54 protein-coding genes and 1 pseudogene (1 of these 55 running past the window's edge) are annotated in these 55,871 nt (G+C 74.0%); 29 read left to right on the plus strand and 26 right to left on the minus strand.

The genetic code is table 11. The features are described from left to right. Positions 1-135 precede the first annotated feature (135 nt). Positions 136-1,419: a methyltransferase gene (locus tag ABZ493_RS12595; RefSeq protein WP_430582509.1), complete on the minus strand. Its 1,284-nt coding sequence runs from the start codon at positions 1,417-1,419 to the stop codon at positions 136-138. Between the two features lie 68 nt (positions 1,420-1,487). Here ABZ493_RS12595 and ABZ493_RS12600 point away from each other — a divergent pair, with 68 nt between their 5' ends. After that, complete coding sequence (locus ABZ493_RS12600; protein ID WP_430582510.1) at positions 1,488-1,826, plus strand: SelT/SelW/SelH family protein; 339 nt, start codon at positions 1,488-1,490, stop codon at positions 1,824-1,826. 87 nt (positions 1,827-1,913) lie between these two features. Here the strand turns inward: ABZ493_RS12600 and ABZ493_RS12605 are convergent, their stop codons facing one another. After that, positions 1,914-2,321 carry a DUF5997 family protein gene (locus ABZ493_RS12605; protein WP_430582511.1) on the minus strand — a complete coding sequence of 136 codons (408 nt, stop codon included), beginning with the start codon at positions 2,319-2,321 and terminating at the stop codon, positions 1,914-1,916. Between the two features lie 53 nt (positions 2,322-2,374). Between ABZ493_RS12605 and ABZ493_RS12610 the strand changes: the two genes are divergently transcribed. Both ABZ493_RS12610 and ABZ493_RS12615 read left to right on the plus strand, forming a co-directional pair. After that, positions 2,375-3,343 (plus strand): LysR substrate-binding domain-containing protein, encoded by a 969-nt coding sequence (locus ABZ493_RS12610; protein ID WP_430582512.1) that lies wholly within the window; start codon positions 2,375-2,377, stop codon positions 3,341-3,343. Between the two features lie 164 nt (positions 3,344-3,507). After that, positions 3,508-4,425, plus strand: coding sequence for a hypothetical protein (locus tag ABZ493_RS12615; protein WP_430582513.1), 918 nt, complete (start codon positions 3,508-3,510; stop codon positions 4,423-4,425). 22 nt (positions 4,426-4,447) lie between these two features. Here ABZ493_RS12615 and ABZ493_RS12620 read toward each other — a convergent pair whose 3' ends face one another. After that, positions 4,448-6,004 (minus strand): ATP-dependent DNA ligase, encoded by a 1,557-nt coding sequence (locus tag ABZ493_RS12620; protein WP_430582514.1) that lies wholly within the window; start codon positions 6,002-6,004, stop codon positions 4,448-4,450. A gap of 116 nt (positions 6,005-6,120) precedes the next feature. Here ABZ493_RS12620 and ABZ493_RS12625 point away from each other — a divergent pair. After that, positions 6,121-6,717 (plus strand): annotated as a pseudogene (locus ABZ493_RS12625) (metallophosphoesterase family protein); the annotation flags it as partial. 206 nt (positions 6,718-6,923) lie between these two features. Here the strand turns inward: ABZ493_RS12625 and ABZ493_RS12630 are convergent. Together ABZ493_RS12630 and ABZ493_RS12635 are read right to left on the minus strand one after the other, a co-directional pair. Further along, the gene (locus ABZ493_RS12630) at positions 6,924-7,685 is read right to left on the minus strand and encodes an ABC transporter permease (RefSeq protein ID WP_430582515.1); all 762 of its coding nucleotides are present in this window, start codon (positions 7,683-7,685) and stop codon (positions 6,924-6,926) included. A 48-nt stretch (positions 7,686-7,733) separates the two neighbouring features. After that, positions 7,734-8,693, minus strand: coding sequence for an ATP-binding cassette domain-containing protein (locus ABZ493_RS12635; RefSeq protein ID WP_430582516.1), 960 nt, complete (start codon positions 8,691-8,693; stop codon positions 7,734-7,736). Between the two features lie 60 nt (positions 8,694-8,753). Between ABZ493_RS12635 and ABZ493_RS12640 the strand changes: the two genes are divergently transcribed. Further along, positions 8,754-9,434: a TetR/AcrR family transcriptional regulator gene (locus ABZ493_RS12640; protein WP_430582517.1), complete on the plus strand. Its 681-nt coding sequence runs from the start codon at positions 8,754-8,756 to the stop codon at positions 9,432-9,434. A gap of 21 nt (positions 9,435-9,455) precedes the next feature. On the opposite strand, the gene ABZ493_RS12645 is transcribed toward ABZ493_RS12640, so the two are convergent. Then, positions 9,456-10,313, minus strand: a complete 858-nt coding sequence (locus ABZ493_RS12645; protein WP_430582518.1) for an aldo/keto reductase — start codon at positions 10,311-10,313, stop codon at positions 9,456-9,458. 178 nt (positions 10,314-10,491) lie between these two features. On the opposite strand from ABZ493_RS12645, the gene ABZ493_RS12650 reads away from it, so the two are divergent. Next, positions 10,492-12,261: a tannase/feruloyl esterase family alpha/beta hydrolase gene (locus tag ABZ493_RS12650; protein WP_430582519.1), complete on the plus strand. Its 1,770-nt coding sequence runs from the start codon at positions 10,492-10,494 to the stop codon at positions 12,259-12,261. A 38-nt stretch (positions 12,262-12,299) separates the two neighbouring features. Further along, positions 12,300-13,184 carry an aminoglycoside phosphotransferase family protein gene (locus ABZ493_RS12655; protein ID WP_430582520.1) on the plus strand — a complete coding sequence of 295 codons (885 nt, stop codon included), beginning with the start codon at positions 12,300-12,302 and terminating at the stop codon, positions 13,182-13,184. Positions 13,185-13,237: 53 nt separating this feature from the next. Here ABZ493_RS12655 and msrA read toward each other — a convergent pair whose 3' ends face one another. Next, on the minus strand, positions 13,238-13,912 hold the full coding sequence (msrA, locus tag ABZ493_RS12660) for a peptide-methionine (S)-S-oxide reductase MsrA (RefSeq protein ID WP_430582521.1): 675 nt from the start codon (positions 13,910-13,912) through the stop codon (positions 13,238-13,240). Between the two features lie 104 nt (positions 13,913-14,016). Between msrA and ABZ493_RS12665 the strand changes: the two genes are divergently transcribed. The 7 genes from ABZ493_RS12665 (at position 14,017) to ABZ493_RS12695 (ending at position 19,519) form a co-directional block, all read left to right on the plus strand. After that, positions 14,017-14,631: a YdeI/OmpD-associated family protein gene (locus ABZ493_RS12665; RefSeq protein ID WP_430582522.1), complete on the plus strand. Its 615-nt coding sequence runs from the start codon at positions 14,017-14,019 to the stop codon at positions 14,629-14,631. A 117-nt stretch (positions 14,632-14,748) separates the two neighbouring features. Next, positions 14,749-15,996, plus strand: a complete 1,248-nt coding sequence (locus ABZ493_RS12670) for an AI-2E family transporter (protein ID WP_430582523.1) — start codon at positions 14,749-14,751, stop codon at positions 15,994-15,996. Further along, positions 15,997-17,220, plus strand: a complete 1,224-nt coding sequence (gene ilvA / locus ABZ493_RS12675) for a threonine ammonia-lyase (protein WP_430582524.1) — start codon at positions 15,997-15,999, stop codon at positions 17,218-17,220. 112 nt (positions 17,221-17,332) lie between these two features. Then, positions 17,333-17,494 carry a hypothetical protein gene (locus ABZ493_RS12680; RefSeq protein ID WP_430582525.1) on the plus strand — a complete coding sequence of 54 codons (162 nt, stop codon included), beginning with the start codon at positions 17,333-17,335 and terminating at the stop codon, positions 17,492-17,494. Further along, positions 17,494-17,871 (plus strand): YciI family protein, encoded by a 378-nt coding sequence (locus tag ABZ493_RS12685; RefSeq protein WP_430582526.1) that lies wholly within the window; start codon positions 17,494-17,496, stop codon positions 17,869-17,871. The genes ABZ493_RS12680 and ABZ493_RS12685 overlap by 1 nt, the downstream gene beginning before the upstream one ends. Beyond that, positions 17,871-18,215 (plus strand): YciI family protein, encoded by a 345-nt coding sequence (locus tag ABZ493_RS12690; protein WP_430582584.1) that lies wholly within the window; start codon positions 17,871-17,873, stop codon positions 18,213-18,215. The genes ABZ493_RS12685 and ABZ493_RS12690 overlap by 1 nt, the downstream gene beginning before the upstream one ends. Next, the gene (locus ABZ493_RS12695) at positions 18,212-19,519 is read left to right on the plus strand and encodes a DUF6596 domain-containing protein (protein ID WP_430582527.1); all 1,308 of its coding nucleotides are present in this window, start codon (positions 18,212-18,214) and stop codon (positions 19,517-19,519) included. The genes ABZ493_RS12690 and ABZ493_RS12695 overlap by 4 nt, the downstream gene beginning before the upstream one ends. Positions 19,520-19,643: 124 nt before the next feature. On the opposite strand, the gene ABZ493_RS12700 is transcribed toward ABZ493_RS12695, so the two are convergent. From ABZ493_RS12700 to ABZ493_RS12720, 5 genes are all read right to left on the minus strand, one after another. Further along, complete coding sequence (locus ABZ493_RS12700; RefSeq protein WP_430546779.1) at positions 19,644-20,048, minus strand: ectoine synthase; 405 nt, start codon at positions 20,046-20,048, stop codon at positions 19,644-19,646. 59 nt (positions 20,049-20,107) lie between these two features. Continuing rightward, positions 20,108-21,418 (minus strand): diaminobutyrate--2-oxoglutarate transaminase, encoded by a 1,311-nt coding sequence (gene ectB, locus ABZ493_RS12705; RefSeq protein WP_430582528.1) that lies wholly within the window; start codon positions 21,416-21,418, stop codon positions 20,108-20,110. A 118-nt stretch (positions 21,419-21,536) separates the two neighbouring features. Next, the gene (gene ectA, locus ABZ493_RS12710; protein ID WP_430582529.1) at positions 21,537-22,184 is read right to left on the minus strand and encodes a diaminobutyrate acetyltransferase; all 648 of its coding nucleotides are present in this window, start codon (positions 22,182-22,184) and stop codon (positions 21,537-21,539) included. A gap of 286 nt (positions 22,185-22,470) precedes the next feature. After that, positions 22,471-22,953: a transcription elongation factor GreA gene (gene greA / locus ABZ493_RS12715; protein WP_429764557.1), complete on the minus strand. Its 483-nt coding sequence runs from the start codon at positions 22,951-22,953 to the stop codon at positions 22,471-22,473. A gap of 192 nt (positions 22,954-23,145) precedes the next feature. Further along, positions 23,146-23,589, minus strand: a complete 444-nt coding sequence (locus ABZ493_RS12720; RefSeq protein ID WP_430582530.1) for a DUF4307 domain-containing protein — start codon at positions 23,587-23,589, stop codon at positions 23,146-23,148. Between the two features lie 107 nt (positions 23,590-23,696). On the opposite strand from ABZ493_RS12720, the gene mca reads away from it, so the two are divergent. The 3 genes from mca to ABZ493_RS12735 are packed head-to-tail and all read left to right on the plus strand — an operon-like array spanning position 23,697 to position 25,908. Then, on the plus strand, positions 23,697-24,572 hold the full coding sequence (gene mca, locus ABZ493_RS12725; RefSeq protein WP_430582585.1) for a mycothiol conjugate amidase Mca: 876 nt from the start codon (positions 23,697-23,699) through the stop codon (positions 24,570-24,572). Continuing rightward, positions 24,569-24,946 carry a hypothetical protein gene (locus tag ABZ493_RS12730; RefSeq protein ID WP_430582531.1) on the plus strand — a complete coding sequence of 126 codons (378 nt, stop codon included), beginning with the start codon at positions 24,569-24,571 and terminating at the stop codon, positions 24,944-24,946. The genes mca and ABZ493_RS12730 overlap by 4 nt, the downstream gene beginning before the upstream one ends. After that, positions 24,943-25,908, plus strand: a complete 966-nt coding sequence (locus ABZ493_RS12735; protein WP_430582532.1) for a carbon-nitrogen hydrolase family protein — start codon at positions 24,943-24,945, stop codon at positions 25,906-25,908. The genes ABZ493_RS12730 and ABZ493_RS12735 overlap by 4 nt, the downstream gene beginning before the upstream one ends. A gap of 25 nt (positions 25,909-25,933) precedes the next feature. Here the strand turns inward: ABZ493_RS12735 and ABZ493_RS12740 are convergent, their stop codons facing one another. Beyond that, on the minus strand, positions 25,934-26,617 hold the full coding sequence (locus ABZ493_RS12740; protein WP_430582586.1) for a hemolysin III family protein: 684 nt from the start codon (positions 26,615-26,617) through the stop codon (positions 25,934-25,936). Between the two features lie 352 nt (positions 26,618-26,969). Between ABZ493_RS12740 and ABZ493_RS12745 the strand changes: the two genes are divergently transcribed. The 4 genes from ABZ493_RS12745 to hemQ all read left to right on the plus strand — a co-directional run bounded on the left by ABZ493_RS12745 (position 26,970) and on the right by hemQ (position 30,337). Beyond that, positions 26,970-27,731, plus strand: coding sequence for an isoprenyl transferase (locus ABZ493_RS12745; protein ID WP_430582533.1), 762 nt, complete (start codon positions 26,970-26,972; stop codon positions 27,729-27,731). 58 nt (positions 27,732-27,789) lie between these two features. Continuing rightward, positions 27,790-28,305 carry a MarR family winged helix-turn-helix transcriptional regulator gene (locus tag ABZ493_RS12750; RefSeq protein ID WP_430582534.1) on the plus strand — a complete coding sequence of 172 codons (516 nt, stop codon included), beginning with the start codon at positions 27,790-27,792 and terminating at the stop codon, positions 28,303-28,305. A 102-nt stretch (positions 28,306-28,407) separates the two neighbouring features. Beyond that, the gene (locus ABZ493_RS12755; RefSeq protein WP_430582535.1) at positions 28,408-29,553 is read left to right on the plus strand and encodes a ferrochelatase; all 1,146 of its coding nucleotides are present in this window, start codon (positions 28,408-28,410) and stop codon (positions 29,551-29,553) included. Positions 29,554-29,572: 19 nt separating this feature from the next. Then, positions 29,573-30,337 (plus strand): hydrogen peroxide-dependent heme synthase, encoded by a 765-nt coding sequence (hemQ, locus tag ABZ493_RS12760; protein WP_430582536.1) that lies wholly within the window; start codon positions 29,573-29,575, stop codon positions 30,335-30,337. A gap of 58 nt (positions 30,338-30,395) precedes the next feature. On the opposite strand, the gene ABZ493_RS12765 is transcribed toward hemQ, so the two are convergent. The 3 genes from ABZ493_RS12765 to ABZ493_RS12775 all read right to left on the minus strand — a co-directional run bounded on the left by ABZ493_RS12765 (position 30,396) and on the right by ABZ493_RS12775 (position 33,487). Next, entirely contained in the window at positions 30,396-31,247 is an 852-nt protein-coding gene (locus ABZ493_RS12765; RefSeq protein WP_430582537.1) for a putative protein N(5)-glutamine methyltransferase, read from the minus strand. Between the two features lie 89 nt (positions 31,248-31,336). Continuing rightward, the gene (locus tag ABZ493_RS12770) at positions 31,337-32,644 is read right to left on the minus strand and encodes a Glu/Leu/Phe/Val dehydrogenase (protein WP_430582538.1); all 1,308 of its coding nucleotides are present in this window, start codon (positions 32,642-32,644) and stop codon (positions 31,337-31,339) included. Positions 32,645-32,893: 249 nt separating this feature from the next. After that, positions 32,894-33,487, minus strand: coding sequence for a biotin transporter BioY (locus ABZ493_RS12775; RefSeq protein ID WP_430582539.1), 594 nt, complete (start codon positions 33,485-33,487; stop codon positions 32,894-32,896). A 204-nt stretch (positions 33,488-33,691) separates the two neighbouring features. Between ABZ493_RS12775 and ABZ493_RS12780 the strand changes: the two genes are divergently transcribed. Then, the gene (locus tag ABZ493_RS12780) at positions 33,692-34,993 is read left to right on the plus strand and encodes an Nramp family divalent metal transporter (RefSeq protein ID WP_430582540.1); all 1,302 of its coding nucleotides are present in this window, start codon (positions 33,692-33,694) and stop codon (positions 34,991-34,993) included. A 3-nt stretch (positions 34,994-34,996) separates the two neighbouring features. Here ABZ493_RS12780 and ABZ493_RS12785 read toward each other — a convergent pair whose 3' ends face one another. Continuing rightward, entirely contained in the window at positions 34,997-35,818 is an 822-nt protein-coding gene (locus tag ABZ493_RS12785; protein WP_430582541.1) for an AraC family transcriptional regulator, read from the minus strand. Between the two features lie 53 nt (positions 35,819-35,871). Between ABZ493_RS12785 and ABZ493_RS12790 the strand changes: the two genes are divergently transcribed. The 6 genes from ABZ493_RS12790 to ABZ493_RS12815 all read left to right on the plus strand — a co-directional run bounded on the left by ABZ493_RS12790 (position 35,872) and on the right by ABZ493_RS12815 (position 44,839). After that, on the plus strand, positions 35,872-39,417 hold the full coding sequence (locus ABZ493_RS12790) for a bifunctional proline dehydrogenase/L-glutamate gamma-semialdehyde dehydrogenase (protein ID WP_430582542.1): 3,546 nt from the start codon (positions 35,872-35,874) through the stop codon (positions 39,415-39,417). Between the two features lie 130 nt (positions 39,418-39,547). Further along, on the plus strand, positions 39,548-40,126 hold the full coding sequence (locus ABZ493_RS12795) for a hypothetical protein (protein WP_430582543.1): 579 nt from the start codon (positions 39,548-39,550) through the stop codon (positions 40,124-40,126). 23 nt (positions 40,127-40,149) lie between these two features. Continuing rightward, entirely contained in the window at positions 40,150-41,118 is a 969-nt protein-coding gene (locus ABZ493_RS12800) for a hypothetical protein (protein ID WP_430582544.1), read from the plus strand. Positions 41,119-41,179: 61 nt separating this feature from the next. After that, entirely contained in the window at positions 41,180-42,040 is an 861-nt protein-coding gene (locus ABZ493_RS12805) for a patatin-like phospholipase family protein (protein ID WP_430582545.1), read from the plus strand. Then, positions 42,037-43,098, plus strand: a complete 1,062-nt coding sequence (locus ABZ493_RS12810; RefSeq protein ID WP_430582546.1) for a 1-acyl-sn-glycerol-3-phosphate acyltransferase — start codon at positions 42,037-42,039, stop codon at positions 43,096-43,098. Before ABZ493_RS12805 ends, ABZ493_RS12810 begins: the two co-directional genes overlap by 4 nt. A 133-nt stretch (positions 43,099-43,231) precedes the next feature. Continuing rightward, on the plus strand, positions 43,232-44,839 hold the full coding sequence (locus ABZ493_RS12815; protein ID WP_430582547.1) for an amino acid permease: 1,608 nt from the start codon (positions 43,232-43,234) through the stop codon (positions 44,837-44,839). Positions 44,840-44,920: 81 nt separating this feature from the next. Here ABZ493_RS12815 and ABZ493_RS12820 read toward each other — a convergent pair whose 3' ends face one another. The 7 genes from ABZ493_RS12820 to ABZ493_RS12850 form a co-directional block, all read right to left on the minus strand. Continuing rightward, positions 44,921-45,382, minus strand: a complete 462-nt coding sequence (locus ABZ493_RS12820; protein WP_430582548.1) for a YdeI/OmpD-associated family protein — start codon at positions 45,380-45,382, stop codon at positions 44,921-44,923. Between the two features lie 20 nt (positions 45,383-45,402). Then, the gene (locus ABZ493_RS12825) at positions 45,403-46,413 is read right to left on the minus strand and encodes a LacI family DNA-binding transcriptional regulator (RefSeq protein ID WP_430582549.1); all 1,011 of its coding nucleotides are present in this window, start codon (positions 46,411-46,413) and stop codon (positions 45,403-45,405) included. 9 nt (positions 46,414-46,422) lie between these two features. Further along, a complete protein-coding gene (locus ABZ493_RS12830; RefSeq protein ID WP_430582550.1) occupies positions 46,423-47,976 on the minus strand; it encodes a family 1 glycosylhydrolase in 1,554 nt (517 codons plus the stop codon). A gap of 90 nt (positions 47,977-48,066) precedes the next feature. Next, positions 48,067-48,990: a carbohydrate ABC transporter permease gene (locus ABZ493_RS12835; RefSeq protein ID WP_430582551.1), complete on the minus strand. Its 924-nt coding sequence runs from the start codon at positions 48,988-48,990 to the stop codon at positions 48,067-48,069. Beyond that, complete coding sequence (locus ABZ493_RS12840; protein ID WP_430582552.1) at positions 48,987-50,132, minus strand: sugar ABC transporter permease; 1,146 nt, start codon at positions 50,130-50,132, stop codon at positions 48,987-48,989. The genes ABZ493_RS12835 and ABZ493_RS12840 overlap by 4 nt, the downstream gene beginning before the upstream one ends. Before the next feature lie 110 nt (positions 50,133-50,242). After that, positions 50,243-51,571 carry an extracellular solute-binding protein gene (locus tag ABZ493_RS12845; RefSeq protein WP_430582553.1) on the minus strand — a complete coding sequence of 443 codons (1,329 nt, stop codon included), beginning with the start codon at positions 51,569-51,571 and terminating at the stop codon, positions 50,243-50,245. A 210-nt stretch (positions 51,572-51,781) separates the two neighbouring features. Next, a complete protein-coding gene (locus ABZ493_RS12850) occupies positions 51,782-52,303 on the minus strand; it encodes a DUF2505 domain-containing protein (RefSeq protein WP_430582554.1) in 522 nt (173 codons plus the stop codon). 63 nt (positions 52,304-52,366) lie between these two features. Here ABZ493_RS12850 and ABZ493_RS12855 point away from each other — a divergent pair, with 63 nt between their 5' ends. After that, positions 52,367-53,845 (plus strand): histidine kinase N-terminal domain-containing protein, encoded by a 1,479-nt coding sequence (locus ABZ493_RS12855; protein WP_430582587.1) that lies wholly within the window; start codon positions 52,367-52,369, stop codon positions 53,843-53,845. Between the two features lie 76 nt (positions 53,846-53,921). Here the strand turns inward: ABZ493_RS12855 and ABZ493_RS12860 are convergent, their stop codons facing one another. Continuing rightward, positions 53,922-54,170 carry a WhiB family transcriptional regulator gene (locus ABZ493_RS12860; RefSeq protein ID WP_166849954.1) on the minus strand — a complete coding sequence of 83 codons (249 nt, stop codon included), beginning with the start codon at positions 54,168-54,170 and terminating at the stop codon, positions 53,922-53,924. Between the two features lie 129 nt (positions 54,171-54,299). Further along, positions 54,300-55,871, minus strand: the 3' end of a protein-coding gene (locus tag ABZ493_RS12865; RefSeq protein WP_430582555.1) for an FtsK/SpoIIIE domain-containing protein. Its footprint extends 3,180 nt past the window's final position; the window shows 1,572 of its 4,752 coding nt (coding positions 3,181-4,752); its start codon lies off the right edge, out of view — the gene reads right to left on this strand; its stop codon occupies positions 54,300-54,302.

Consider the following 55,871-nt stretch of genomic DNA (forward strand, 5'->3'; position numbering starts at 1 on the left):
ACACCCGCCGCCACGCCCTCGGCACCCGCACCCCACCACGAACCATCACGCACACCCTCCAGATCAGGATGTTGCGATGACCGGTTGAGACCGCCGTACTACCTCGGCGCGCTCGGAACTACCTCGGCGGTCGTCTCAGCGGCGGCGGGACCGGGTGACGGTGAACTTCGGGTTCTGCGCGATGTGCACGGTGGGCCCGACGGCGCGGGTGAGCGCGTCGCGGTAGTGCAGCGCCGTGTTGAAGACGCACCACAGCTCGCCACCCTGACGGAGCGCCAGGCCAGCCGCGCGGAACATCCGGTGGGCGGCGTCCGTGCGCACGGCCGTGCGGTCGTGGAACGGCGGGTTGAGCAGGATCAGGTCCACGCTCGCCGGTTCCAGGTCCTCGCCCGCGTCACCACGCAGCGCGACCACCCGCTCGCCGAGGCCGTTGGCCTGCGCCGTCGCCCGGGTCGACGCGACGGCCGCGGCGGAGCGGTCGGTGCCCACCACCCGCGCGTCGGGGTACCGGAGCGCGAGGACGGCGGCGAGCAGGCCGCTGCCGCTGCCCAGGTCGACGGCGTCGTGCACGCGGTCGGCGCCCGGCCACTTCTCCGCTGTCGTGAGCAGGAAGCGGGTGCCGAGGTCGAGCGAGGTCCCGGCGAACACCCCGCCGTGCGCGACGACGGCGACGTCCTCCGGTGAGGTCTCGCCCGACGGGGTCGCGGCTGCCAGCAGCTCCCGGTCGCGCAGCACGGCGCGTGCGGGGAACGACGGGGCGGCGTCGCGTGCCTCCGGCCGGACGCCCGTCGCGACGAGCACCCGGGACTTCTGCCGCGCCAGGGTGGCGCGGACGTCGGTGAACGACGCCGCCAGGACGTCGTTCATCGCGCGCGTCATGTGCTTGACGCGCCCGCCCGCCAGCACGACGACGTCGTCGGCGGCGTGCCGGGCGACCGCCTCCGCGATCTCCGTGAGCTCGGCGAGGGACGGCGGGAGCTGGAGCAGCACGAGCCGGGCGCCGCCCAGCAGGTGCTCGTCGACGCGGTCGCGCACGGTGATCTCCACGGATCGCCGGCTGCCCCGCACGACGTCGAGGAGCCCGGCGTCAGCCATGTTGTGCTCCACCGCGGCCTCGGTCGTGACGGTGTCCGTGCACGACCGGATGTCGGGGGCGCCCAGCGTCACCGCGCCGAGCGTGAGGGCGCCGAAGCGGTCCCCGATGACGGCGACGTCGCCGGGCCCGGCCGCGGCGAGCAAGGGTGCCGCCTCGTCGAGCAGCAGCCGGTCCGTGGCGTCGACGGCGACGGGCCCGTCGGCGCGCGAGCCGTCGTCGGGCCACGGGGTCAGGGCGTCGAGGACGGCGGTCAGCCGCGTGGCGGGATCGCCGCCGGCGGGGGAGTCGGGGGCGGTGGAGTCGGGCTCGGGGACGAGGTGCACCCGACCAGTGTCCCCGACCCGGGCGGAACCGCCCGACGGTGCTCGACCCGGCGCCCTACCCTGGCGCCATGAGCGATGACAGCGCCGCGCCTGAGCCGACGTCGACCGCGCGCGTGTCGATCACCTACTGCACGCAGTGCCGCTGGCTGATGCGCGCGGCGTGGGTGGCGCAGGAACTGCTCCAGACGTTCCGGACGCGGCTCGGCGAGGTCGCGCTGGTGCCGGGCACCGGCGGCGTCTTCCGGGTGGAGCTCGACCCGGGCGACGGCCGCCCCGCGGTGCTGCTGTGGGACCGCTCCGCCGAGGGCGGCTTCCCGGAGATCCCGCCGCTCAAGCGCGCCGTCCGCGACGCCGTCGCGCCCGACCTCGCGCTCGGGCACACGGACCGGGTGCAGCCACGGGCCTGAGCCGATCCGTTCGACAGCTCGTCGATCTCCTCGGCACGTCGGCCTGCCGAAGAGATCGACCGACTGCCGAATTGATCGGGAGCGGGCTCAGCGGGAGCGGCGGGCGGACTTCTCCGCCTTGCGCGCGGCCTCGGCCGCGACGCGGTCCTCCTCCTCGCGCACCCTGGCCGCCGTCGCACGCTCGTCGACGAGCCACGGGGGCGGGTCCTGGCGCAGCTCGTCGATCTGCTCGGTGGTCAGCGGCTCGGTCACGCCGCCGCGTGCGAGGCCGGCGATGGAGATGCCCAGGCGGCCGGCGACGACGGGACGAGGGTGCGGCCCGAGACGGCGCAGCTCCTCGAGCCACTGCGGCGGGTTCTTCTCGAGCTCCTCGAGCTCGGCGCGCGTGATGCCGTGCTCCTGGAACTCGGGCGGGGTGGCGGGCAGGTACACCCCGAGCTTCTTCGCCGCGTTCGTCGGCTTGAGGACCTGCTGGGAGAAGGGGGTTCCGGCCATGGCACCAGGGTAGTCGCGGCGGGCGGCGCGGCACGCCCACGTAGCCTGGTGCCGTGACCGACCAGCCGGGCGAGGCCCTCGACGACACGGTGGACGACACGGTGGACGACACGGTGGACGCCGCCCTCGACGACGTTCCCGCCGAGGAGCCCGACGACGGCCGCCCCACGTTCCGGCTCGGGTACGTGCCGGGCGCGACGCCCGGCCGCTGGGCACGCACGTGGCGCGACCGGCTCCCGGACGTGCGGCTCGACCTGGTCCAGGTGGCCGCCGTCGACGCGCCCGCCGCGCTGGCCGGGCGGCAGGTGGACGCCGCGCTGCTGCGCCTGCCCGTGGACGGCGACGTGCTGCACGCCATCCCGCTGTACACGGAGCTGCCCGTGGTCGCCGTCTCGCGCGACCACCTGCTGGCGGCGACCACCGAGGACGAGGTCGTCACCGCCGCCGACCTGGCCGACGACGTCGTGTGGCTGCCCGCGGACGACGTCCTCTACGCGGCGGGCGAGCCCGCGCCCGGGCGGGCGCCGGAGGCGTACGACGACGGCGCGGGCGGCGTCGTGGAGCCCGAGCGGCCCGCGACGGCCGCCGACGCGATCGCGCTGGTCGCGACCGGCGTCGGCGTCACGGTCGTGCCCATGTCCCTCGCGCGGCTGCACCACCGCAAGGACGTCACCTACCGCGTGCTCGACGGCGGGCCCGGCGCGCCGGTCGGGCTCGCGTGGCTGGTCGACGGGCTGCCCGACGACGTGCGTGAGCTGGTGGAGGAGATGATCGGCATCGTTCGCGGCCGCACCGTCAACAGCTCGCGGGGGAGGGCCGGTCGTGAGCGCGCCGAGGCCGCGGAGGCCCCCGCTGCCGGAGGCGCGCGGGGGGCGGCCGGTCCGCGCGGCGCGGGCCGCGACGCCGGGCGCGGATCCGGGCAGGCCGCCGCGCGTGGGGGCGCGCAGGCCGGGCCCCGGCGCGCGCGCGGCGGGGGCAAGCCCGGGCGGGGACGGCCGAAGGGCGGGCGCGGAAGGCGCTGAGCGCGAGGGAAGGAGGACCGGGGGAAGAAGTACGACGGGAAGAAGTACGACTCGTCCGAAATTTCGCTTTTCCCCCGGCACGTCCGACCCGCTAGCATTCCGGCGCGGCCGGAGGCCGCACCACCTGCTGATGCGGTCGATCCCGCCTGCCCCTTGGAGTGCTCGTGCGCACACCCGCCGTTCTCGGAGCCTCGCTCCTCCTCGTCGTCGGCCTCGCGGCCGGCCCCGCCTCCGCGCTGTCCACGGGCCACGGGGACCGAGGGGACTGGGAGGGGAGCGGTGACTCGCGCATCGGCGGTTCCTGGGACGGCGGCTCGGGCTGGGCCGACGGCGAGCGCTTCTCGTGGCCTGACGGCACCCGGTCCTGGGACGACAACGTCTGCCCGGACATGGACCAGCCGAAGACGGACGTCGACGGCGAGGAGCAGACGATCACGCTGGAGGCTCCGGAGGGTGAGCTGATCTCCGCGTACTGCGTGAAGGCGGGGTCGGCCAAGCAGGGCGAGGGCCCCAAGATCGTCGAGTTCGACGAGCCGGTCGCGGAGGTCACGATCGCGTACCCGACCGACGGCAAGTGCCGGGCGATCAGCCACTATGCGGTCGCGTATGTCGACGCGGAAGAGCCCGACGAGACCACCTCGAGCACCCCGCCGGCGGACGACGACACCCCGCCGGCGGACACCCCGCCGGCGGAGGACACGCCGGCGGACGACACCCCGCCGGCGGACGACACCCCGCCGGCCGACGACACCCCGCCGGCGGACGACACCCCGCCGGCCGACGACGAGAGCCCGGCACCGTCGGAGTCGCCGTCCACCCTCCCCACGGCGCCGACGGACGGCTCGACCCCCGGCATGGGTGGCGCGGACTACGTGGACGACGAGTCCGAGGTCGTCGAGATGGGCTCGCTGACGCTGGGCGGATCCTCCGGCCGCGTGAGCGCTGACCTCGAGGCCGCGGCGGCGCCGCAGTCGCTCCCGATGACGGGTGCGCAGGTGCTCGGCATCGTCATGGCCGCCGTCGCGCTGCTGGGCGCGGGCGTCGGCGCGCTGATCTGGACGCGCCAGCGCCGCGAGAGCTGACGACCCGACCGACCCCGCCGGCTCACCCGGCAGAACTTCCAGGGACCGCCGCCAGGGCGCGCACGGTGTCCACCGTGTCCGCCTCGGCGGCGGTCTTGTCGTCCCGGTAGCGCACGACGCGGGCGAACCGCAGCGCCATGCCGCCGGGGTAGCGGGTGGAGCGCTGCACGCCGTCGAAGGCGATCTCGACCACCTGCTCGGGGCGCACCTGCACGACGTACGACGACCCGTCGGCGGGCGACGTCGCCAGCTCGGTGAACCGCTCCGTCTGCCAGGCGAGCATCTGGTCGGTCATCCCCTTGAACGTCTTGCCGAGCATGACGAAGCCGCCGGTGGCGGGGTCGCGGGCGCCGAGGTGGATGTTGGACAGCCGGCCCTGCCGGCGGCCGGAGCCCCACTCGACGGCGAGCACGACGAGGTCGAGCGTGTGCCGGGGCTTGACCTTGACCCAGCCGGCGCCGCGGCGGCCGGCGGCGTAGGGCGCGTCGAGGGCCTTGAGCACCAGGCCCTCCTGCCCGGCGGCGACGGTGTCGGCAAAGAACCGCTCGACCTCGCCGACGTCGGCGGAGACCAGCCGCGGCACGACGACCTCGGGCGGGAGCACCCGGTCCAGCACCTCGATCCGCTCGGCGGCGGGCGCGTCGATGAGGTCGGTGCCGTCGTGGTGGAGCACGTCGAAGAACCGCACGCTGAGCGGCACGGCGGCGCTGCCCGCCTCGGCGTCGTGGCTGCCGGTGCGGGCGGCGGTCTCCTGGAAGGGCCGCGGTCGACCGGCGTCGTCGAGGGCGATCGCCTCGCCGTCGAGCACCACCGTGCGCACGTCCAGGGAGCGCGCGACGGCGACCACCTCGGGCAGCCGCTCCGTGACGTCGTCGAGCGACCGGGTGAACACCACGACCTCGTCGTCGTGGCGGTGCACCTGCACGCGGATGCCGTCGAGCTTGGTGTCGGCGGCGACGGCGGAGCCCTCGAACCGCTCCAGGGCGGCGGCGACGTCGGGCGCCGACGCCGCGAGCATGGGCCGCACCGGCCGGCCGGGCTCGAGCCGGAACGCCTCCAGGGCGGGAGCGCCGCCGTCGAGCGCCGCCCGCGCGATGGGGCCGGTGAGGGCGCTGGACATCGCCGCGCGACGCACGACCGGGAGCGGCACGTCGGCCGCCGCGGCGATCGCGTCGAGCAGCAGGGAGTCGAGTGCGCCCTGGCGCAGCTCGCCCAGGACGAGGCGCCGGACGAAGTCCTGCTCGTCCGCGGTGGCGCGTCCGAACAGCTCGTCGACGGCGGACCGGCGGGCGGCCTGGGAGCCGGCGCCCGCGAGCCGCTCGAGGCGGCCGAGGGCGTCGTCGACGTCGGCCGGCGTCAGAGACGGCTCGTCCGCAGGGGCCGGGAGGCTGCCGAGGGTGCGCCAGCCGAGCCCGGTGCGGCGCTGCCGCGGCCTGCCCGAGAGGAACGCCGCGACGACCTCCACCTCGTCGCCGGGCTCCGCGGCACGCAGCGCGTCCGCGAGCAGCTCCCGCTTGCGCAGCCGCGAGCGCGTCGCGGCGACGGCGGCGTGCGTGGTGACCAGCTCGGCGAGCAGCACCCGACGATCGTCGCACCAGCCTCCGACGCTGTCGCGGAGCCGTCGTGCCCGGCACCGGCCTGTTGCTGCGGGCGGAACCGCGTGCGCCCGCGCCGTCGGGCTGGGAGCGTGACGGCATGGCTGACAGGACGCTGGCGACGACGGACGGGCTGGGCACGGTCGCGGTGCTCTCGGACGTGCACGGCGTGCTGCCCGTGCTGGAGGCGGTACTGGCCGAGCCGGACGTGCGTGCGGCGGACGCCGTCGTGGTCATGGGGGACCATGCGGCCGGCCCGCAGCCGGTCGAGGTGCTCGACCGGCTGCGCGCGCTGGGCGACCGGGCCGTGCTGGTGCGCGGCAACGCGGACCGCGAGCTCGTCGCGCACGCCCGCGGAGGCTCGGGAGCCGTGCCCGACCCGGTCGTCCCGTGGGCGGCGGCGCAGCTGCGGCCCGCGGACGTCGAGCTCCTGGCCGGCCTGCCGCACCCCGTCGAGCTGCGCGTGCGCGGCTTCGGCCGGGTGGTGGCGTGCCACGGGACGCCGCGCGACGACGAGGAGGTCGTGCTCGTCGACTCCTCGCTCGAGCGGTGGGCCGACGTGCTGAGCGGCCTCGACGACGACGTGAGCACGGTGCTGTGCGGGCACACGAACATGCCGTTCGTGCGGCTGGTGGACCGGCGGCTCGTCGTCAACCCGGGCAGCGTCGGGATGCCGTACGGCCGTGCCGGTGGGTCGTGGGCGCTGCTGCGCGACGGCCAGGTCGAGCTGCGGCACACCGCCGTCGACGTGGACGCCGCGGTGGCGGCGGTGGTCGCCGGGTCGGCGTACCCCGACGCGGGGGCGTGGGCCGACGAGTACCTGCGGTCCGTCGCGAGCGACGCCGACGCGCTGCGTGTCTTCGGCCCCGGGACGGGCGCCCGTCCCGCGGGTGAGGATGCCGCTCAGGCGCGCAGCCGGCCCATCGCCCGGACGCCGAGGACGAGACCCAGGGCGGCCATGCCGACGGAGACCGCCAGCCCGAGCCCGATGCTCGGGTCGGTGAGGTCGCCGGCGAACAGGGCACGCTGGGCGTCCACGGTGTGCGCCATCGGGTTGACGCGCGACAGGGCGTACAGCCAGTCCGGGGCGAGGTGCATCGGCAGCAGCGCGCCCGACGTGACGATCAGCGGCGTGTAGACGAGCGTCACGACGCCCCAGAAGGCGTACGCGTTGCGCAGGCCGACGCCGGCCGCCAGCGACAGCAGCGCCAGCCCGGCGGCCAGCGCGGCGAGCTCGACGGCGGCCAGCAGCGCGCCGGCCGCGGGCACCCGGAGCCCCATCGGCGCCGTCACTGCGACGATGACCAGCGCCTGCACCAGCACGGTCGCCATGACGCGCAGCACCCGGCCGGTGAGGATCGCGGTGCGGTGCGTGGGCGTCACGAGCAGGCGCTCCAGGGAGCCCGCCGCCCGTTCCTCCTGGATCCCGGAGCCGATGAAGGCCGACGTGCTGAAGGTCATGATGACGAGCATCCCGGGCACGAACCACTGCATGGTGCTCCCGGACGCCCCCGCGGGCGCCGCGCCCACCGCGCCGGCCAGCGGGGCGAAGAGCAGCAGGAGCAGCAGCGGGTCGGCCAGGGACTCCACGTACGGCCAGGGGGTGCGCAGCTTCGCGCGGACGTCACGGTCGAAGAGGGTGGCGGTGTCGCTCAGGGCGGTCATAGGTCCTCCGTCGTGCGGTCGTGGTGGGCGGGGTGGAGGTCGCGGTCGTCAGGCTGCGGCGTCCTCGCGCAGCCGGCGCCCGGTGAGGGTGAGGAAGACGTCGTCGAGCGTCGGCCGCTGCACCCGGGTGCCGAGCATCCGCACGCCGGCCGCGTCCAGGGCCCGCACGACGTCGGGGGTCACGGTGTCGCCGGCCGCGATCCGGAATCGCACCACCCCGCCTTCGCGCTCGACGTCCTGGGCGCCCGGCAGGCGGGCCGCGACGCCGGAGGCGGTCGGCGCGTCCGCGGCGTCGGCGAGCTCCACGGTCACGAGGTCCCCGGAGACCTTGCCCTTGAGCTGGTCGGGCGTCCCGTCGGCGATGATCTCCCCGTGGTCGACGACGACGACCCGGTCGGCCGCCGTGTCCGCCTCGTCCAGGTAGTGCGTGGTGAGCACCACGGTGGTGCCCTGCTCGGCCCGCATCCGCGCGACGTGGGCCCACAGGTGCGCCCGGCTGTGGGGGTCGAGCCCGGACGACGGTTCGTCGAGGAACACCACCGGCGGGCGGTGGACGAGCCCCATCGCGAGGTCGAGGCGCCGCCGCTGGCCGCCGGAGAGGGTGGCGACGTCCCGGTCCGCGAGCCCGGTGAGCTCCAGCTCGGCGACCAGCTCCTCGCCGCGGCGGCGCGCGGCGCGCCGCGGCAGGCCGTAGAGGCGAGCCTGGGCGGTGAGCTCCTCGAGGACGCGCAGGCCGTCGAAGGAGCCGTTGCCCTGCCCGATGGAGCCGATGCGGCGCCGGACCGCGACCGGGTCGCGCGCGACGTCGTGCCCCGCCACCGTCGCGGTGCCGCGGGTGAGGGGGAGCAGCGTGGTGAGCATGCGCAAAGCGGTGCTCTTGCCGGCGCCGTTGGGGCCGAGCAGGGCGACGGCCTCGCCCTCGGCGACGTCGAGGTCGATCCCGCGGACAGCCTCGACCGTGCCGTGGTCGGTGCGGAACGTGCGGGTCAGGCTGCGGGTGCGGATCATCGTCGGTCCCCTCGTCATTCCATTACGTGGCGTAACGAAATTAAACTGTAGGGTGGGGCCATGTCAACGGTCTTCTCCGAGCCCGGTCCGCCCGAGCCGTCCGCGCGCGTCGGGCGGCCACGCGACACGGGGATCGACGACGCCGTGCTCGCCGAGACCCTCGCCGCGCTCGACGACGTCGGCTACGCCCGGCTCTCCCTCGGCGACGTGGCGCGGCGTGCGGGCACGTCGAAGCCGGCGCTCTACCGGCGCTGGCCCACGCGGCAGCGCCTGGCGCTCGCGGCGCTGGAGCGCCGGATCGGCCGCGTGTCGCCCCCCGACACCTCGTGCACGATGTGCGACCTCGCCGAGTGCCTCGGCCTCTTCGTCGCGGCGTTCGAGCAGCTCCCGCCCGGCGTGCTCGCGCCCCTCCTCGCGGACACGGCGGACGACCCCGACCTCCGCGCCGAGTTCATGGCGCGCCTCTTCGACCCGCCCCGGGAGGCGGTGCGCCGCACACTGTCCGGCGCGCGCGACCGCGGCGACCTGCGCGCCGACCTGGACCTCGACCTCGCCGTCGACCTGCTCGGGTCGTTCGTGCACTACCGGGCCCTCTTCGGGCACGCGACCACGACCCCCGCCGAGATCGAGTCCGTCGTCGAGACGCTGCTGCAGGGCGTCGCCGCCGACTACCCGGCGCTGTACCGCGAGGCCATGGGGCACGACGTCGACGCGGAGCCCCACGCCCTGCACCACGCGTGAGGGTGCATTCGACCCGGGAGCTCAGAGCTCCTCGTAGACCGCCGGGTCCTGGTCGGCGGTACGCCCGTCGGGGCGGCCGAGGCCGGTGATGCGGGCCATCTCGTCGTCGGTGAGCTCGAAGGAGAACAGGTCGAGGTTGTCGGCCTGCCGCTGGGGGCTCGACGCCTTGGGGATCGGGACGACGCCGAGCTGCACGTGCCAGCGCAGGATGGCGCGCACGGGCGAGACGCCGTGGGCCGCGGCGACCTCCGCGATCACCGGGTCCTCGAGCATGTCGCTCGCGCGGCCCAGGGGGCTCCACGCCTCGGTGACGATGCCGCGCTCGGCGTCGGCGGCGCGCTGGGCGGCCTGCGGGAAGTACGGGTGCAGCTCGACCTGGTTCACGACCGGGGTCACGCCGGTGGCCTCGATGACGGCGTCGAGGTGCTCGGGCAGGAAGTTCGACACGCCGACGTGCCGGATCAGGCCGCGCTCGCGGCAGTCGACCAGCGCCTGGTACGCCTCGACGTACTTCCCGATCCGCGGGTTGGGCCAGTGGACGAGGTACAGGTCGAGGTGGTCCAGGCCGCTGCGGTACACCGACTCCTCGACCGTGGCCACGGCGTCGTCGTAGGCCTGGCGGCGGCCGGGCAGCTTGGACGTGATCAGCAGCTGATCGCGCGGCACGGACGACGCGCGGACGGCGCGACCGACGGTGCCCTCGTTCTCGTAGCTGAACGCCGAGTCGATCAGCCGGTAGCCGGCGTCGATGGCGCGGGCGATCGCGTCCGCGCCCCCGGAGCCCTTGAGCTTGTACGTGCCGAAGCCGACGGCCGGGATCGCGGTGCCGTCGGCGGCGGTGCGGGTGGGGACGTCGGGCGTGGCGGGCTGTTCGCTCATGCCTTCATTCCACACCCGATGTCGGAGTGCCGTCTCCCAGGCCGAAGTCGTTGAGATTCTCAACGAAAAATCGTTGAACTTCTCAACGATCGGTTCTACGGTGGCGAGGCGGGCGCAACGGCGCGGCCGCCTCGCACCGTTCGGCGAGGGTCAGCGGACGGGACCGGAGGGCATCGAGATGAGCACGAGCGCGGTTCCCCACCCCAGCACCAGGCCCGGCCCCCAGCGACGTCGGGGAACCCGGGGGCCGCGGCTCGCCCTCGCGGGCGTCGCGGCTGCCGCCCTCCTCCTCGCCGGGACGGCGCCGGCCGTGGCGGGGCAGCACCGGGACGACGGGCGCCCACCCCACCTCACCGCTGCGACCCCGGGGCCGCTGCTCGAGTGCGCGTCCCTGGCAGGCTTCGGCTTCGACGACACGGTCGTCACGGGGGCGGCCCTCGTGCCGGCCGGCGCGCTCAGCCACGGCGGCGAGCCGATCGGCGCGCACTGCCTCGTCACCGGTCGCATGAACGAGCGGGTGAGCGACGTCGACGGCAACTCCTACGCCATCGGCTTCGAGATGCGCCTGCCGACGGAGTGGAGCGGGCGGTACCTCTATCAGGCCAACGGCGGGATCGACGGCACCGTGGTCACGGCGACAGGAGCCGTCGGCGGCGGGGAGAGCGGGCTGCAGCAGGGGATGGCGGTGCTCAGCTCGGACGCCGGGCACGCCGCGAACCAGAACCCGCTGTTCGGCCTCGACCCGCAGGCCCGGCTCGACTACGGCTACCAGGCCGTGGGGACCCTGACGCCGATGGCGAAGGCCCTCGTCGAGGCCGCGTACGGCCGAGGCCCCGACCGCTCGTACATGACCGGCGGCTCCAACGGCGGCCGGCACACCATGGTCGGGGCGGCCCGCTACGCCGACGACTACGACGGCTTCCTCGCGATCGCGCCCGGCTTCAACCTGCCGCAGGCCGCGGTCGCGCAGATCTGGGGCGCCCAGCAGTACGCCACCGTCGCCACGACCGCCGCGGACCTCGCGACGGCGTTCACCCCCGCCGAACGTGAGGTCGTCGCCGGCGCGATCCTGCGGCGGTGCGACCGCCTCGACGGGCTCACGGACGGGATGGTGCAGGCGAGCGACGCCTGCCAGCGCGCGTTCTCGGTCGACCGTCACGTCCCGACGTGCGTCGGCGGAGACCGTGACGGCACCTGCCTCACCACCGCGCAGAAGGCGGTGGTGAGGGCGGTCTTCGCGGGGGCCAGGACGAGCGGCGGCGAGGAGGTCTACAGCTCCTTCCCGTACGACCCCGGCCTGACCCAGCCCGGCTGGGCGGGCTGGGAGTTCGGCGCCTCGGTCACGCTCGACCCGGGAGCGCTCGGGTTCGTGTTCTCCACCCCGCCGGCCGACCCTGGCGTCCTGGCCGACCTGCGCGGCTACGCGCTCGGGCTCGACGTCGACGCGGCGGCCGAGGCGATCTACCGCGCCGGGGGTCGCTACACCGAGAGCGCGATGGCGTTCATGACCCCGCCGGACCCGACGGACCTCGGGACGTTGCGCGACCGCGGCGGCAAGCTGATGGTCATCCACGGTGCCGCCGACGCGGTCTTCTCCGCGGACGACACGGCCGACTGGTACGACGCCCTCGACCGAGCCGAGCGCGGGCACGCCGAACGGTTCGCGCGCTACTTCGAGGTGCCCGGGATGGGCCATGTGAGCGGCGGACCGGCCACCGACCGCTACGCCGCCCTCGCGGCGCTCGTCGACTGGGTCGAGCGCGGCGTCGCGCCGTCGTCGCTCGTCGCCTCCGTGAACCCGGCGAACCCCGTCCTGCCCGCGGACTGGTCCGCGGGGCGCAGCAGGCCCCTGTGCGTCTACCCGGCCGTCGCGCGGTACCGGCACGGAGACCCCGAGCTCGCGTCGAGCTTCGTGTGCGCCGGGGGACACGGTCGGGGTGGGCACTGAGCTGCCGTCTGCCCGCGCCATCGCCCTAGGGTGGCGTCGTGATCACCGTGCCGTCGTCGTTCCGCGCGATGCCGCGCTGGTGGCACGACGCCGCCGGGCGTGACTGGCTCGACGACCTGCCCGTGCGGGTGGCCGCGCGGTGCTCGGCCTGGGGCCTCGCCGTCGACGGCGAGCCCGCGCACGGCTCGAACGCCCTAATCGTGCCCGTGCGCCGCGGGGACGAGCGGCTGGCGCTGCGCCTCGCCCCGCCCGGCGACGACGTCGCGGAGGGGGTGCGCGCGCTGCGGGTGTGGGCCGGGCGCGGCACGGTGCTGCTCGTCGACGACGACGAGGCGGACGGGGCCATGCTGCTCGAGCGTCTCGACGGCGCCCGGTCGCTGGCGGACGAGCCGCTGGACGCCGCGATCGAGGTGCTCGCCGGTCTCACGGGCACCCTCGCCGTGCCCGCGCCCGAGGACGCGCCGACGACGGCGGGGATCGCGGCCGGGCTGGCGGAGTCGTTCCCGCGCGAGTGGGCCACGCTCGGCGAGCCGGTCCCGGCGCAGCACGTCGAGGTCGCGACCGCGCTGGCCGCCGAGCGTGCGGCCGCGCCGACGTCGTCCCTCGCCGTCGACGGCGACCTGCACCACGCGCAGGTGCTGGCCGGCACGCGCGCACCGTGGCTCGTCGTCGACCCCGTGCTGTGGCGCGGCGACCGGGAGGCCGACCTCGCGCGCGTGCTGTGGACGCGCCTCGACGAGCTGCCCACCGAGGCCGCCGTCGTCGGCGCGTTCGACCGGTTCGTACGCGTCGCCGACGTGCCGCGCGACCGGGCACGCGCCTGGGTGGTGCTGCGCGCGACGTCGTACCTGCTGTGGGGGCTGGCGCACGGCCTCACTGAGGATCCCGTGCGCTGCCGGCGGCTGCTCGACGTGTTCGCCTGACACGCGCACGGCCCGCCCCCCGGAGCGGGGACGGGCCGCGCGCGGTGCGTGCGTCAGGCGGCGTCGGGGTACGGGACGCCCGTCGTCGCGTGGCAGCGGTAGCCGTGCGGGTTCTTGTCGAGGTACTCCTGGTGGTAGTCCTCGGCGTAGTAGAACGGCCCCGCCTCGACGGCCGGTCGCAGCTCGGTGGTGATCGGGTCGTAGCCCTTCGCCGCGAGCACCTCGGAGTACCGCTCCGCCGTCTCGCGCACCGCCTGCTCCTGCTCCCCGGTGGTCCAGTAGACCGCCGAGCGGTACTGCGTGCCGACGTCGTTGCCCTGCCGGAAGCCCTGCGTCGGGTCGTGCCGCTCCCAGAAGATCTTGAGCAGCTCGGCCTCGGAGACCTGCGCCGGGTCGTACGCCACCAGGGTGGTCTCGGTGTGCCCCGTGCGGGCCGTGCACACCTCCTCGTAGGTCGGGTTCGGCGTCGTGCCGCCCATGTAGCCGACGGCCGTGCTCACGACGCCCGGCACCTGCCAGAAGATCTCCTCGGCGCCCCAGAAACAGCCCATCGCCAGGTACAGCACCCGTGTGCCCTCGGGCCACGGGCCCGTGAGCGACGTGCCGAGCACCGTGTGCGGGCGGGCGGCGGGCAGGACGGGCGACTCGCGCCCGGGCAGCGCGTCCTCCGGCGCCACCATCGTGGTCCTGCCGGAGCGGCCGAGCAGCTGGTCGAAGATCGAGTTCATCGGGTTACCTCCTTGAGAGGGACGCGGTGGTCCCGTAGTGCGCAACGACATCGCCCGCCGGGGTGTTCCATGCTCGAAGGCGGGCCGGGCGCTACGGTCCCGTCATGGCCGACGACCGCCCCGACCTGCCCGACCAGCTCCTGCTGCCCGACCCGGCGGGGTGGCGGGCCTGGCTCGACGAGCACGAGGACACCACCCCTGACGGCGCGTGGCTGGTGCTCGCCAAGAAGGGTCGCCCGTCGCCGACGACGCTGACGCACGCGACGGCGCTCGAGGAGGCGCTGTGCAGCGGGTGGATCGACGCGCAGATGCGCAGCCTGGGCGCCGACACGATGCTGCAGCGGTTCTGCCCGCGCCGGCCGCGCAGCCGCTGGTCGGTGCGCAACCAGGAGATCGTGGCGCGGCTGACCGACGAGGGTCGGATGCGGCCGCGCGGGCAGGCGGAGATCGACGCGGCGAAGGCGGACGGGCGCTGGGAGGCGGCGTACCACGGCTCCGCGCGGGCCCAGGTGCCGCCCGACCTGGCGGCGGCGCTCGCGGCCAGCCCGGCGGCGTCGGCGATGTTCGAGACCCTCACGGCCCAGAACCGGTACGCGATCCTGCACCGCCTGGGTGCCCTCAAGACGGCCGAGGCGCGCGAGCGCAACGTGGCGAAGTACGTCGCGATGCTGGAGCGGGGCGAGACCGTCCACCCGCAGAAGCGGCGTCCGACGGACTGACGCCCGCGACCGACCTGTGGACAGGCCGTGAAGATCCCGGTCGGCGGCAGGGCGCCACGCCGGCGCACGGGCGTGGCCCCCGCGCGTCGAGACCGCAGGCCACCTAGGGTTTTCCGCGTGAGCTCGGAACGTACCTCCCCCTCCGGCGCGGACAGTGTCCCGCTGAGCGTCCGCGCGGCGGCCTCCTGGTCGTGGCGCGTCCTGCTGATCGCCGCCGCCGTCGCCGCCTTCCTGTGGCTGCTGGCGGCGCTGAAGACCATCGTCGTGCCGGTCGCCATCGCCCTGCTGCTGACGATCCTGCTGGCGCCGGTGCGCCGGACCCTGGAGCGGTGGCACCTCGGCAAGGGCCTGGCGACCGCCGTGTCGATCGTCGGGCTGATCGTGCTGGTGGGCGGTCTCGTGACGCTCGCCGGCACGTCCATCGTCAGCGGCTTCCAGGACCTCGCCGACCAGGCCGTCGAGGGCTTCCGCCAGTTCACGACCTGGCTCGCCGAGGGCCCGCTGAAGCTCGACTCCGACCAGCTGTCCCAGTACGGCCAGCAGCTCCAGAGCTCGCTGGTGGAGAGCTCGGGCCTCGTCTCGGGCGCGCTGGGCGCCGCGACCACCGTGGGGCACGTCTTCGTCGGCGCGCTCATCGCCCTGTTCTGCACGATCTTCTTCCTGCTCGACGGCCGCACCATCTGGACGTGGCTGGTCAACCTGCTGCCCGTGCGGGCCCGGGAGAACGTGCACCAGGCGGGTCGTCGGGGGCTCGTCACGCTGTCGGCCTACGTGCGCACCCAGATCCTGGTCGCCTTCGTCGACGCCGTCGGCATCGGCATCGGGTCGGCGTTCTTCGTCCCCGCGCTCGCGCTGCCGATCGGCATCCTCGTCTTCGTCGGCTCGTTCGTGCCGATCATCGGTGCGATCGTCACCGGCGCGATCGCCACCGCCGTCGTGCTGGTGGCGAACGGCTGGGTCGCGGCCCTCATCATGCTCGGCATCGTGCTGCTGGTGCAGCAGGCCGAGAGCCACATCCTGCAGCCGTTCCTCATGGGCCACGCGGTGTCCCTGCACCCGGTGGCCGTGGTGCTCGTGGTCGCGGCGGGCAGCCTCGCCGCGGGGATCGTCGGTGCCCTGTTCGCGGTGCCGCTCGCGGCCGTGCTGAACACGATCCTGCTGTACCTGCACGGGCACGACAAGTTCCCCGAGCTCGGCACGGAGGACCACGTGCCGCTGCTGCGCCGACGACCCCAGCTGCCCGGTACCCTGCTCTGGTCGGGACGGGCGTCGCATGACACGGCGACGACGGGCGGCACCTCGGACGGCAGCACGACCGACGCCCCTGCCCCGCCCGACGCGGGCCCGGCAGGAGAGAACAGGTAAGTGGCAGCACACCCCCCGATCGACCGCGTCACCCTCGAGGACGTCCGCACCGCCGCGGCCCTCCTGGACGGCGTCATCACCCGCACCCCGGTGCAGGCGTTCCGTGCGATGTCCGAGGTGGCGGGCGTGCCCGTCGTCCTCAAGTGCGAGAACCTGCAGCGGGCCGGCTCGTTCAAGATCCGCGGCGCCTACACGCGCCTGAGCCGGATGTCCGACGAGGAGAAGGCGCGCGGCGTCGTCGCCGCCAGCGCGGGCAACCACGCGCAGGGCGTGGCGCTCGCGGCGCAGATGCTCGGCATCCACGCCATCGTCTACATGCCCGTGGACGCGTCCGTGCCGAAGCTGCGGGCCACCCGCGGCTACGGGGCCGAGGTGCGGCAGGTCGGCGAGTCCGTGGACGACGCGCTCGTCGCCGCCCGCGCGGAGGCGGCCCGCTCCGGGCGCACGCTCATCCACCCGTTCGACCACCTCGACGTCGTCACCGGGCAGGGCACGGTGGCCCTCGAGATCCTCGAGCAGGTGCCCGACGTCGGCACGGTCGTCGTGCCGCTCGGCGGCGGCGGCCTGGTCGCCGGCATCGCGACCGTGCTCGCCGAGGCCGCCCCGCACGTCAAGGTCGTCGGCGTGCAGGCCGAGACCGCCGCCGCGTACCCGGAGTCGCTCGTCGCCGGGCGCCCCGTGCCGCGCGCGCTCGGCGCGACGATGGCGGACGGCATCGCCATCGGCACCCCCGGCGACGTGCCGTTCGAGGTGCTCGCACGCCTGGGGGTGGAGGTGCGGACCGTCTCCGAGGAGGAGATGTCGCGCGCCCTGCTGCTCGTGGCCGAGCGCGGCAAGCTCATCGTGGAGCCGTCGGGCGCCGCCGGGGTCGCGGCGGTCCTCGCCGCGGAGCCGGGCTCCCTGCCCGGCACGATCGTCCCCGTGCTCACCGGCGGCAACATCGACCCGCTGCTCCTGCTGCGCGTCGTCCAGCACGGCCTCGTCGCCGCCGGCCGGTACCTCCAGCTGCGGGTGTGCATCGACGACAAGCCCGGCTCGCTCGCCGAGCTGCTCGACGTCGTCGCGCACGCCGGCGCGAGCATCGTGCAGGTGGAGCACACCCGCACCGACACCTCGCTCACGGTGTCTCAGGTGCTCGTGAACCTGCAGCTCGAGACGAAGGGGCAGGAGCACTGCGAGGCCGTCGTCGAGCGGCTGCGCGCCGCGGGGTTCGCGGTCGCGTGACCGCCGCCCGTCGGCCCGGCGGAGATTCCTCGGGGCGAGGTGTCTGTCCGGGCGGCCCCCGTTCGTCGTCCTGATGACGCGGCCGACCGGCCGCGGCAGAGGGAGGCAGACGATGCGGTTCCTGGAGACGATCCTGAGGGTGGATCCTGAGGCACGTCGGTTCCGGTCGGGCGCCTGGCGCACGGGGCGAGGCGTGGGTGACGGCCTGCGCACCGCGGACGTCGCGTTCTACGGGCCGATGGTGTACTTCCACGGCCACGACGAGGAGATCTGATGCGGTATCTCATGCTGGTGCTGTCCACCCCCGAGGACCCGGCGCTGCGGCCGGAGGACGCCGCGGGCGCGCCGACCATCGAGGGGTGGGTGGAGAAGCACTACGGCAGCGGCGCGGCCGTGCTGGGCGACCGGCTCCGCCCGCCCGCCGACGCCGTCGGGGTCCGGGTGCGCGGGGGGCGGGCGCTCGTGACCGACGGGCCGTTCTCCGAGACCAAGGAGGCGATCGGCGGCTTCGACGTCATCGACGCGCCGGACCTCGACACGGCGATCGCCATCGCCACCGAGCACCCCATGGCCCACCAGGGTGCCATCGAGCTGCGGCCGTTCTGGCCGCTCGGTCTCGAGGGCGCCGACGCGACGGACGGGGGCGCGTGATGCGGTACCTCCTGCTGGTGATCGAGCCCGACGTGCCCGTCCGCGAGCCGGACGCCGACATCGAGGACTGGGTGCGCCGGCACGACGCCGACGGCTCCCGGGTGCTGGGGGAGCGGCTGCGCCCCGCGGCCGACGTGCGGCGCGTGCGCGTCCACGACGGCCGCACCCTGGTGACCGACGGGCCGTTCACCGAGACCAAGGACGTCATCGGCGGGTTCGACATCGTCGAGGCGCCCGACCTCGAGGCCGCGCTCGCGATCGCCGCCGAGCACCCCGGCTCCCGGGGCGGCGGCACGGTCGAGGTGCACCCGTTCTGGCCGACCGACGGTACCGAGCCGGCGTGACGACGCCCGCCGCCGTCGAGGACGCGTTCCGCAGCGAGTGGGGACGCGTCCTCGGCGCGGTGGCGCGAGCCACCGGCGACCTCGACCTCGCCGAGGAGTCCGCGCAGGAGGCGTTCGCGACGGCGCTGCGCACCTGGACGCGCGACGGCGTGCCCGACCGGCCGGGTGCCTGGCTCACGACGACGGCGCGGCGGCACGCCCTGGACGTGCTGCGCCGGCGCCGGGTCGAGGCGGAGAAGAGCGAGACCGCCGCGCGGCGCGGCGAGCGCGTCGACGGTCCGGGCCGGGCGACCGACGGCGTGCACGACGAGGTCGAGCGCGGCCTCGACGACGAGGGCTGGTCGCCGGACGACCCGGACGGCGACCTGCTGCGGCTGCTGTTCACGTGCTGCCACCCGGCCCTGCCGCTCGACGGCCGGGTGGCGCTCACGCTGCGCTCCCTCACCGGCATGACGACGGGGCAGGTGGCGCGCGCGTTCCTCGTGCCGGAGGCGACGATGTCGCAGCGCCTGGTGCGCACCAAGCGGCGCATCCGCTCCACCGGCATCGCGTTCCGCGTGCCGCCGCCGGCGCTGCTGGCCGAGCGCACCGACGCCGTGCTCGCCGTCCTGTACGTGCTGTTCACGGAGGGCTACGACGCCTGGGCGGAGCCCGCGGGCGACGTCGAGGGCTGCGCCGACCGCCGGGCGCTCGCCGGGGACGCGGTGCGGCTGACGAGGCTCGCCGCCCGGCTGCTGCCGGACGCGCCCGAGGCCCGCGGCCTGCTCGCCCTCCTGCTGCTGCAGCACGCGCGGCGCGACGCGCGGACCGGTGCCGACGGCGTCGCGCGGACGCTCGCGGAGCAGGACCGCACCCGCTGGCGCCGCGACGAGATCGACGAGGGGCTGGCGGTGCTCGACGCGGCGCTCGCCGAGCGCCGGCCCGGGCCCTACCAGGTGCAGGCGGCGATCGCGGCGCTGCACTGCCGGGCCGCGACCGCGGGGGAGACGGACTGGGTCGAGGTGCTCGCCCTCTACGACGTGCTGCTCGACCTGGCACCGTCGCCCGTCGTCGCGCTGAACCGGGCTGTGGCCGTGGCCGAGGTGCACGGCGCGGAGGCGGGGCTCGACGCGGTCGACGCCGTCGCGCACGACCCGGCGCTGGCGGGCTACCACCTGCTACCGGCCCTGCGCGCGGACCTGCTGACGCGCGCGGGCCGCCCCGCGGACGCCGTCGTCGAGCTGCGGCACGCCCTCGACCAGGTCGACCGCGAGGGCGACCGCCGTCTCCTGCGCGCCCGCCTCGCCGCCCTCACGCCGAGGTAGTACGAAAACTGCCGAGGTAGTACGAAGACCTGCCGAGGTAGTACGAGCCTTCGCGAGGTAGTCACTACCTCGCGAAGGCTCGCACTACCTCGGCAGGTCCGGTACTACCTCGGCGTCGGGCGGGTCAGACCGCAGCGGCCTCCGGCTCGGTGACGAGGGGGTAGACGCCGTTCTCGTCGTGGACCTCGCGGCCGGTGACCGGCGGGTTGAACACGCACACGCACGTGATGTCGGTGCGCGGGCGCACCTTGTGCTTGTCGTGGTCGTTGAGCAGGTACAGCGAGCCGGGCTTCAGCTGGTGCACCTCGCCGGTGCCGAGGTCCTCGATCTCGCCCTCGCCGGACGTGATGAAGACGGCCTCGATGTGGTTGGCGTACCAGAAGAAGCTCTCGGTGCCGGCGTACAGGGTGGTCTCGTGCACGGAGAACCCGACCCCCTCCTTCGCCAGGATGATCCGCTTCGAGCGCCAGTTCTCGCTCTTGACGTCGGCGTCGGTGTCGGTGATCTCGTCGAGCGTGCGCACGAGCATGGGTGGTACCTCCGGTGGTTCGGGTGCGGTGGTGCGGGTGGGGCTGGTGGGACGGCCGGTCAGGCCGTCGGCGCGGGCAGGACGGCTGCCACGGAGTCGCTGATGATGCGCAGGCCGCGCTGCAGCTCGTCGTAGGTGATCGTCAGCGGCGGCAGCAGCTTGACGACCTCGCCGTCGGGGCCCGAGGTCTCCATGAGCAGCCCGCGGGAGAACGCCTCGTCGCAGATGCGGCCCGCGGTCTCGCCGTCGGGCGTCTGCAGTCCGCGCGCGAGACCGCGGCCCTTGGCGACCAGCACGTCGTCGCCGTAGCGGGCGACGAGGGAGTTGAAGTGCGCCTCGACGAGCGCGCCCTTGTCGATCGTGGCCGTCTCGAGCGTGTCGTCGCTCCAGTAGGTGCGGATCGCCTCGGCCGCCGTCGCGAACGCGGGGGCGAAGCCGCGGAAGGTGCCGTTGTGCTCGCCCGGCTCCCAGATGTCCAGCTCGGGGCGCACGAGGGTGAGCGCCATCGGCAGGCCGTAGCCGGAGATCGACTTCGACAGGCAGATGATGTCCGGCACGATCCCGGCCTCCTCGAAGGAGAAGAACTTGCCGGTGCGGCCGCAGCCCATCTGGATGTCGTCGAGGATCAGCAGGATGTCGTGGCGCTTGCACAGGTCCGCCAGGCCGCGCAGCCACTCGGCGCGCGCGGCGTTGATGCCGCCCTCGCCCTGCACGGTCTCGACGATGACCGCGGCGGGCGCGTTGAGGCCGGAGCCGCTGTCCTCGAGCAGACGCTCCAGGTACACGAAGTCCGGCACGTCGCCGTCGAAGTAGTCGTCGTACGGCATCGGGGTGGCGTGCACCAGGGGGATACCGGCGCCGCCGCGCTTCATCGAGTTGCCCGTCACGGACAGCGCGCCCAGCGTCATGCCGTGGAACGCGTTGGTGAAGTTGATGACCGACTCGCGGCCCGTCACCTTGCGCGCCAGCTTGAGCGCCGCCTCCACCGCGTTGGCGCCGCCCGGCCCCGGGAACACGACCTTGTGGTCGAGGCCGCGCGGTTCGAGGATCACCTCGTTGAACGTCTCGAGGAACTCGCGCCGCGCCGAGGTGAACATGTCGAGCGTGTGCACCATGCGGTCATCGGTGAGGTAGTCCAGCAGCACCTGCTTGAGCAGCGGGTTGTTGTGCCCGTAGTTGAGCGTGCCGGCGCCGGCGAAGAAGTCGAGGTACTCGGTGCCGTCCTCGGCGTAGACCGTCGCTCCGGAGGCACGGTCGAACACGACGGGCCAGGAGCGCGAGTAGCTGCGGACCTCCGACTCGAGGGCGGTGAAGCCCGTCGGGTCGTCGGCGGCGGACGCCTCGGTGGTGGGGACGGTCGGGGTTGTCACGAAGGACACTCCTTGAGGTGGTGCGCGCCGGTGCGGTGTTGTGGTGGAGAGGGCTGCGTCGTCACCTGCGCGCCGAACCGGCGCAGCCCGAGGTCTGAGGACCTGAGAGGTACGGACGTCAACGGGGAGGGCGGATGCCCTCGATCACCAGCAGGGGTTCGGCCTCGTGCCCGTCGGGGAAGTGCGCGGCCTCGTAGCCCGTCGTCTCGCGCAGGGTCGCCCCGCGCTCGTCGGCCCACCGCGCGAACACGCGCCGCGACGACGCGTTGTCCGTGGTCACGGTGGTGTGCAGCCGGGTAACGGCGGGCCCCTCGCCCTCCGCCGTCGCGTCGACGACGGCGTCCAGCAGCCGTCCGGCGACGCGGCGTCCGCGGGCCCGCGGGTCGACGGCGACCTGCCACACGAAGAGCGTGGCGGGGTCGGCCGGCAGCCGGTACGCGGAGACGAAGCCCACGGGCTCGCCCTCCGCGCCCGTGCCGTCGGGGCCGTCGGCCTCGTCGGGCAGGAACGCCAGGCGGCAGGTCGCGGCGAAGTGGTCCGCGAGCAGCAGGTAGGCGTAGGAGGAGTTGAGGTCGAGCGAGCCCGAGTCGCGCGCCAGGCGCCACATCGCGGCGCCGTCCTGCGTCGTCGGAGGGCGCACCGTGAGGCCCGGGAGGGGCTCCGCGGCGCGCGACGACGCCGTGGCGTCGGCCAGGCTGTCGGTCGAGCTGTCGGTCGAGCTGTCGTCGGTCGAATGGTTGGTCGTTGCGGTGTCCGTCGTGTCCATACCGCCATCGACCATAGACGCATCGCGGGGGAAAGTTCACCTCGGCCATGACCATTCCTCGACCGGGGGCGTCCGGCGGCGGGCCGCGGATCGTTGGCAGCACAACGAAAGATCGCGTTGGCCATCGACGGATCATCGACGGTTCTATGGATCGCCATCCGTCTCGGAGTCTGAGACAGCGGGAGTCCGTGAGCCAGGTCGGCGCCCCCGGGGACGACGATGGGCGTGCCCGTCGGGACGGGCACGCCCATGGCATGCGTCGGTGCCGGGCCGGGCCCGGGGGAGGTCAGCCCGCGAAGGGCGTGGCCTTGAGGATCTCGACGGGGATCTCGCGACCGTTCGGCGCGGTGTAGGCCACCTTCTCGCCGATGCGGTGCCCGTCGATCGCGGCGCCGAGCGGCGACGTCGGCGAGTACACGTCGAGGTCGGTGGTGCCGGCGATCTCGCGGGAGCCGAGCAGGAACGTCATCTCGTCCCCGGCCACGACCGCGGTGACGACCATGCCGGCCTCGACGACGCCGTCGTCCGCGGGCGTGCCGATCTGGACGTGCCGCAGCTTCTCGGTGAGCTCGCGGATGCGGGCCTCGTTCTTCGCCTGCTCCTCACGGGCAGCGTGGTAGCCGCCGTTCTCCTTGAGGTCGCCCTCGTCGCGGGCGGCGGCGATGCGCTCGGCGATCTCGGTGCGGGCGGGGCCGGAGAGGTGCTCCAGCTCGGCCTGCAGCCGGTCGTGAGCCTCCTGGGTGAGCCAGGTGACAGTGCTCTCGGTCACGAGGGCTCTCCTTTCGTGGTGCTCGATGGCCTGTTTCGGCCGTGCGCGGGCGACCGACGGGCGTCGGCACGCGCGTCGGCTGGGGCAGGACTGCGTGTGAATCCCTCAGGATAGCCCGGGCAGGCGCCAGAACCCAGGCCTCTGCCCTGGGCGAACAGGTGATCCGGGTCGGGGCGTCGGGTTCGGGCGTCGTCAGGAGGCGTCGGGGACGTCGCAGGACTCGACGACGGCGGTCGTGGCCTCCTCCGACGTGCGGACGGTGACGGAGTACGTCGAGGTCTGCTGCTCGGCGGGCCCCACCGGCACCTCGACCGTGCCGACCTGGGCGTAGCTCTGCGCGAGCGCCTCGACCTCGCACACGGCCGTGGTGCCCGGCGGCATGTGCACCTGGAAGGTGACGTCCACCTGCTCGGCGTCGCGCACGTCGAAGCCCACCATCTCCACCGTCACGGGGTCCCGGCGGGTCTGCTCGACCGAGAACCAGGCGGCCACCCCGACGGCGGCCGCGAGGGCGGCGCCGATCGCCACCTTGGCCCCGGTCCCGAGCGGGCGCCGGCCGTCCTGGCGACCGTCCTGTCCAGCACGCGCCGTGCCGTACCGGTCGGCGGGGGGAGTGGGGCTGACGGGCTCGCTCATGGTGCACCATTGTCCCTGAACCTCGCTGCCGACCCGTCACCCCGGGAGGGACCTTGTCCTCCGCCTCCTCCGTGCCGCCCACCCCGCGGCCCGAGCCCCTGCGTCTGATGGCGGTGCACGCGCACCCGGACGACGAGTCCAGCAAGGGTGCCGCGACCACCGCGCGGTACGCCGCCGAGGGGGTCGAGGTGCTCGTCGTGACCTGCACGGGCGGCGAGCGGGGCGACGTCCTCAACCCGAGCTTCCAGGTGCCCGAGGGGCACGAGTTCGACAGCATCGAGGGCCGCCTGGCCGTCCGCCGCCTGGAGATGGCGGCCGCGGCCGCGGCGCTCGGCGTGCGGCAGACCTGGCTCGGCTTCGTGGACTCCGGGCTGCCGGAGGGCGACCCGCTGCCGCCCCTGCCCGAGGGCTCGTTCGGCCTCGTGCCGCTCGAGGAGGCGGCCGCGCCCCTCGTCGAGCTGGTGCGCGAGTTCCGACCGCACGTCATGACGACCTACGACCCGTCCGGCGGGTACCCGCACCCCGACCACATCAAGTGCCACGAGGTGTCGTTCGAGGCGTACCACGCGGCGGGCGACGCGTCCCGGTACGTCGTCGACGGCGGCGCGGAGCCCTGGGAGCCGCTGAAGCTGTACTACAACCACGGCTTTTCGATGGCGCGCATGCGCGCGGTGCACGAGGCCATGCAGGGCGCGGGCCTGGAGTCGCCGTTCGGCGACTGGATCGAGTCGCGCGCGGCCCGTGAGATCCCGGAGCGCGAGGCGACCACCCACGTCGCCGTCGCAGACTTCTTCGCCCAGCGTGACGCCGCCCTCGTGGCGCACGCGTCGCAGATCGACCCGGCGGGCTTCTTCTTCGCCGTGCCGCGCGACCTCGAGGCCGACGTCTGGCCCACCGAGGAGTACGAGCTCGCCGATGCGCGGGTGCCGACGTCGCTGCCCGAGGACGACCTGTTCGCCGGCCTGCGCGAGGGCGACCGATGAGCGCCGCCTGGGTGGCGCTGCTCGCCGCCGCGCCGAGCCCGAGCCCCAGCCCGACCCAGGGCCCCGACGAGCTCCAGGTGACGCCCGGCCTCGCCGGGTTCGTGGCGACCTTCGCGGTGGCCGTGGCCTGCGTGCTGCTCTTCCTGTCGCTCACGCGGCACCTGCGCCGGGCGCAGCGCAACGCCGAGGACCAGGGCATCCCGCTCGAGGAGCCCAAGCACTTCGGGCTGCACGGCCCGGGGCGCGGCCCCGGGGCGCCCGACGACGCGCCACGCGACGGTGGTGCGGGCGACGGCGGTCCGGGCGACGGCGGTCCGGGCGACGGCGGTGACGGCGGGACGAACGACGGCACGGACGGCGAGCCCGGCCGATGAGCGCGAGCGTGCGCGTCACGGTCGGCCAGCTCGCGATCACGGCCGACCACGACGCCAACCGCGAGGCGGTCGCGGAGGCGTTCCTCGCGGCGGGCCGCGTGGGGGCGGACCTGCTGGTGCTGCCCGAGTACTCCTCCGGTTACGACCCGCACGGCGTCGGTGTCGAGCACGCCGAGCCGCTCGACGGCCCGTTCGTCACCGCCCTGCGTCACCACGCCGCGCGGTACCGCATCGCCGTGGTGGCCGGCACCACCCTGCCCGCCTACGGCGCCCCGGCCGCGAGCACCGGCCAGCACCCGGCCGTGACCGGCGCGTTCCCCGCCGTCAGCGGCGCGTTCCCCGCCGTGACCGGGTCGTTCCCGGCGGTCACCGGGTCGCTGCCGGCGATCACGGGGACGACGCCGACGGTGGGCTCGGCGCCCGAGGCGCCGACGCGCGCGTTCAACACCGTCGTCGCGGTCGACGCGACCGGCGCCGTGGTCGGCGCCTACCGCAAGGTGCACCTCTACGACGCGTTCGGCACGCGCGAGTCCGACCGGCTGGAGCCTGGCCCGGCCGGCGTGCCGCCCCTCGTGCTGCGGCTGGGGGACTTCACGTTCGGCGTCCTCACCTGCTACGACCTGCGCTTCCCGGAGTCGGCGCGCCGCCTCGTGGACGCCGGCGCGGACGTCATCGTCGTGCCGGCGGCGTGGGTGGAGGGGCCGCTCAAGGCGGACCACTGGCGCACGCTGCTGCGCGCGCGGGCCATCGAGAACACGGCGGTGGTGATCGGCGTGGGGATGTCCGGTCCCGGGCTGGTGGGCCGCTCGCTCCTGGCCGGGCCGGACGGCGTCGTCGGGCTCGAGCTCGACGAGACGCCGCAGGTGCGCACCGTGGACCTCGACGCGGAGCCGCTGGCGCAGGTGCGCCGGCAGAACCCGTCGCTGGCGAACCGGCGCTACCTGGTGGTGCCGGCCGGCTGAGCCGCCGTCGTCGGGCGCGGGGCGGCTACAGGGCCGCCAGGTAGATCGCCACGGTGTGGCAGGTGAAGCCCACCACGGTGAGCGCGTGGAAGATCTCGTGGAAGCCGAACCAGCGCGGCGACGGGTTCGGAAACTTGGTGCCGTAGACGACGGCGCCGAGGATGTACGCGATGCCGCCCGAGGCGACCAGCCAGGCGACGGCGGCGCCGCCCGCCGCGGCGAACTGCGGGATGTAGCCGACGGCCACGCAGCCCAGCGCCACGTACACCGGGACGTAGAGCCAGCGCGGCGCGCTCATCCACAGCACGCGCCCGACGAGGCCGAGGATCGCGCCGCTCCAGACGACGGCGAGGAGCACGGTGGCGGTGCCGCGCGGCAGCAGCATCACGGCCAGGGGCGTGTAGGTGCCGGCGATGATGAGGAAGATGTTGGCGTGGTCGAGGCGCCGCAGGACGGCGGCGGTGCGGGGCGACCACGTGCCGGTGCCGAGGTGGTAGACGGCGCTGGTGCCGAACAGCATGACGGCGGTGACGCCGAAGACCGCGCAGGCGACCTTGTCGGCGGTGGTGTCGGCGAGGACGACGAGCACGATCGCGGCGGCCAGCGCCAGCGGGGTCGTCACGGCGTGGATCCAGCCTCGCAGGTGCGGCTTGAGGAGGGCGGCCTTCCCGGCGGCCGCCGCCGACACGGTCTGCACGGCGTCGCCCATGACGCCCTTCGCCTCGCGGGCGACCTCCTTGACGTCGTCGACGTCGAGCCGGTCGCGCGGGCGACCGTGGGGCTGGGCGGCTGCTGCCACAGGTGCTTCTCCTTGCTCGAGCCGTCACCTACGGTTCCGTAGGTTACGCCAGCGTAGGGGACGCGGCGAGGCCGCGGCGACCGCGCGCGTGAAGATCGTGCGCAGGGGTTGCGGGGCGTCCCGTGGGGGCCGCCCGCGCCCGGGACCTGCGGGGTCGGCGGAGCGGTACCGTTGTCCCGCTCTCCGTCCGTCCCCGTCCCGCCGGGTGCCCGCGCCGTCGCGCGCCCGCGGCCCGGCCCGAACCGAACCCCCGAGGTCCCGCGTGCGCATGCCCCACCTGCTCTACGGCCTGTACGAGCGGCGCCTGGCCGCCTCGTTGCCGACGGCGCAGACGCCCCGGCACGTCGGCGTCATCCTCGACGGGAACCGGCGGTGGGCCCGGTCGTTCGGCGAGACCGCGGCCACGGGCCACCGGCGCGGGGCGGACAAGATCGCCGAGTTCCTCGGCTGGGCGGAGGAGCTCGGCGTCGAGGTCGTCACCCTCTGGATGCTGTCCACCGACAACCTCGCCCGCCCGGCGTCCGAGCTCGCCGACCTGCTCGACATCATCCGCGACGCCGTCCAGGACCTCGCGGAGTCGGGGCGCTGGCGGCTGCGCGTCGTGGGCCGCCTCGACCTGCTGCCGGGCGAGCTCGCGGACGCCGTGCGCGGGGCGGAGGAGGCGACGAAGAACGTCCAGGGCCTGCAGGTGAACGTCGCCGTCGGCTACGGCGGGCGGCACGAGATCGCCGACGCCGTCCGCTCGTACCTCAAGCAGGAGTCCGCCACCGGCGCGTCCCTCGAGGAGCTGGCCGAGCGGATCGACGTCGACGACATCGCCGCTCACCTGTACACGAAGGGCCAGCCGGACCCGGAGCTCGTCATCCGCACCTCGGGCGAGCTGCGCGTGGGCGGCTTCCTCATGTGGCAGAGCGCGCACTCGGAGCTGTACTTCTGCGAGGCGTACTGGCCCGACTTCCGGCGCGTGGACTTCCTGCGTGCCCTGCGCGACTTCTCCCGGCGGGAACGTCGGCTCGGCCGTTGAGCCGAGCTGTACGCCCTATCGCCGGGCGCCCGTCGGAGGCCTGCGGCACACTGCCACGGTGACCCCGCCCGAGCCGACGACGCCGTCCGCGCCCCCGCCCGACCCCGAGCCGCGCCCGACCGCCGACGTCCGGCTCGCCGCCGAGGCCTGGGAGTCGCTGTTCCGGGCGCAGGTCACCCTGATGCGCCGCTTCCAGGCCGACGACATCTGGCGCGACCTGTCGATGCGGGAGTACGACGTCCTGTTCACCCTGTCGCGCGCGCCGCGGGGCGAGCTGCGGCTGCGCGACCTCAACGAGGGGATGCTGATCGCGCAGTCGTCGCTGTCGCGGATGGTGGAGCGGCTGGAGGCGCGCGGCCTCGTGATGCGGTCCGTCCCCGCCGACGACGCGCGGGGCACCCTCGTGCGGCTCACGGCGGAGGGGGCGCGGCGCCAGCGCGAGACCGGGCTCGCCCACGTGCGCACCATCGCGGAGTACGTCGGCCAGGCGCTGCCGCCCGACGAGCTGGAGCGACTGCGCGACGTGCTGGACCGTCTGCGGCTGTCGCAGGTGGACATCCCCGACCGGGGGTGACCCGGAGATGACCCGGAGATGACAACGCGTGCCTTCAACGTCACGTCGGGTGCGGGGCGTTCTCGGCGGGCCGGGCCCCGAGCCGGTGCCATGATGGCAGTCATGTCGCTGACCCCCCAGTCGGCCGATGCCGGCCCTTACGACGCCCTGCTCCTGTACTCCTTCGGTGGCCCGAACAAGCCGGAGGACGTGGTGCCGTTCCTCCGTAACGTGACCGCCGGCAAGGGGATCCCCGACGAGCGGCTCGAGGAGGTCGGCGAGCACTACTACGGCTTCGGCGGCAAGAGCCCCATCAACGAGCAGAACCTCGCGCTGAAGGCGGCGCTGGAGGCGGAGCTCGCCGAGCGCGGGCTCGACCTGCCCGTCGTGTGGGGCAACCGCAACTGGGAGCCGTACACCACCGACGCGATCGACGAGCTGGAGCGCCTGGGCGCGAAGCGCGCCGTCGCGCTCGTGACGTCCGCCTACTCCTCCTACTCCGGCTGCCGCCAGTACCGCGAGGACCTCGCGGTGACGCTGGAGAAGCGCGGGCAGCTCGGGGCGGAGGGCTCCACGGGCGTCCAGTTCGACAAGATCCGCTCCTACTTCAACCACCCGGGCTTCGTGGCCGCCAACGCCGAGGCCGTCCTCGAGGGCTACGAGGCGCTCGAGGCGAAGGGCGGCGACCCGGCCGCGGCGAAGCTCGTGTTCGTCACGCACTCCATCCCCGACACGATGGAGGCGGCGTCCCGTGTCTCGCACGCCACCTACTCCGCGCAGCACCTCGACGTCGCCGCCGTCATCGCGGCCGTCGTCTCCGAGGTGCGTGGGCACGCCGTCGAGTGGGAGCTGGCGTACTGCTCGCGCTCCGGCCCGCCGTCGCAGCCGTGGCTCGAGCCGGACGTCAACGACCTGCTCACCGAGCGCGCCGGCAAGGGGCTCAAGGACGTCGTCCTGTCGCCGATCGGCTTCGTCTCCGACCACATGGAGGTGGCCTACGACCTCGACACCGAGGCGATGGCCACCGCCACCGAGCTGGGCATGACCGCGGTGCGCGCGGGCACGGTCGGCACGCGGCCGGTGTTCGTGTCCGGCCTGGTGGACCTGCTCCTCGAGCGCGCCGCCATCGCCCGCGGCGAGGAGGTCGTGGAGGAGACGGTCGGGAGCCTCCCCGCCTTCCGCTCGGTGTGCGCGCCCGGCTGCTGCCTGCGACGCGACGCCGAACCGAGCGGCATCCCCGCCCTGTGCAGCGTCGACCTGCACTCCTGACCCGCCCCGAGAGGACGACATGACCGACAGCCACATCCACGGCGACACCGGCGAGACCGTCGACGCCGCCGCGATCAACGAGTCGATCCGGTACGCGATGATCGCGGTCTTCTCCACCGCCGAGCCGCTGCCGGCGGGCGACGCCGAGCGGGCGGAGCTCGCCGCGGAGGCCGAGGCCGCGCTGTGGGACGGCCAGGCGGACGACGCCCGCGACCCGGCCCGCGCCGAGGGCGACGTCGTCGTGCGCGGCGTGTACGACGTCGCCGGCCTGCGCGCCGACGCCGACCTCATGGTGTGGGTGCACGGCCCGTCGGTCGAGTCCGTGCAGGGCGCCTACCAGCGGCTGCGCGCGTCGCGGCTCGGGTCCGCGCTGGCGCCGGAGTGGTCGGTCGTGGCGCTGCACCGCGCCGCCGAGTTCAACAAGGGGCACGTGCCCGCGTTCCTCGCCGGCGAGCGCCCGCGCGACTACCTCTCGGTGTACCCGTTCGTGCGCTCCTACGACTGGTACCTGCTGCCCGACGCCGAGCGCCGCACGATGCTGCGCGACCACGGCATGGCCGCGGCCGGTTACAAGGACGTGCGCGCCAACACGATGAGCACGTTCGCGCTGAGCGACTACGAGTGGCTGCTGGCGTTCGAGGCGGACGAGCTGCACCGCATCGTCGACCTCATGCGCGACCTGCGCGCCACCGAGGCCCGGCGCCACGTGCGCGAGGAGGTGCCGTTCTTCACCGGCCCGCGCGTCACCCTCGCCGACTGGGCGGACAAGCAGCCCCGCGCCTGAGGGGTTGTGAGCGCGATTTCGGGGACTATCCGATGCCGGATAGTCCCCGAAATCGTGCTCACAGCGGGTTCAGGGTGGCGACGACGACGGTGCCGCCCGTGGCGTCGTCGGCGTTCGGGTCCTCGTCGGTGACGACCTTCGGCGTCAGCCCGTGCGCGGCGACCAGCGCCGTCGCGTCGTCCACCTGGTCGGTGCCGACCTCGAAGAGCAGCGACCCGCCGGGGGCGAGCCAGTCCGGGGCGGCCGCCACCACGCGGCGCAGGACTGCGAGGCCGTCGGCGCCGCCGTCGAGCGCGACGGCCGGCTCGTGGTCGCGTGCCTCGGGCGGCATGGTCCCGATCGCGCCGGTCGGCACGTAGGGCGCGTTGCACAGCAGCAGGTCCACCCGTCCGCGCAGCATGGTCGGGACGACGGCGAGCAGGTCGCCCTGGTGCACCGCGGCGCCGAGCGGCCCGAGGTTGCGGCGGGCGTGCGCCACGGCGGCGGGCTCGACGTCGCTCGCGTGCAGCACGGGATCGACCCCGGCGGCGCGCAGCCCCAGCAGCACGGCGCCGCCCACCGCCCCGCAGCCGCAGCACAGGTCGAGCACCGTGGCGGGCGCGGGGAGCGCGAGCGCCGCGGCGACCATCAGCTCCGTGCGGCGGCGGGGCACGAACACGCCCGGTCCCACCGACCAGCGCCGGCCGGCGAACGCGACCCAGCCCAGCAGGTGCTCCAGCGGCTCGCCCGCGACCCGCCGCACGACGAGCTCCTCGAGGCGGTCGGGGTCGACGACGTCCGTGACGGCGGCAGTTCCGGCTCGGCGCGGCAGTCCGAGCTGCCGCGCCGAGCCCGAAGTGCCGCGCCGAGCCGCCGGTGCCGAGTACGCGGCCGCCTCGATCAGCAGCGCCGCCTCGTCCTCCGCGAACACGCACCCGGCGGCGCGCAGCCGCGCGACGACCCGGTCCCTGAGGAGGTCTGGGTCGTCGCTCGGCGGCGCGGCGCCCGTCCGGTCGGTGCTCAGGGGTACAGCCCCCGGATGCGGTGCGCCTCGGAGGTGCGCTGCACGCCGATGACCAGCGCGGCGTCGCGCAGCGACAGGCCCTCCCGCTTGGCGAGCGCGGAGACGTCGCCGTACGCGGAGGTCATGCGGTGCTCGAGGCGGTCGGCGATCTCCTGCTCGGACCACCAGTAGGTCTGGTTGGCCTGCACCCACTCGAAGTAGGAGACGACGACGCCGCCGGCGTTGGCGAGCACGTCCGGCACGACGGTGACGCCGTTCGCGGCGAGCACGCGGTCACCGTCGGTGGTGGTGGGGCCGTTGGCGCCCTCGACCACCCAGCGCGCGCGGACGGTCGCCGCGGTGTCGCCGTCGAGCACGCCCTCGACGGCGGCGGGCACGAGGACGTCGACGTCGAGGCCGAGCAGCTCGGCGTTGGACAGCGGGTCCGCGCCGTCGAAGCCGACGACGGAGCCGGTCGCCGCGACGTGCGCGAGGAGGCGGGGGACGTCGAGGCCCGCGTCGTTGCGGAGCCCGCCGTACTGGTCGCTCACGGCGACGACGGTGGCGCCGCGGGCGGCGAAGATCGCGGCGGCGTGCGAGCCCACCTTGCCGAAGCCCTGCACGGCGACGGTGACGTCGGTGAGCGGGACGCCGGCCTCGCCGAGCGCGGCGGCGGTGACGTGCACGATGCCGGCGCTGGTGGCGGTGCCGCGGCCGCGGGAGCCGCCCACGGCGAGCGGCTTGCCGGTGACGACGGCGGGGATCGTGTACCCGCGGTTCACCGAGTAGGTGTCCATGACCCAGGCCATGGTCTGCTCGTCGGTGCCCATGTCGGGCGCCATGACGTCGGTGTCCGGGCCGATCATCGGCATGATCTCGGAGGTGTAGCGGCGGGTGACGCGCTCCAGCTCGGCCGTCGAGTAGTCGCGCGGGTCGATGGCGATGCCGCCCTTGGCGCCGCCGTACGGCAGGTCGACGATGCCGCACTTCCACGTCATCCACATGGCCAGCGCCCGCACCTCGTCGATGTCGACGCCCGGCGCGTACCGCAGGCCGCCCTTGCCGGGGCCGCGGGAGATGTTGTGCTGCACGCGGAAGCCGTGGAAGAGGACGGTCTCGCCGTCGTCGCGCCGCAGCGGCACGGCCACGTGGATCTCGCGGCGCGGGGTGGCGAGCATCCGGTGCTGGCCCTCGTCGTAGCCGAGCACGGACACGGCGCTGGCGAGCTGGCTGTGCGCGGTGTCGAGCGGGGAGCTCGACCTCGGCGCGGGGATCGAAGACCCGGCCGGTGCGGCCGGGGTGTCGGGCAGGGGTGTCGAGGTCATCGACGTCATCGTCACGGGTCCTCCAGGACACGGTGCCGAGGGCCCCGGTCAGGGGCCCCGGCGGGGTGGCGCGGCCCGGGATGGTGGGCCTCGGCGCCCACCGTAGCCGCTCCCGCGCGTCCCCCAGCGGGCGAAACTCGCCGCCTGACGGAGCCGTGTCCGGGCGTTGACCCGACGATGCCGCCGGTTGAGCGTGTCGAGACCGAGGGACGGTGATTTCGACACGATCGACCGGCGGCGACGGGCGCGTCAGCGCACGAACCGCCAGGCGGTCGGGAGCAGGGCGGCGGCGAGCGCGGCCTTGAGGGCGTCACCGGGCAGGAAGACGACGGCGCCGGTGAGCAGGGCGGTGCCGACGGGCATCCCGGTGCTCGCGGCGAGCCACGGCACGCCCACGGCGTAGACGGCCAGGGTGCCGAGCGCGTAGGTGCCGACCGTCGACAGCACGCGCCGGTCGGCGCCGCGGCGGGCGAGCGCCCCGACGACCACTCCCGCGAGGAGGAAGCCGACGAGGTATCCGCCCGACGCGCCGGCGACGGACTCCCAGCCCGCCGTCGCGCCCGCGAACACGGGCAGGCCGGCGACGCCCGCGGCGAGGTACACCGCCTGGGCGGCGGCCCCGCGCCACGGGCCGAGGGCGGCGGCGCCCAGCAGGACGGCGAACGTCTGGCCGGTGAGCGGCACCGGGAGCCCGGGCACGGGGATCACGACCTGGGCGGCCAGGGCGGTGAGGGCGGCCACCGCGACGACGAGCACGGCGTCGCGGGCGAGCGCGCCGGGGAGCAGGTCCGCGAGGACGCGGCGCGGGCGGGCGGGGGAGAGGGGAAGGGCGGCTGCGGTCATGACGACGACGCTAGGGGCGGGCGGAGGGGCGGGTCACGCACCGGTGCAGCACGAGTCGAGGCTCGGTGTTTGTGCAGGTCGTACAGTCGCGGCCGTCCGAGTGGTGTGCAGCGCCCGTCCCGTTGTGGGAATCGTGCAACTCGGGCGCGCGACGCGCTCGACGGGTCACAGGACCGAAACCTCCGTGCGGTAGCCTCCGGCGACATGGCTGACAAGGACGTCACACCCCCGGACCTCGACCGCGACCTCGACCACGGCTCCGACGTGGAACGCCCCCGCTGGAGGCTGGTCGGCCCCGGCCTGGTCGTCGCGGCCACGGGCATCGGCGCGGGCGACCTGGTCGCCACGCTCGTCGCGGGCAGCAAGTTCGGGTACACCCTGCTCTGGGCGGCGGTCCTCGGCGTGATCATCAAGATCGTGCTGGTGGAGGGCGCGGGCCGGTGGTCGCTCGCCACGAACCGCACGATCTTCGACGGCTGGAAGTCGCTGGGCGCGTGGGCGAGCGTCTACTTCGGCGTCTACATCGTGGTGTGGGGCTTCAGCTACGGCGCCGCGGCGATGTCGAGCTCGGCGCTGCCGCTCGTCGCGCTGTTCCCCGACGTCGACCTGATCTGGTTCGCGATCGCGATGGGCCTGATCGGCGCGGCGATCGTCTGGCTCGGTAAGTACAAGATGTTCGAGGTCGTCATCGCCGTGCTCGTGGGCGTCATGTTCGTGACGATCGTCGGCTCCGCGGTGCTCACGGTGCCGAACCTCGGCCAGATCCTCGGCGGCCTGGTGCCCCGCATCCCCGAGGGGTCGATCCTCTACACGCTCAGCCTGGCGGGCGGCGTCGGTGGCACCATCACGCTGGCGGCCTACGGGTACTGGCTGAAGGAGAAGGGCTGGCACACGCCGCGCTGGATGAAGGTCATGCGGATCGACAACGCCATGGCCTACGTGATCTCCGGCGTCTTCGTCATCTCGATGCTCATCGTGGGCGCCGAGCTGTTGTACTCCTCCGGCATCACGGTGGCCGACGGCGAGGGCGGCCTGGTCGACCTGGCCGACGTGCTCGCCGAGCGGTACGGGTCGTTCATGGCGCCGCTGTTCCTCGTCGGGTTCTGGGCGTCGTCGTTCTCGTCCGTGCTGGGCGTGTGGAACGGCGTCTCGCTCATGTTCGCGGACTTCGTCGCCACGGCCCGCGGGCTCGCGGAGGACGACCCGCGTCGCAAGGCCGGCGGCAGCTACTACCGGGCGTACATCCTGTGGCTCACGTTCCCGCCGATGCTGCTGCTCCTGCTCGACAAGCCCATCGCGCTCGTCGTGGCGTACGGCGCGCTCGGCTCGCTGTTCATGCCGTTCCTCGCCATCACGCTGCTCATCCTCATGAACTCGTCGCGGGTGCCCGAGCGGTGGCGGAACAAGCCGCTCACCAACGTGATCCTGGCGTTGGTGGCACTGATGTTCGTCGTGCTCGGCGTGCAGCAGCTCGTCGAGGCGCTGGCGCCGGTCCTCGGCGGGTGACCCTCAGCCCGCCGCGCGGGCGCGGCGCCGGAACGACGACGGCGTCTCGCCCGTGAGGCGGGCGAACGTGCGCGTGAACGACGGCTGGTCGTAGAAGCCGGCGGCCGCCGCGACCTCGGCGAGCGGGGTCGCGGTGGACGTCAGCAGGTGCGCGGCGCGGTCGACGCGCGTACGCAGCACGAGCTGGCGCGGGGAGAGCCCGAACACCTTGCGCACCCGGCGGTCCAGGACGGCGGGCGTGCTGCCCGACAGCCGCGCCAGGTCGGCCACGGACAGCGGGACGCCCGGGGAGGCGTCGAGGTGCTGCTCGACGGCGGCCACCAGGCGGGCCATCGCGTCCATCGTCGCGTCGTCGGCGTCGCCCGAGCGCAGGTCCTGCGACACGGAGACGAGGCCGACGACGCGGCCGGCGGTGCCGCGCACCGGCAGCTTCGCGGTGAGGAACCAGCCGGGCGTGCCGCCGACGCGGCGGATGAGCTCCAGCTCGTTGCGCAGCGGCCGGCCGCTGCGCAGCACCTCGGCGTCCTGGGCCTCGTAGCGCTCGGCCAGCTCGGGCACGAAGAGGTCGACGGCGCGGCGTCCCAGCACCTGGCGGCGGGAGCGCTCGTTGGTGCGGCGCACGAACACCTGGTTCACGGCGAGGTAGCGGCCGTCGGCGTCCTTGGCGCAGAACATGACGTCGGAGAGCTCGTCCATCAGGTCCACCATGACCGGGGACAGCGCGGCCATGAGGGCGGCGGTGCCGGGGACGTCCGAGGGGTTGCCGGCGGCGCCGCCTGAGGTGTCGCCCGCGGTGCCGGTGGTGTTGTCGGAATCTGCTCCCATCGCGCGCCCGATCGTACAAGACGGGTCCTGGGCCGAGGGCGCACCCTGGGAGCATGAGTACCTCCGTTCCGGCGCGCGGCGGCGCCACCCCTTCCGCCGTGCAGAGCGCCCCCGCCGACGTCGGCGCCGAAGCCCTGGTCGAGGACGCCGTCGCCCTCGCCCACCACTGGATCGCCGTCGCCTCCGGCTCCTCCGGTGCTACCGGGTCGACCACCCGCGCGGACCGGAAGACGCGCGCCACCGCCGAGCGGCTCGGCTCGCTCGTCTCCGACCCCGCCGGGCTGGAGCTCGCCGTCGGGTTCGTCGACGACGTCGCGCGCCCGCAGGACGTCGGCGTCGCCGCCACCGCGCTCGCCCGCCTCGGCCGGGACGCCGGTTCCGCGACGTTCCTCGGCCCCGTCGACCGCACCCTGTTCAAGGTCGGCGCCGTCGTCGCCCCCGTGCTGCCGTCCGTCGTCGTGCCGGCCGCGCGCGTGCGCCTGCGCCAGCTCGTCGGCCACCTCGTCGCCGACGCCGGCAAGGGCCTCACCGCGCACCTCGCCCGCACCCGCGCCGAGGGCTACACGCTCAACGTCAACCTGCTCGGTGAGGCCGTGCTCGGCGACGACGAGGCCGCCGCCCGCCTGCAGCGCACCATCGACCTGGTGCGCCGGCCCGACGTCGACTACGTCTCCGTCAAGGTGTCCTCCGTCGCGGCGCAGCTCGTCACCTGGGACCTGGACGGCTCGCGCGAGCGCGTCGTCGAGCACCTGCTGCCCCTGTACCGGGCCGCGCGCGACCACGGCGTCTTCCTCAACCTCGACATGGAGGAGTACAAGGACCTCGCGCTGACCACCGCGGTCTTCACGCAGGTGCTCGACCGCGACGAGTTCAAGGACCTCGAGGCCGGCATCGTGCTGCAGGCCTACCTGCCCGACGCGATGGGCGCGCTCGACGAGCTCACCGAGTTCGCGCAGAAGCGCGTGGCCGACGGCGGCGCCCGCATCAAGGTGCGCCTCGTCAAGGGCGCCAACCTGGCGATGGAGCACGTCGAGGCCGAGCTGCACGACTGGGCGCAGGCGCCGTACCCCACCAAGCCGGACGTGGACGCCAACTACGTGCGCATCCTCGACCACCACCTGCGCGCCGACCGCACCTCCGCCGTGCGCCTGGGCGTCGCGTCGCACAACCTCTTCCACGTCGCGCTCGCGGTGCTGCTCGCCCGGGCCCGCGGCGTCAACTCAGGCTCCGAGATGGGCCTCGACATCGAGATGCTGCAGGGTATGGCCCCCATCGAGGCGCGCCTCGTGCGCGACGAGGTGGCGAAGGACGGCGGCCACGTCGTCCTGTACACGCCGGTGGTGCGCGACGAGGACTTCGACGTCGCCATCTCCTACCTGGTGCGCCGGCTCGAGGAGAACGCCGCCGAGCAGAACTTCCTGCACGCGGCCTTCGCCCCCGCCGCCGGGACGGGCGGCGTCCACGCCACCCCGATGGAGCGCCAGGAGCTGGCCTTCCGCGCCTCGGTCCGGGACGGCGTGCACTACGAGCCGGTCGACGTCGCGCCCCGCCGTCGTGACCGCTTCGCCGGCGGCGGCACCGCCCCCACCGCGGGCGGCTGCCCGAGCGTCGAGCCCTTCCGCAACGCCGTCGACACCGACCCCGCCGTGGCCGGCCACCGTGCGTGGGCCCGCAGCGTCGTCGGGCCGGACTCCGGGTTCGTGCCCGTCCAGGCCCCCGAGGTCACCTCGACCGAGGCGATCGACGACGCCCTCTCCCGCGCCGTCGCCGCCCAGCGCGTCTGGGCCGCCGTCACGCCGACGGACCGGGCCCGCGTGCTGCGCGCCGCCGCCCGCGAGCTCGAGGCCCGCCGCACGGATCTCGTCGCTGCCATGGTGCACGAGCCCGGCAAGACCGTCGCCGAGGCCGACCCCGAGGTCAGCGAGGCGATCGACTTCGCCAACTACTACGCCGCGATGGCCGAGGCCCTGGAGCAGGTGGACGGCGCCACGTTCACACCGGACGGCGTCACCCTGGTCACCCCGCCGTGGAACTTCCCCGTCGCCATCCCCACGGGTGGCGCCCTCGCGGCGCTCGCGGCCGGGTCCGCCGTGCTCGCCAAGCCGGCCCCGACCACGCCGCGCTGCTACGAGCTCGCGATCGAGGCCGTGCACGCCGCGCTCGACGAGGCGGCGCCGGAGATCGGGCTCGACCCGCGCGCGGCGCGCGACGTGGTGCAGTTCCTGCGGGTGCCCGACGGAGACCTCGGCCAGCACCTCGTGACGCACCCCGACGTCGCCCGTGTGATCCTCACCGGCTCCATCGAGACCGCGGAGCTCTTCGCCTCCTGGCGGCCGGAGCGCCCGGTGCTCGCGGAGACGTCGGGCAAGAACGCGCTGGTCGTGACGCCGTCGGCGGACCTCGACCTCGCCGTGTCTGACCTGGTCAAGAGCGCCTTCGGGCACGCCGGCCAGAAGTGCTCGGCCGCGTCGCTCGTCATCCTGGTCGGCTCGGTGGGCGACCCGTCGACCGAGACCGGCAAGCGGTTCCGCCGCCAGCTCGTCGACGCCGTCCAGTCGCTCGCCGTGGGATCGCCCACCGAGCTGTCCACCGTCATGGGCCCGCTGACGGAGCCCGCGCAGGGCAAGCTGCTGCGCGCCCTGACGACGCTCGAGCCGGGGGAGTCGTGGCTCGTGCGCCCGCGCCGCCTGGACGACGCGGCCGCCGCGGCCGGGATCGAGGCGGAGCGGCTCTGGTCGCCGGGCCTGCGCGACGGCGTCGCGCCCGGGTCGTTCTTCCACCTCACCGAGGTGTTCGGCCCGGTGCTCGGCATCATGACCGCCAAGGACCTCGACGAGGCGATCCGCCTGCAGAACCAGGTGGACTTCGGCCTCACCGCGGGCATCCACTCGCTCGACGACGACGAGATCGCCACCTGGCTCGACCGGGTCGAGGCGGGCAACGTGTACGTCAACCGGCACATCACCGGCGCCATCGTGCAGCGGCAGTCGTTCGGCGGCTGGAAGGCCTCGGCCGTGGGCCCGGGCGCCAAGGCCGGCGGCCCCAACTACGTGGCCGAGCTCGGTGCGTGGGCGGACGCCGACGGCGTGCCCTCGCGCACGAACGACCCCGAGGGCTGGCTCGCCGCCGCCCAGGCGTCGGACGACGCCGCCTGGGCGGCCGAGATCGGCGTCGGGCACGACAAGTCGGGCCTGACCGTGGAGGAGAACACCTTCCGCTACCGGCCGATCGACCGCCTCACCGTGCGCGTCGGCGACGGGGCCCTGCCGATCGAGGTGCGGCGCGTGCTCGCCGCGGCGCGGCGCGCCGGCGTGCCGGCCGTCGTCGTGCCGGACACCGACAGCGGCTGGGGCGTGCCGCACGAGGCGCCCGTCTCGCACGCGGACTTCGCCGCCGCCGTCGCGGCCGGCCGGGTCGCCGGCCGCGTCCGCGTGGTCGGCCGCGCGCCGGGCCTGCGCGAGGCCGCCGCCACGCGCCTCGGCACCGTGACGGTGCTCGACGCGCCGGTGGTCGCCAGCGGCCGCCGGGAGCTGCTCGCCGTCGTGCGCGAGCAGGCTGTCAGCCGCACCCGCCACCGGTACGGGCACGTGCACGCCTGACGTCGCCCGGCGCACGCCCGCCGCGGGACGGACGGCCCTGTCCCGCGGCGGGCGCGCACGGTATCCTTGCGCCCGATCGACCCCCACCGTGCCCGCGTGCATCGAGCGGCACCCGAAGCAGAGGACCCTCATGCACCAGACCCCGGCGCGCGCTGCCCTCGTGGCAGGCGCGCTCGTCGCGTCCGTCGGCGTCCTGGGGGCCTGCTCGCCCGACGAGCCCGCCGCGGTGCTGCCCGTCGCCCCGAGCCCCTCGCCGACCGTGGACGAGGCCGAGCAGCAGGACGCCGAGGCCGCCGAGAAGCTGCTGCGGGACTTCTACGCGCTCGACGCCAAGATCGCGAGCAACGGCTACGACGGCTGGCAGGTGATGGCCGGCTTCTGGAACGCCGAGGACGAGTGGGCGAACCAGCAGGCGACCTACGAGAAGCGTTCCGCCGAGGGATGGCGTGCCGAGGGCGGTGCCGAGATCGCCTCGCTCGAGGTGACGGAGCACGACCCGGGCAAGGACGGCGCCGGAGACGAGAAGGTGACCGTCGAGGTGTGCAACGACACGGGAGGCGTCGTGGTCTACGACGGGGACGGGAAGAAGGCCGCACGGGCGGAGGGTGCGCCCGAGCGCTTCGTCGTCACGTACACGCTGGCCACGCTCGACAGCCAGGGCCGGTGGGCCATCACCGGCCGCACGGCCGACCTGGAGCGGTCGTGCTGAGGCGGCTGGCGCGCGGACTGGCCGTGCTGGCTCTCCTCGCGGGCGCGTCCCTGGCCCCGCTGGCGCCGGCGTCGGCGGAACCTTGCGACGTCAACGGCGGCGCGGGCAACGACGGCACCGTCGGGGCCGGCGGAGAATGCCCGGGTGGGCCCGGCGACGACGGGTCGGGTGGCGGAGGCGGTGGCGGAGGTGGCGGCTCCCGCAAGTGCTTCTGGGGCGAGGACCGAGAGGTTCCGTGCGTCACCGACGCCGGCGTCTACAACGGGTCCTGCTACCTCAAGCTCATGGACCCGCAGCCCGCCAAGGAGGGCGATATGTACTCGGGGACCTGGGGCGACCACGAGGACGGCTACATCGTCATGTGCACGCCCCCGCGTGACGAGTGCATCGAGGACATGGACGGCGCCACTGAGTATCTGCACTATTGTGCCCCGGCACCCATGTGGCAGGCTGACCCGCCGCCCACCGACATCGGTCCGTCCCCGGCGGAGCTGGCCGATCGGGCGTACGCCCGCATGCAGCTGAGGATGGGCGACATCGGCTCGACGCCGCCGTCCACCGAGGTGGACGGGGACGCGATCGGCCTCGTCGGGATGCCGATCTGGCTGTGGGTGGCCGACCCGGCGCCGAACACGACCGGCCCCATCAGCGAGTCCGAGACGGACGGCGGGCTGACCGTCACCGTCGACGCGCGGCTGGACCGGATCGTGTGGACGCTGACCGACGACGACGGCGGGGTCTACGCCACCACCACGTGCGCGGGCTCCCGCGCGCCGTTCACCGAGTGGAGCGGCCACGGCGACGCCCGTCCGTCCCCGACGTGCGGGTTCGACGCGGCCGAGAACCGGCGTTCCGGGAACATCACGGTGACCGCGACGGCGTACTGGACGGCGGAGTGGGCCGGCGGCGGCCAGAACGGCACGATCCCTGTGCCCGGCCAGACGGAGACGACGTCGCTCGCGATCGGCGAGGCGCAGGTCCTCGTGCAGTAGCACGACGCCGCCGGTGTCCGTCGCGATGCCGCCGGCGCGACGTCGTGGCACGATCGCGGCCATGACGGTGGCGTTCGTGCTCGGCGGCGGCGGTGTGCGCGGCGCCGTCCAGGTGGGCATGCTTCAGGCGCTGTTCGAGGCTGGGGTCGCCCCCGACCTCGTGGTCGGCACGTCGATCGGCGCGATCAACGGCGCCGCGGTGGCCGCCGACCCGAGCATCGCCGTCGTCGACCGCCTCGGTGCCGCGTGGGCGTCCCCGACGGCGAACGAGGTCTACGGCGAGGCCTGGTACCGACAGCTCGGCCGCCTCGCCAAGTCCCGCACGCACCTGTACGACCCGGCCGCGCTGCGCCGGCTCATCGCCGGAACCCTGGGCGAGCGGACGACCTTCGAGGACCTGACGGTGCCGCTCGTGGTGGCGGCGGCGAGCATCGAGCGCGCGTCGGAGCACTGGTTCGACGCCGGGCCGCTGGTCGAGGCGGTGCTCGCGTCGGCGTCGGTGCCGGGCGCGCTGCCGCCCACCGAGATCGACGGTGAGCACTTCGTGGACGGCGGCATGGTGAACTCGATCCCGCTCGGCGAGGCCGTGCGCCGCGGCGCGACCACGGTCTACGTGCTGCAGGTGGGGCGGGTCGAGGAGCCGCTCACGGTGCCGTCCAAGCCGTCCGACGTCGCGCGCGTGAGCTTCGAGATCGCCCGGCGGCACCGGTACTTCCGGGAGCTGGAGGAGGCCCGCCGGGTCGCGACCGTGCACGTGCTGCCCACCGGCGGCGCGCTGCCGGGGGACGAGAAGCTCGGCGCGTTCCGGCGCATGGACTCCAACGCGGCACGCATCGCCCAGTCGTTCGCTGCGGCCCGGGACTACCTCGCGGCCGCGCCACCCCCCGGGCCCACGCCCCCGGACGCGCCGGGGCAGTCGTGATCGCGCCCCCGCCCCGGTGGGTCCGCCGGGTCGTGCTGGCGCCGCTCGTGGTGCTGCTCGCCGTGCTGCTGGTGCCGACGTCGATCATGCTCGCCCTGATCGTGGGCGCCGCGCTGACCTGGCTGCTCCCGGGGCGCCTGCGGGTGCTGCGCCTGCTGTGGATGCTGTCGTTCTACGTGATCTGGGACGCCGCTGCGCTGGTGGTGCTGTTCGCGCTGTGGGTGGCGTCCGGCTTCGGGCTGGCGATGCACCGGCCGTGGGTGCAGCGGGCACACGTCGCCGTGGCGCGCGCCGCGATGGCCGTCCTCTTCTGGCAGGTGCGGTGGACGCTGCGGCTGCGGATCGAGATCGAGGTCGACGCCGGCGCACGCCTGCCCGACGTGCCCGTCCTCGTGCTCAGCCGGCACGCCGGGCCGGGGGACTCGTTCATCCTGGTCGACGTCCTCCTCGGCCGCGCCCGCCGCGCGCCCGCCATCGTCCTCAAGGACACGCTGCAGTGGGACCCGGCGATCGACGTCCTCCTGAGCCGGCTGCCCGCAGCCTTCGTCACGCCCCTGGCACGCCGCAGGCCGGGGCAGCCCGGCGCCGCGGAGACGATCACGCGCATCTCGGCCGACCTGGGGCCCGACGGCGCCCTCGTGCTCTTCCCGGAGGGCGGGAACGTGACGCCCCGGCGCCGCGCGAAGCGCATCGAGGTGCTCCGGGCCCGCGGCAAGGACGCCCTCGCGGACCGCGCCGAGCGCATGCCGCACGTCATGGTGCCGCACGCGGGCGGGTTCCTGTCCGCGCTCGACGCCGTCGCCCCCGACGCCGCCGTGCTGGTCGTCGCGCACACCGGCCTCGACCGCCTCGTCACGGTCAAGGACATCTGGCGCGAGCTCCCGATGGACAAGACGATCGTGCTCGGCGGCACCCTGACGCGCGTCGGCGACCTTCCCGCCGACGTCGAGGGGCGGGAGCTGTGGCTCTTCGAGCAGTGGGAGCGCGTGGACACCTGGATCACCGCACGCTCCGCGGGCCTCGACGCCCCGGCGCGTCCCGCCGCCCCGCACGAGTGACGGCGGCCGGGCGTAGCGTCGAGCTGCGCTGAACACCCCGTTCACCGAGGCGGCCGAGGGGTGTAAGGTCTCCCGGCCGCCGAGACCCGGTGGTACAGACCACTCCAGTAAGGGAGCCTGCACGATGCAGCTCATGCGGAGGCGCTCGATCGAAGCGACGATCGCGGCGTCCGACGAGCCCCAGCGCCAGCTCAAGCGCACCCTCGGTGCCTGGGACCTCATGGTCCTCGGCATCTCCGTGGTGATCGGCGCCGGGATCTTCTCGAAGGCCGCGCAGGTGTCGGCCACGCAGACCGGCCCGTCGGTCGTGATCTCGTTCGTCATCGCCGGCGTCGTGTGCGCCCTGGCGGCGCTGTGCTACGCGGAGTTCGCGTCCTACATGCCCGTGGCGGGATCGGCGTACACGTTCTCGTACGCGTCTATGGGCGAGCTGCTCGCGTGGATCATCGGCTGGGACCTCATCCTCGAGATGTTCTTCGCCGCCTCCGTCGTCGCCAAGGCCTGGGGCCTGTACTTCGACAACTTCCTCAACGTCTTCGGCCTCGGGGGCACCGACTCCGGGGGCGTCGCGTCCGGCATCCACAACACCGTGCACATCGGTGGGGTCTCCTTCGACTGGGGCACCGCGATCCTCATCGTCGTGCTCGCCACGCTGCTCGCCGTCGGAACGAAGCTCTCGACGCGCGTCACCGGCGTGCTCACGGCCATCAAGGTCGCGATCGTGCTGCTCATCATCGTGGTGGGCTTCGCGTTCTTCAGCGCGTCGAACCTCAGCCCGTTCGTGCCCAGCCCCGAGTCGTTCGGCGAGTCCACGACGCACAGCACCACGATGACGCAGACCCTCTTCTCCTGGATGGCCGGTGCCGAGCTGTCCGTGGGCGGCGTGATGGGCATCCTCGCGGGTGCCGGCACCGTGTTCTTCGCGTTCATCGGGTTCGACGTCGTCGCCACCGCGGCCGAGGAGACCAAGAACCCGCGTCGGAACGTCCCGCGCGGCATCCTCGGCGGCCTCGCGATCTGCACCGGCCTCTACATCGCCGTCTCGATCGCGCTGTCCGGCATGGCCACCCCGCAGCAGCTGCGCGACGCCACGCCCGACGGCGGTGCGTCCGCGACGATCATCACCGCGTTCCAGCTGCAGCCGAACGCGCCGGCGTGGGCCACGCAGGTCATCACGGTCGGCATCCTCGTGGGCCTCACCACCGTGGTCATGGTGCTCATGCTCGGCCTGACCCGCATCGTCTTCGCGATGAGCCGTGACGGCCTGCTGCCCCGCGGCATGTCGAAGACGTCGGAGCGCGGCACCCCGGTGATGATCCAGGTCGGCACCGCCGCGCTCCTGGTGATCGTCACCTGCTTCTTCTCGGTCGACGTGCTCGGCAACATGGTGAACATCGGCACCCTGTCGGCGTTCGTCCTGGTGAGCTTCGGCATCCCGATCCTGCGCCGGCGCCAGCTCAAGGCCGGCGGCGGCGAGGCCCACGCCGACCACTTCCGCGTGCCGTGGTCGCCGGTGCTGCCGATCGTCTCGGGCGTGCTGTGCCTGTGGCTGATGCTGCAGCTCGACGTCGAGACGTGGCTGCGGTTCCTCGTGTGGCTCGCGCTCGGGTTCGCGATCTACTTCGGCTACGGCTACCGCAACTCGCAGCTGGGCAAGAACCCGTCGCAGCTCGCCGCCGACTACCGCGAGGCGATGCAGACCGCCGTCGGGGTGGACGACGACACCCCGCGGCGCGACTGACCGCTCACGCCCGGCACGCCACGGCGGCCCGTCAGATCGCTCTGACGGGCCGCCGTCGCGCGTCCAGGGAGGGGCGGTCGGTCAGCCGGCGAGCGAGTCCAGCACCTTCGCGACGCGGCGGTCGCGCGTCTCGTCGGTCCTGGCGCCGTCCACGCTCAGGGCGTGCGCCTTGCGCTTGCTCGGCGACAGCTTCTCCCAGGCGGCGGTGGCTGCCGGGTCGGCGGCGAGCGCGGCCGCCAGAGCGGGCGGCACCTCGACGGTGCGGGGCGCGTCGTCGACCTCGAGGCGCACCTCGACCTCGTCGCCCGCGCCGCGGCCGGTGGCCGCGCGGGTCTCGGCGTTGAACGAGACGAGGAACCGCCCGCCCATCGACGAGACGGTGGTGCGGTACGTGTGGTCGCCGTCGACCGTCACGACGACGGGCACCCGACGGCCGCGGTCGAACGCCGCGACGACGTCGTCCGGGACGGGGATCCCGACGTTGTTGCCGCCGGTCGCGAGCAGCGTGGTGGTGAACGTCTGGACCGTGGGTGCCTCGCTCATGGAGACGACCGTAGCGAGGGCTACGCGGACTCGCCCTCGACGAGCCGCGGCACGAAGATCTGGGGCTCGGCGGGCACGTCGGCACCGCCGAGGACGTCGAGCAGCGTCGCGGTCGCGGCGGTGACCATCTCGACGACGGGCTGGAGCACCGTCGTCAGGCGGGGCGTGGTCCGCTCCGCGCCGAGGGCGTCGAAGCCGACCAGGGCGATGTCCTCGGGGACGCGCCTGCCGGTCTCGAGCAGCACCTGCAGCGCACCGGTGGCCATGAGGTCGGACGCCGCGAAGACGCCGTCGACGTCGGGGTGCTCCGCCAGGATCCGTTCCATCGCGGTCGCGCCGCCGGCCACGGTGAAGTCGCCGTTCTCGACCGCCACGGCCGGCAGGCCGGCGTCCTCGAGCGTGTGCTGCCAGGCGTCGTGCCGGTCGACGGCGGCGGTCATGTCGAGCGGGCCGGTGATCGTGGCGATGCGGGTGCAGCCGCGGTCCACGAGGCGCTGGGTGGCGGTGCGGCCGCCGGAGGCGTTGTCGACGTCGACGAAGTGCAGGGACTCGGTGTCGAACGGCCGCCCCACGAACACCGACGGAAGGTGCGAGCGCATCAGCTCGGACTCGAGCTGGTCCTCCCGGTGGTGCGACGCCACGATGACGCCGTCCACGTGACCCGACCGCAGGTAGCGCGCGATGTGGCCCGGCGGCTCGCCCGGCCGGGCGAGCAGCAGCACGAGCTGCAGCTCCGTACCGGTCAGGCCTTCGCTGACGCCGCGCAGCACGCCCGCGAGGAACGGGTCGGTGAGGATGCGGGCGTCGGGCTCGGGCACCACGAGGGCGATCGAGTCGGTGCGTCGGGTGACCAGCGAGCGTGCCGCCCGGTTCGGGGCGTACCCGAGCCGGGCGACGGCGTCGTCGACGGCCGTCTGCGCCTCGGGCGAGACCCGGTCGCCGCCGTTGATGGCGCGCGAGGCCGTGGACCGCGAGACACCCGCGGCCCGGGCGACGTCGTCCAGCGTGGGGCTGGCATGCTCGATGACCACCTGCGGAGACTACTCTGCGTCCGCGCCGCGGGCCGGCACGACGCCCGTGCGGGCGACCTCGGCGTACCAGTGCCCGGAGGACTTCACCGTGCGCTCCTGCGTGTCGTAGTCCACGTGGACCAGGCCGAACCGCTTGGAGTAGCCGAGGGCCCACTCGAAGTTGTCCAGCAGCGACCAGGCGAAGTAGCCGCGCACGTCGACGCCGGCGTCGATCGCGTCGCGGACGGCGCGCAGGTGGGCGTCGACGAACGCGAGGCGATCGGGGTCGTCGACGCTCCCGTCGGCCTGCACGACGTCCGGGTACGCCGCGCCGTTCTCGGTGACGAACATCGACGTGCCGCGGGGCCCGGTGTAGTCGCGCTGCAGTCGGGTCAGCAGGCGGGTCAGGCCCTCCGGCTGCACCTCCCAGCCCATGTCGGTGAGGGGCAGGCCGCGGCTGTGGTGGTGGATGCCGTCGGGGACGGGGTTGGGGGAGCGGGTCTCCCAGACCGCGGCGTCGACACGCTCGCCGCCCGGGTCGGCCGTGCCCGCGGGGCTGTCACCCGCGGCGCCCTGCGGCCGGGCGGAGACCGCGCCGCCGTTGTAGTAGTTGACGCCGAGCACGTCGATCGGCGTGGAGATCACGGCGAGGTCGCCCTCGCGCACGACGTCGTCGAAGCCGAGGTGCGCGACGTCGTCGAGCAGGTCCTGCGGGTAGGCGCCGCGCAGAATCGGGTCGAGGAAGATCCGGTTGAACATGCCGTCGTCGCGGCGGGCGGCGTCGACGTCCGCCGGGTCGTCCGGGTCGACCGGGTCGGAGACGGTGAAGTTGAGGGTGAGCCCGAGCACGGCCTCCGGGTCCCGCTCGCGCAGGGCCTCGACCGCGCCGCCGTGGGCGAGCATGAGGTGGTGGGCGGCGGCGAGGCCGTCCGCGGGCGACTTGCGGCCGGGGGCGTGCGCTCCGGCGGTGTAGCCGAGGAACGCCGAGCACCAGGGCTCGTTCAGCGTCGTCCAGACCTTGACCCGGTCGCCGAGCGCCTCGTGCATCGTCACGGCGTAGTCGACGAAGCGGGACGCGGTGTCCCGGTTCGGCCAGCCGCCCAGCTCCTCGAGCGCCTGGGGCAGGTCCCAGTGGTAGAGCGTCAGCCAGGGCAGCACGTCGGCGGCGAGCAGCTCGTCGACCAGGCGGGAGTAGAAGTCCAGCCCCTCCTGGTTGACCGTCTTGCCGTCCGGGACCACGCGGGCCCACGACGTCGAGAACCGGTACGCGTCGAGGTTCAGGCGCTTCATGAGCGCCACGTCCTCGCGGTAGCGGTGGTAGTGGTCGTCGGCGACGGACCCGTCGTCACCGTTCACGACGGCGCCGGGGATGCGGCAGAACGCGTCCCAGACCGAGTCCTCGCGGCCGCCCTCGGTGGACGCGCCCTCGATCTGGAAGGCGGCCGTGGCCGTGCCCCAGAGGAAGCCGTCGGGGAAGGTGACCGCCCCGGTGGCGTGCGGGGAGCTCGTGAGCGGTGCGGTGGGCGTGAACGGCACGGTCGTGCCGGGGGCCGCCCGGCGCGCGCCGGGGGTGGGGAGGGTCATGGATTCGGATCTTTCCATCGGTGGTGGGCCCACGCAGCCGCCTGACGGGCGGCTGCGTGGGCGTGACGTCAGCCCGGTCGACGGGTGGGATCAGCCCTTGACGGCGCCGGCCATGATGCCCGCGACGAGCTGCTTGCCGACGAACGCGAAGATCACCAGCAGCGGCAGCGTCACGAGGAAGATGCCCGCCATCACGAGCGAGTAGTCGACGAAGAAGTTGGCCTGCAGCGACTGCACCACGAGCGGGAGCGTCGGATTCTCGCTGTTCAGCACGATGGACGGCCAGAAGAAGTTGGTCCACTGCTGCACGAAGGTGAACAGGCCCAGCATCGCGGCGGCCGGACGTGCGGCCGGCAGGGCCACCGACCAGAACGTGCGGATCATCGACGCGCCGTCCACGCGGGCCGCCTCGATGAGCTCGTAGGGCAGCGCCTCGGACAGGTACTGCGTCATCCAGAAGACGCCGAACGCGGTGACGAGGGCGGGCACGATGACGGCCTGCAGCTTGCCGATCCAGCCCAGGTCGGTCATGAGGATGTACATCGGGATGACGCCGAGCTGCGTCGGCACGGCCATGGTGGCGATGACGAAGACCAGCAGCGGACCGCGCCCCCGGAACCGGAGCTTGGCGAACGAGTAGCCGGCGAGCGTGGAGAAGAGCACGACCGACAACGAGGTGATCACGGAGATGATCACCGAGTTGGTGAGGGCCTTCCAGAAGTTGATCCGGGTGGACTCGATCACGGTCGCGAACTGCTGGAAGAGGCTCGCGTCGGGCAGCCACTGCGGCACCGCGTTCTTCGCGATCGTGACCGGGTCGGAGGACCCGAGCAGCAGCGTGAAGTACAGCGGGAAGATCGAGATCAGCAGCGCGACCCCGAGCAGCGTGTACGTGAGCCAGCCCGGGCGCCGCTGAGCGCTGCGCGTGGCGCGCGAGCCGCGGTTCCGGCGCTTGGCGGCCGCGCGGGCCGCGCCCCGGCCTGCGGTCTGGGCGGTGACGGCGACGGAGCTCATCGGCGGTCCTCCCGGTCGGTGGTCGAGGTGGTCGGGGGGAAGGTGGGCGGTAGCGGCGGCCTGGGGGCCGGGGCGCCGCTCGCGGGGACGGTCGCACCGGACACCTGCGCGACCTGAGCCTCCGCCAGGATCCGACGGGTGCGCTTGCGGCTCACCTTGGCCCCCTTCGGGCCGGAGGTCGCGATCCGCTGCGTGATGAGGAAGTTGACCATGCCGATGACGATGATCAGCAGGAAGAGCAGCAGCGCGACCGCCGACGCGCGGCCGAGGTCCTTCTGGTTGCCCCACGCGACGTCGTACAGGTAGACGACCGTGGTCATCCAGTCCTGGGCGGGTCCGCCGAGGCCCTTCGGGTCGTACATGCGGACCTCGTCGAAGATCTGCAGCCCACCGATGGTGGACGTGATGACGACGAAGATGATCGTGGCGCGGATCTGCGGCACGGTGATCGAGAAGAACTGCCGTACGCGGCCGGCACCGTCGATGACGGACGCCTCGTAGAGCTCGCGGGGCACGGCCTGCATGGCGGCGAGGAAGATCAGCGCGTTGTAGCCGGTCCAGCGGAAGTTCACCATGCTGGCGATGGCGACATGGCTGGCGACGCGGTCCGTGTGCCAGCCGACCGGGTCGACGCCGACGAACCCGAGCAGCTCGTTGATGAGGCCGTAGTCGTCGGCGAACAGTCGGCCGAAGATCATGGAGACCGCGACCGGCGCGACGACGTAGGGGATCAGCACGCCCATCCGCCAGAAGGTGGCGGAGCGCAGGTTCTGGTCGAGCAGCGCCGCGATCGTGATCGCGAGGATCACCTGCGGGATGCTCGAGAAGACGAAGATCGAGAACGTGTTGACCAGGGACTTCCAGAACAGCGGCTGCGCCAGCACGGCGGCGTAGTTCTCGAACCCCGTGAACTCGCCCTGGCCGCCCAGCAGGTTCCAGTCGTACAGCGACACGAACGCGGTGTACGCGAGCGGGAACAGCCCTGTCAGGGCGAAGAGCAGGAAGAACGGCGAGATGTACAGGTACGGGGAGACCTTCACGTCCCAGCGGCCGAGGCGCTGGGAGAAACCGACGCGTCGGGGAGGACGCGGCCCCGTCGCACCTCGTCGGTGCGTGGGCTGAGTGGGGGAGAGGACGGCCATCTGCTGCTTCCTGTGCTCGCCGGTCCACCGCCCGCCGGCCGGGCCCACCGAGATCCTGTCTCGGCGGGCCCGACCGACGGTACGGCGGGTATCAGGGACTGGTCAGGGGGTCAGAGCCCGAGCGAGGCGTACTCGTCGAGGGCGCCCTGCCAGCTCTTCTCCGGGTCGTCGCCGTTGAGGTCCACGCGGTTCAGCGCGTTCTGCACGGCCGTGTGGATCGCGAAGTAGTTCTTGCCCTTGAACGGGGCACCCTCGATCGCCTGGGCGCGGGCCGAGAAGATCGGGCCGACCGGGGCGTCGTTGAAGAAGTCGTTCGTCGAGCTCTGCACGGCGTCGGACGCCTGGGCGTCGAGCTGCGACGGGAACGTGTTGGCGTTCTCGTACGCCTTGGTCTGGGTCTCGGGCGAGGTCAGCCACGCCGCGAGCTCCTTGGCCGCCTCGGTGTTCGCGCCGGAGGAGGGAACGGTGAGGAACGAACCGCCCCAGTTGCCGCCGCCACCGGGGAAGACGTCGGCGACGTCCCAACCCTCGACGCCGCCGGCGTTCTGCTCGATGGACGCGGTCATCCACGGCGGGCAGAGCATGGTGGCCCAGGCGTTGTTCTGGAAGCCGGCGGTCCAGTCCTCGCCCCACTGCTCGAGACCGGCGGACAGCTCGTCGTCCACGGACGCGGTCAGGACCTGGTCGTACAGGTCCTTGATGTCCTGGTTGGTCTTGAGGTCCTTGGGCTCACCGGTCGACGGGTCCTCGTAGGCGCCCTCGAGCTGGTTCACCATGCCCTGGTAGGTCGGCACGGCGCCGTCGAACCAGGCGGAGTCCGACTTGGCGACGAACTTCTTGCCCGCCTCGAAGTAGTCGTCCCACGTCGCGTCGTCGCCGCCGAGGAGCTCCGCGACCTCCTCGCGGTCGGTCGGCAGGCCGGCCTTCTCGAACAGGTCGGCGCGGTAGCAGATGGCCTCGGGGCCGATGTCGGTGCCGTAGCCGATGAGCTGGCCCTCGGGCGTGGTGGCCTGCTGCACCTTCCAGTCGACCCAGCGACCGTCGAGCGCGGGGTCGGAGAGGTCCTCGAAGAGGGTGGGGTACTGCATGAGCTCGGGGAGCCAGTCGACCTCGATGCCCTCGATGTCGGCGAGGCCCTCGCCGCCGGCGGCGAGCTTGGTCGTGAGGTTGTTGCGGGCGTCCTCGGAGGTCGCCGCGGTGACCTGCTTGACGGTGACGTTCGGGTGGTCCTCGGTGTAGGAGGCGAGGAGCTCGTCCGTGTAGCCGAACTGGTTGAAGGTGGCGACGGTCAGGGTGATCTTCTCGTCACCGGAGGCGTTGTCGTCGCCGCCGTCGTCCGAACCGCCGCAGGCGGTCAGGGCGAGGGCGAGGGTCGCGACGCCGGCGGTCGCCGCGGCGACGCGGCGACGACGGCGGGTGGGTCGGGTGCTGCTGAGCACGGTGACTCCCTTGTCTGGGTCGGGCAGAGAGATAGTGGGATGGTAGCGCTCCCACCTCCATCGTGGTAGCGCTCCCACATCCAGGTCATGATGCTGCTCGTCGGTGGTGACGAAAGTCAAGCCCGTCGAGGGCGTCGATGCCGTTCTGTGACGAACAGGCTGGCGTCTCCGCAGGTCAGAGGGGTGCGCCCCAGACGCGTGTCCGGATCGTTACCGGTCTTCACCCGGCGCCGACGATGCCGAGAGCCACTCCTGGCCGGCCGCGCCCTCGGCCTCGAGGGTCGACCGGACGGCCCGTGCGGCCGCCTCGGCCACCGCGGCGCCGAACAGCGGCACCGTCGCGCGCACCTCGCCGTCGTACACCTGGCGCGTGCCGCCGTCCGCCGTCGCCTCGAGGCGGACCGTGCCGGTCACCCGGACGGGCGCGCCCGCGATCTCGACGGCGATCGTCCCGGTGCGCAGGTCGCCGGCGGGCGCCTCCCACACCTCCGCCTGCCGGACCTCCAGCTGGTCGCCGACGAACGGTCGCACCTGCGTGGGGATCAGGTCGGTGGGCAGGGTGCGCCGCACCGCGATGGTGAAACCGTCGGCCGGGCTGCCGGTCACTTCCGCCTGCTCGACGCGACCGCCGGGGACGCGCAGCGCCCGCCAGCGGATGAACGACTCGTCGGCGAGCATCGCGACGACGGCGCCCGCGTCCGCCGCGTACGTCAGCTCCACGGTCAGGTGCACGAGGTCACCCTACCGACGCAGGGGCCGGGCGGGAGCGCCCGTAGGCTGGTGGGCGTGTCCGCCATGAGTGACCTCATCGCCCAGAACGCCGAACTGTCCGACTCGGACGCCGAGTGGCTGCACCTCCTCGTGGGCGACTGGCAGCTCGTGTCAGACCTCGCCTTCGCCGACCTGGTGCTGTGGCTCCCCACGTCCGACGGCGGCTTCGTCGCCCTCGCCCAGTGCCGCCCCTCCACCGGGGCGACCGTCCACTACGACGACATCGTCGGGTCGTTCGCCCCCGACGGGCAGCGCCCGCAGCTCACCGCCGCCATGACGGAGGTGCGCGCGCAGCGCTCCCGCGAGCCGCGCTGGTTCGGCGCCTACGCCGTCCGCGAGGAGGCGGTGCCGGTGGTGCACGAGGGGCGGGCGATCGCCGTCGTCGCACGCCAGACGAACCTCGGCTCCGGGCGCACGCCCAGCCGCCTCGAGCTCAACTACGTCGAGTCGGCCGACGACATCCTCGCGATGATCGCGCGCGGCGAGTACCCCGCGACCAACGCCGCGACCGGGCCCCGCCGCGGCGCCCCGCGCGTCGGGGACGGCCTGATCCGGCTCAACTCCGAGGGCGAGGTGCTCTACGCCAGCCCGAACGCGCTGTCCTGCTTCCACCGCCTCGGCGTCATCGGGCCGCTCGTCGGGCAGTCGCTGGTCGAGGTGACCGCCGACATCGTCCAGCACCAGGACACCGTGGACGAGTCGCTGCCGCTGGTCGTCATGGGCCGCGCGCCCTGGCGCACCGACATCGAGGCGAAGGGGGTGGCGCTGTCCCTGCGCGCCCTGCCGCTCACCGACCACGGGCAGCGCATCGGCGCGGTGCTGCTGTGCCGTGACGTGTCGGAGCTGCGCCGTCGTGAGCGCGAGCTCATGACCAAGGACGCGACCATCCGCGAGATCCACCACCGCGTGAAGAACAACCTCGCCACCGTGGCGGCCCTGCTGCGGCTGCAGGCCCGCCGGATGGACGTGCCCGAGGCCCGGGCCGCGCTGGAGGAGGCGATGCGCCGCGTCGCGACCATCTCGATGGTGCACGAGTCCCTGTCCCAGACCCTCGACGAGCACGTCGAGCTCGACGACATGCTCAGCCGCGCGCTGCGCCTGGCCGCCGACGTCGCGTCGACCCGCACCCAGGTGCGCACGCGTCAGACCGGGTCGTTCGGCATGGTGCCCGCGCAGGACGCCACGCCGCTCGCACTGGTGCTCACCGAGCTGGTGACGAACGCCGTCGAGCACGGGTTCCCGGGCCGTGAGTCGGGCAACGTCGAGATCGACGTGCAGCGCGACGGCGCGTCGATGCGTGTGGTGGTCGCCGACGACGGTGTGGGGATGCCCGAGGGCATCGCGACGCTGGGGCGCGCGTCGCGCAGCGGGCTGGGGTCGCAGATCGTGCAGACGCTCGTGACGAACGAGCTGGGCGGCACCATCGACTGGGAGGCGCGCGACGGCGGCGGTACCCAGGTGGTGCTGAAGCTGGAGCTGCGCGACGGCCAGGGCTCGCGATAGAGCACCCGGGACGCCGGGACGAAGAAGGGACGGACCGCACGAGGTGCGGTCCGTCCCTTCTTTGTCGGCGGGTGCGTCAGCCGGCGCGACGGGCGCGCGCGGTGCGGCGCTTGAGCGCGCGGCGCTCGTCCTCGCTCATGCCGCCCCAGACGCCGGCGTCCTGGCCGGACTCGATGGCCCACTTGAGGCACGTGTCGACGACGTCGCAACGACGGCACACGGCCTTGGCCTCCTCGATCTGCAGCAGGGCGGGGCCGGTGTTGCCGATGGGGAAGAAGAGCTCAGGGTCCTCGTCGAGGCAGGCGGCCTTGTGGCGCCAGTCCATGTCATCTCCTCGGTGCAGGGGGACCTGGTCCGTCAGAGGGCGCCTACGAGGGCGCGCCAAACCAGGTCCGATGGGTGGGGGGTTGATCTGCCGTCCAGCGTCACACCTCGTGAAGCGCCGCACAAGGGGTTACGCGAAAGTTTCTCCTGTGTGAAGCGTGAGTGGTTCATCACACTGTCGTGAAACCGCAGGTCGCACGTATTCTGACGTGTCATGCGTGCTCCTGTCACCCCCTCGTCCGGCGCCGACGGCGATGCGGAGGACTCCCGCCCGCCGGGCCTCAAGGTCGTCGCCGCGGGAGTCGTGATCGAGGCCGTGCTCCTCGTGGGTGCGGCCGGGATGCTCGGGGTCGAGCTCGTCCGGGGCGCCTCTCAGAGCGTATCCATGAGCGTCTTCCTCGTGCTCTTCTTCCTGGGTCTCGCCTGGCTGCTCGTCGGCTCCTGTCGCGCTCTGTGGGCGGGGCGCCACGGCGGCCGGGCGCCGATCGTCGTCTGGCAGATCATGCAGGGTCTCGTCGGCGTCAGCCTGCTGACCGCCGGGGTGCTCTGGGTGATGCTCGCGGGCCTCGGCCTGCTGCTCCTCGCCGCGGCGGTGCTCGTCGCGGTCATGACCCGCCGCGTCGTCGAGTCGACCTCCGGCTGAGCCCGCGGCGGCCGGGGCGGAGGCCCCCGGCCGCGCCACCTGCACGGCCACGACCCGCCCCGCCTGCACGAGCGCTCCGCGGCCCGCACGCGCCGGTCCCGGGTCGACCGCGTCGGCGAGCGGCACGCCCAGCAGGTCGTCGGCGCCGCGCTCGCCGGGGTGCAGGACGACGCCCGTGCGCCGCGCCCGCAGCTCCGCGAGCGCGCCACGGTGCGCCAGCGCCGTGCCCGTCGTGCTGGACGACGCCACGAGCACGAGACCCGGCTCGTCTGTCAGCGCCGCGATCCGCTCCGCCTCCAGCGGGTGCTGCTGGGCGAGGGCGTCCAGGTCGTCGACCACGAGCACCCGCGTGCCGTCGGGCGCGACGTCGGGATGGCGCGCCTGGCCGTCGGGCGCCGCCCCGCGACGCGGCCCTGCCACGTCGTCGAGCAGCGTGGCCAGGCCCGACGCCGTCGGCGCCGCCGCGGGGGCGTCGCCCGCGTCCCGGCGCAGCATCCCGTCGCGCGAGACCACGCCTGCCAGCCGCCCCCTGCCCGCCAGCCCCCGCACGAGGAGGCGGAGCACCGTGGTGCGGCCGCTGGCTCGCGGCCCGGTGACGAGGGCGCCCTGCCCGACGTCGAGCGCCACCGGGAGCGCGGCGTCGCCCCCGATCCCGACGAGCACCTGCAGGGACGCGCCGTCGGGCTGGTCCCGGTCGGGCGACGCGGCGGCGAGGTGGCGGGGCTCCCGCCCCGGCGCCGGGCCCAGGTCGGCCTCCTCGACCGTCGCGGGCAGCGGCCAGACCGTCGCCGGGGCGGCGGCGTTCCCCGCCACCGCGAGGCCGCCGGGGCCGGTGTCCGGCAGGGCCGGTTCACCCGGCAGCAGCACCTGGCACAGGACCTGCTCGCGCGCGAGCCACGCCGCACGACCCGCCGGCCCGCCGCGGCCGGCGAGCCCGGACGGCGCACCGAGGATCACGTCCGTGTGGGGCTCGCTGCCCAGCAGCACCAGCCGGGGACCGACCCGGGAGGCGAGCCCGCCGAGCGTCGCGCCGTCCGACGCGAGCGCGAACGCCACGCC

It is taken from the genome of Isoptericola sp. NPDC019482, from assembly GCF_040632295.1.
Taxonomy (GTDB): domain Bacteria; phylum Actinomycetota; class Actinomycetes; order Actinomycetales; family Cellulomonadaceae; genus Isoptericola.

Bases quoted from the DNA above. Each gene is read 5' to 3' on its own strand.
- ectA (WP_430582529.1), bottom strand. From the start codon at position 22,184: ATGGACACGACGGACACCGCAACGACCAACCATTCGACCGACGACAGC.
- ABZ493_RS12720 (WP_430582530.1), bottom strand. From the start codon at position 23,589: ATGAGCGAGCCCGTCAGCCCCACTCCCCCCGCCGACCGGTACGGCACG.
- ABZ493_RS12735 (WP_430582532.1), top strand. From the start codon at position 24,943: ATGAGCGCGAGCGTGCGCGTCACGGTCGGCCAGCTCGCGATCACGGCC.
- ABZ493_RS12755 (WP_430582535.1), top strand. From the start codon at position 28,408: ATGTCGCTGACCCCCCAGTCGGCCGATGCCGGCCCTTACGACGCCCTG.
- ABZ493_RS12650 (WP_430582519.1), top strand. From the start codon at position 10,492: ATGAGCACGAGCGCGGTTCCCCACCCCAGCACCAGGCCCGGCCCCCAG.
- ABZ493_RS12665 (WP_430582522.1), top strand. From the start codon at position 14,017: ATGGCCGACGACCGCCCCGACCTGCCCGACCAGCTCCTGCTGCCCGAC.
- ABZ493_RS12855 (WP_430582587.1), top strand. From the start codon at position 52,367: ATGAGTGACCTCATCGCCCAGAACGCCGAACTGTCCGACTCGGACGCC.
- ABZ493_RS12775 (WP_430582539.1), bottom strand. From the start codon at position 33,487: ATGACCGCAGCCGCCCTTCCCCTCTCCCCCGCCCGCCCGCGCCGCGTC.
- ABZ493_RS12830 (WP_430582550.1), bottom strand. From the start codon at position 47,976: ATGACCCTCCCCACCCCCGGCGCGCGCCGGGCGGCCCCCGGCACGACC.
- ABZ493_RS12820 (WP_430582548.1), bottom strand. From the start codon at position 45,382: ATGAGCGAGGCACCCACGGTCCAGACGTTCACCACCACGCTGCTCGCG.
- ABZ493_RS12680 (WP_430582525.1), top strand. From the start codon at position 17,333: ATGCGGTTCCTGGAGACGATCCTGAGGGTGGATCCTGAGGCACGTCGG.
- ABZ493_RS12630 (WP_430582515.1), bottom strand. From the start codon at position 7,685: ATGACCGCCCTGAGCGACACCGCCACCCTCTTCGACCGTGACGTCCGC.
- msrA (WP_430582521.1), bottom strand. From the start codon at position 13,912: ATGAACTCGATCTTCGACCAGCTGCTCGGCCGCTCCGGCAGGACCACG.
- ABZ493_RS12840 (WP_430582552.1), bottom strand. From the start codon at position 50,132: ATGGCCGTCCTCTCCCCCACTCAGCCCACGCACCGACGAGGTGCGACG.
- ABZ493_RS12640 (WP_430582517.1), top strand. From the start codon at position 8,754: ATGTCAACGGTCTTCTCCGAGCCCGGTCCGCCCGAGCCGTCCGCGCGC.
- ABZ493_RS12730 (WP_430582531.1), top strand. From the start codon at position 24,569: ATGAGCGCCGCCTGGGTGGCGCTGCTCGCCGCCGCGCCGAGCCCGAGC.
- ABZ493_RS12690 (WP_430582584.1), top strand. From the start codon at position 17,871: ATGCGGTACCTCCTGCTGGTGATCGAGCCCGACGTGCCCGTCCGCGAG.
- ABZ493_RS12635 (WP_430582516.1), bottom strand. From the start codon at position 8,693: ATGATCCGCACCCGCAGCCTGACCCGCACGTTCCGCACCGACCACGGC.
- ABZ493_RS12700 (WP_430546779.1), bottom strand. From the start codon at position 20,048: ATGCTCGTGCGCACGCTCGACGAGATCACCGACACCGACGCCGACGTC.
- ABZ493_RS12790 (WP_430582542.1), top strand. From the start codon at position 35,872: ATGAGTACCTCCGTTCCGGCGCGCGGCGGCGCCACCCCTTCCGCCGTG.
- ABZ493_RS12780 (WP_430582540.1), top strand. From the start codon at position 33,692: ATGGCTGACAAGGACGTCACACCCCCGGACCTCGACCGCGACCTCGAC.
- ABZ493_RS12805 (WP_430582545.1), top strand. From the start codon at position 41,180: ATGACGGTGGCGTTCGTGCTCGGCGGCGGCGGTGTGCGCGGCGCCGTC.
- ABZ493_RS12835 (WP_430582551.1), bottom strand. From the start codon at position 48,990: ATGAGCTCCGTCGCCGTCACCGCCCAGACCGCAGGCCGGGGCGCGGCC.
- ABZ493_RS12600 (WP_430582510.1), top strand. From the start codon at position 1,488: ATGAGCGATGACAGCGCCGCGCCTGAGCCGACGTCGACCGCGCGCGTG.
- ABZ493_RS12685 (WP_430582526.1), top strand. From the start codon at position 17,494: ATGCGGTATCTCATGCTGGTGCTGTCCACCCCCGAGGACCCGGCGCTG.
- ABZ493_RS12815 (WP_430582547.1), top strand. From the start codon at position 43,232: ATGCGGAGGCGCTCGATCGAAGCGACGATCGCGGCGTCCGACGAGCCC.
- ABZ493_RS12860 (WP_166849954.1), bottom strand. From the start codon at position 54,170: ATGGACTGGCGCCACAAGGCCGCCTGCCTCGACGAGGACCCTGAGCTC.
- hemQ (WP_430582536.1), top strand. From the start codon at position 29,573: ATGACCGACAGCCACATCCACGGCGACACCGGCGAGACCGTCGACGCC.
- ABZ493_RS12785 (WP_430582541.1), bottom strand. From the start codon at position 35,818: ATGGGAGCAGATTCCGACAACACCACCGGCACCGCGGGCGACACCTCA.
- ABZ493_RS12795 (WP_430582543.1), top strand. From the start codon at position 39,548: ATGCACCAGACCCCGGCGCGCGCTGCCCTCGTGGCAGGCGCGCTCGTC.
- ABZ493_RS12605 (WP_430582511.1), bottom strand. From the start codon at position 2,321: ATGGCCGGAACCCCCTTCTCCCAGCAGGTCCTCAAGCCGACGAACGCG.
- ABZ493_RS12740 (WP_430582586.1), bottom strand. From the start codon at position 26,617: ATGGGCGACGCCGTGCAGACCGTGTCGGCGGCGGCCGCCGGGAAGGCC.
- ABZ493_RS12645 (WP_430582518.1), bottom strand. From the start codon at position 10,313: ATGAGCGAACAGCCCGCCACGCCCGACGTCCCCACCCGCACCGCCGCC.
- mca (WP_430582585.1), top strand. From the start codon at position 23,697: ATGGCGGTGCACGCGCACCCGGACGACGAGTCCAGCAAGGGTGCCGCG.
- ABZ493_RS12770 (WP_430582538.1), bottom strand. From the start codon at position 32,644: ATGACCTCGACACCCCTGCCCGACACCCCGGCCGCACCGGCCGGGTCT.